Annotated in this window: 42 protein-coding genes, 1 tRNA gene and 4 pseudogenes (1 of these 47 only partly in view); 30 read left to right on the top strand and 17 right to left on the bottom strand. The window is 75.9% G+C overall.

The annotated features are described in order from the left end of the window. Positions 1–709: the 5' portion of a ribonuclease BN gene (locus ACF053_RS01590; protein ID WP_391951913.1), read on the bottom strand. 134 nt of this gene lie to the left of the window's left edge; 709 of the gene's 843 nt are visible here — the first part of the coding sequence; its start codon is at positions 707–709; its stop codon lies off the left edge, out of view. Between the two features lie 419 nt (positions 710–1,128). On the opposite strand from ACF053_RS01590, the gene ACF053_RS01585 reads away from it, so the two are divergent. The 4 genes from ACF053_RS01585 to ACF053_RS01570 all read left to right on the top strand — a co-directional run bounded on the left by ACF053_RS01585 (position 1,129) and on the right by ACF053_RS01570 (position 4,050). Continuing rightward, positions 1,129–1,203: transfer RNA gene (locus ACF053_RS01585), tRNA-Ser, on the top strand. Positions 1,204–1,287: 84 nt separating this feature from the next. Further along, positions 1,288–1,794, top strand: a complete 507-nt coding sequence (locus ACF053_RS01580) for a hypothetical protein (protein WP_391951912.1) — start codon at positions 1,288–1,290, stop codon at positions 1,792–1,794. 855 nt (positions 1,795–2,649) lie between these two features. Then, positions 2,650–3,234, top strand: a complete 585-nt coding sequence (locus ACF053_RS01575) for an HdeD family acid-resistance protein (protein WP_391951911.1) — start codon at positions 2,650–2,652, stop codon at positions 3,232–3,234. A 288-nt stretch (positions 3,235–3,522) separates the two neighbouring features. Beyond that, on the top strand, positions 3,523–4,050 hold the full coding sequence (locus ACF053_RS01570; RefSeq protein ID WP_391951910.1) for a hypothetical protein: 528 nt from the start codon (positions 3,523–3,525) through the stop codon (positions 4,048–4,050). Positions 4,051–4,088: 38 nt separating this feature from the next. On the opposite strand, the gene ACF053_RS01565 is transcribed toward ACF053_RS01570, so the two are convergent. Further along, positions 4,089–4,637, bottom strand: coding sequence for a hypothetical protein (locus ACF053_RS01565; RefSeq protein WP_391951909.1), 549 nt, complete (start codon positions 4,635–4,637; stop codon positions 4,089–4,091). A 414-nt stretch (positions 4,638–5,051) separates the two neighbouring features. Here ACF053_RS01565 and ACF053_RS01560 point away from each other — a divergent pair, with 414 nt between their 5' ends. The 4 genes and pseudogenes from ACF053_RS01560 to ACF053_RS01545 all read left to right on the top strand — a co-directional run bounded on the left by ACF053_RS01560 (position 5,052) and on the right by ACF053_RS01545 (position 9,491). Further along, on the top strand, positions 5,052–5,219 hold the full coding sequence (locus ACF053_RS01560) for a hypothetical protein (protein ID WP_391951908.1): 168 nt from the start codon (positions 5,052–5,054) through the stop codon (positions 5,217–5,219). A 627-nt stretch (positions 5,220–5,846) separates the two neighbouring features. Next, positions 5,847–6,809: pseudogene (gene ppk2 / locus ACF053_RS01555) on the top strand (polyphosphate kinase 2); the annotation flags it as partial. Positions 6,810–7,354: 545 nt separating this feature from the next. After that, a complete protein-coding gene (locus ACF053_RS01550) occupies positions 7,355–8,290 on the top strand; it encodes an aminoglycoside phosphotransferase family protein (RefSeq protein ID WP_391951907.1) in 936 nt (311 codons plus the stop codon). A 220-nt stretch (positions 8,291–8,510) separates the two neighbouring features. Then, entirely contained in the window at positions 8,511–9,491 is a 981-nt protein-coding gene (locus tag ACF053_RS01545) for a DUF5995 family protein (protein ID WP_391952620.1), read from the top strand. Positions 9,492–9,522: 31 nt separating this feature from the next. Here ACF053_RS01545 and map read toward each other — a convergent pair whose 3' ends face one another. Beyond that, positions 9,523–10,290: a type I methionyl aminopeptidase gene (gene map / locus ACF053_RS01540; RefSeq protein ID WP_391951906.1), complete on the bottom strand. Its 768-nt coding sequence runs from the start codon at positions 10,288–10,290 to the stop codon at positions 9,523–9,525. 59 nt (positions 10,291–10,349) lie between these two features. On the opposite strand from map, the gene ACF053_RS01535 reads away from it, so the two are divergent. Next, entirely contained in the window at positions 10,350–10,625 is a 276-nt protein-coding gene (locus ACF053_RS01535) for a helix-turn-helix domain-containing protein (RefSeq protein WP_391951905.1), read from the top strand. A gap of 147 nt (positions 10,626–10,772) precedes the next feature. On the opposite strand, the gene ACF053_RS01530 is transcribed toward ACF053_RS01535, so the two are convergent. Next, complete coding sequence (locus ACF053_RS01530; protein WP_391952619.1) at positions 10,773–11,990, bottom strand: glycosyltransferase; 1,218 nt, start codon at positions 11,988–11,990, stop codon at positions 10,773–10,775. Between the two features lie 239 nt (positions 11,991–12,229). Here ACF053_RS01530 and ACF053_RS01525 point away from each other — a divergent pair, with 239 nt between their 5' ends. From ACF053_RS01525 to ACF053_RS01505, 5 genes are read left to right on the top strand one after another with little or no spacing between them, the layout of a single operon-like run. Further along, positions 12,230–13,084, top strand: coding sequence for a DUF4132 domain-containing protein (locus tag ACF053_RS01525; RefSeq protein WP_391951904.1), 855 nt, complete (start codon positions 12,230–12,232; stop codon positions 13,082–13,084). Continuing rightward, the gene (locus tag ACF053_RS01520) at positions 13,081–18,159 is read left to right on the top strand and encodes a hypothetical protein (protein ID WP_391951903.1); all 5,079 of its coding nucleotides are present in this window, start codon (positions 13,081–13,083) and stop codon (positions 18,157–18,159) included. The genes ACF053_RS01525 and ACF053_RS01520 overlap by 4 nt, the downstream gene beginning before the upstream one ends. Further along, the gene (locus tag ACF053_RS01515) at positions 18,156–19,343 is read left to right on the top strand and encodes an ATP-binding protein (protein ID WP_391951902.1); all 1,188 of its coding nucleotides are present in this window, start codon (positions 18,156–18,158) and stop codon (positions 19,341–19,343) included. Before ACF053_RS01520 ends, ACF053_RS01515 begins: the two co-directional genes overlap by 4 nt. Before the next feature lie 5 nt (positions 19,344–19,348). Continuing rightward, positions 19,349–23,137 carry a vWA domain-containing protein gene (locus ACF053_RS01510; RefSeq protein WP_391951901.1) on the top strand — a complete coding sequence of 1,263 codons (3,789 nt, stop codon included), beginning with the start codon at positions 19,349–19,351 and terminating at the stop codon, positions 23,135–23,137. Further along, a complete protein-coding gene (locus ACF053_RS01505; RefSeq protein ID WP_391951900.1) occupies positions 23,134–25,152 on the top strand; it encodes a hypothetical protein in 2,019 nt (672 codons plus the stop codon). Before ACF053_RS01510 ends, ACF053_RS01505 begins: the two co-directional genes overlap by 4 nt. 60 nt (positions 25,153–25,212) lie before the next feature. Here ACF053_RS01505 and ACF053_RS01500 read toward each other — a convergent pair whose 3' ends face one another. The 3 genes and pseudogenes from ACF053_RS01500 to ACF053_RS01490 form a co-directional block, all read right to left on the bottom strand. Further along, positions 25,213–26,499 (bottom strand): alpha/beta hydrolase family protein, encoded by a 1,287-nt coding sequence (locus tag ACF053_RS01500; RefSeq protein ID WP_391951899.1) that lies wholly within the window; start codon positions 26,497–26,499, stop codon positions 25,213–25,215. Positions 26,500–26,611: 112 nt separating this feature from the next. Beyond that, entirely contained in the window at positions 26,612–28,333 is a 1,722-nt protein-coding gene (locus ACF053_RS01495) for an acyl-CoA dehydrogenase family protein (protein WP_391951898.1), read from the bottom strand. A 275-nt stretch (positions 28,334–28,608) separates the two neighbouring features. Next, positions 28,609–29,169: pseudogene (locus ACF053_RS01490) on the bottom strand (PadR family transcriptional regulator); the annotation flags it as partial. 244 nt (positions 29,170–29,413) lie between these two features. On the opposite strand from ACF053_RS01490, the gene ACF053_RS01485 reads away from it, so the two are divergent. From ACF053_RS01485 to ACF053_RS01475, 3 genes are all read left to right on the top strand, one after another. Next, complete coding sequence (locus tag ACF053_RS01485; RefSeq protein WP_391951897.1) at positions 29,414–30,589, top strand: carboxylate-amine ligase; 1,176 nt, start codon at positions 29,414–29,416, stop codon at positions 30,587–30,589. Between the two features lie 177 nt (positions 30,590–30,766). Further along, positions 30,767–32,554 carry an N-acetylglutaminylglutamine amidotransferase gene (locus tag ACF053_RS01480; protein ID WP_391951896.1) on the top strand — a complete coding sequence of 596 codons (1,788 nt, stop codon included), beginning with the start codon at positions 30,767–30,769 and terminating at the stop codon, positions 32,552–32,554. Further along, on the top strand, positions 32,527–35,076 hold the full coding sequence (locus tag ACF053_RS01475; RefSeq protein ID WP_391951895.1) for a S9 family peptidase: 2,550 nt from the start codon (positions 32,527–32,529) through the stop codon (positions 35,074–35,076). The genes ACF053_RS01480 and ACF053_RS01475 overlap by 28 nt, the downstream gene beginning before the upstream one ends. Before the next feature lie 145 nt (positions 35,077–35,221). On the opposite strand, the gene ACF053_RS01470 is transcribed toward ACF053_RS01475, so the two are convergent. Further along, the gene (locus ACF053_RS01470) at positions 35,222–35,686 is read right to left on the bottom strand and encodes a hypothetical protein (RefSeq protein ID WP_391951894.1); all 465 of its coding nucleotides are present in this window, start codon (positions 35,684–35,686) and stop codon (positions 35,222–35,224) included. A gap of 729 nt (positions 35,687–36,415) precedes the next feature. Here ACF053_RS01470 and ACF053_RS01465 point away from each other — a divergent pair. Then, complete coding sequence (locus tag ACF053_RS01465) at positions 36,416–37,603, top strand: spore photoproduct lyase family protein (protein WP_391951893.1); 1,188 nt, start codon at positions 36,416–36,418, stop codon at positions 37,601–37,603. Between the two features lie 83 nt (positions 37,604–37,686). Here ACF053_RS01465 and ACF053_RS01460 read toward each other — a convergent pair whose 3' ends face one another. After that, positions 37,687–38,292 carry a mycothiol transferase gene (locus ACF053_RS01460; RefSeq protein WP_391951892.1) on the bottom strand — a complete coding sequence of 202 codons (606 nt, stop codon included), beginning with the start codon at positions 38,290–38,292 and terminating at the stop codon, positions 37,687–37,689. Between the two features lie 111 nt (positions 38,293–38,403). Here ACF053_RS01460 and ACF053_RS01455 point away from each other — a divergent pair, with 111 nt between their 5' ends. The 3 genes from ACF053_RS01455 (at position 38,404) to ACF053_RS01445 (ending at position 41,960) form a co-directional block, all read left to right on the top strand. Next, positions 38,404–39,468, top strand: a complete 1,065-nt coding sequence (locus ACF053_RS01455) for a RimK family alpha-L-glutamate ligase (protein WP_391951891.1) — start codon at positions 38,404–38,406, stop codon at positions 39,466–39,468. A 384-nt stretch (positions 39,469–39,852) separates the two neighbouring features. After that, positions 39,853–40,437: a carbonic anhydrase gene (locus ACF053_RS01450; protein ID WP_391951890.1), complete on the top strand. Its 585-nt coding sequence runs from the start codon at positions 39,853–39,855 to the stop codon at positions 40,435–40,437. Between the two features lie 14 nt (positions 40,438–40,451). Next, complete coding sequence (locus tag ACF053_RS01445) at positions 40,452–41,960, top strand: SulP family inorganic anion transporter (protein WP_391951889.1); 1,509 nt, start codon at positions 40,452–40,454, stop codon at positions 41,958–41,960. A 220-nt stretch (positions 41,961–42,180) separates the two neighbouring features. On the opposite strand, the gene ACF053_RS01440 is transcribed toward ACF053_RS01445, so the two are convergent. Continuing rightward, positions 42,181–42,921, bottom strand: coding sequence for a S1 family peptidase (locus ACF053_RS01440; protein WP_391951888.1), 741 nt, complete (start codon positions 42,919–42,921; stop codon positions 42,181–42,183). A 534-nt stretch (positions 42,922–43,455) separates the two neighbouring features. Beyond that, on the bottom strand, positions 43,456–44,208 hold the full coding sequence (locus ACF053_RS01435) for a helix-turn-helix transcriptional regulator (protein WP_391951887.1): 753 nt from the start codon (positions 44,206–44,208) through the stop codon (positions 43,456–43,458). Between the two features lie 54 nt (positions 44,209–44,262). Between ACF053_RS01435 and ACF053_RS01430 the strand changes: the two genes are divergently transcribed. Continuing rightward, on the top strand, positions 44,263–45,558 hold the full coding sequence (locus tag ACF053_RS01430) for an MFS transporter (protein ID WP_391951886.1): 1,296 nt from the start codon (positions 44,263–44,265) through the stop codon (positions 45,556–45,558). 58 nt (positions 45,559–45,616) lie between these two features. Here ACF053_RS01430 and ACF053_RS01425 read toward each other — a convergent pair whose 3' ends face one another. After that, positions 45,617–46,348 (bottom strand): hypothetical protein, encoded by a 732-nt coding sequence (locus ACF053_RS01425; RefSeq protein WP_391951885.1) that lies wholly within the window; start codon positions 46,346–46,348, stop codon positions 45,617–45,619. Between the two features lie 37 nt (positions 46,349–46,385). After that, the gene (locus ACF053_RS01420; protein WP_391951884.1) at positions 46,386–47,468 is read right to left on the bottom strand and encodes an NADH:flavin oxidoreductase/NADH oxidase; all 1,083 of its coding nucleotides are present in this window, start codon (positions 47,466–47,468) and stop codon (positions 46,386–46,388) included. 94 nt (positions 47,469–47,562) lie between these two features. Between ACF053_RS01420 and ACF053_RS01415 the strand changes: the two genes are divergently transcribed. From ACF053_RS01415 to ACF053_RS01405, 3 genes are all read left to right on the top strand, one after another. After that, a complete protein-coding gene (locus tag ACF053_RS01415; RefSeq protein WP_391951883.1) occupies positions 47,563–47,952 on the top strand; it encodes an ArsR/SmtB family transcription factor in 390 nt (129 codons plus the stop codon). Positions 47,953–48,079: 127 nt separating this feature from the next. Beyond that, positions 48,080–48,739 carry a lysophospholipid acyltransferase family protein gene (locus ACF053_RS01410; RefSeq protein WP_391952618.1) on the top strand — a complete coding sequence of 220 codons (660 nt, stop codon included), beginning with the start codon at positions 48,080–48,082 and terminating at the stop codon, positions 48,737–48,739. Positions 48,740–48,947: 208 nt separating this feature from the next. Beyond that, positions 48,948–49,934 carry an aldo/keto reductase gene (locus tag ACF053_RS01405; RefSeq protein WP_391951882.1) on the top strand — a complete coding sequence of 329 codons (987 nt, stop codon included), beginning with the start codon at positions 48,948–48,950 and terminating at the stop codon, positions 49,932–49,934. Between the two features lie 248 nt (positions 49,935–50,182). On the opposite strand, the gene ACF053_RS01400 is transcribed toward ACF053_RS01405, so the two are convergent. Both ACF053_RS01400 and ACF053_RS01395 read right to left on the bottom strand, forming a co-directional pair. Next, on the bottom strand, positions 50,183–51,667 hold the full coding sequence (locus ACF053_RS01400) for a sensor histidine kinase (protein ID WP_391951881.1): 1,485 nt from the start codon (positions 51,665–51,667) through the stop codon (positions 50,183–50,185). Beyond that, positions 51,664–52,329, bottom strand: coding sequence for a response regulator transcription factor (locus tag ACF053_RS01395; RefSeq protein WP_391951880.1), 666 nt, complete (start codon positions 52,327–52,329; stop codon positions 51,664–51,666). The genes ACF053_RS01400 and ACF053_RS01395 overlap by 4 nt, the downstream gene beginning before the upstream one ends. Positions 52,330–52,461: 132 nt before the next feature. Here ACF053_RS01395 and ACF053_RS01390 point away from each other — a divergent pair, with 132 nt between their 5' ends. The 5 genes and pseudogenes from ACF053_RS01390 to ACF053_RS01370 all read left to right on the top strand — a co-directional run. After that, the gene (locus ACF053_RS01390) at positions 52,462–53,187 is read left to right on the top strand and encodes a PepSY domain-containing protein (RefSeq protein ID WP_391951879.1); all 726 of its coding nucleotides are present in this window, start codon (positions 52,462–52,464) and stop codon (positions 53,185–53,187) included. Positions 53,188–53,510: 323 nt separating this feature from the next. Further along, a complete protein-coding gene (locus tag ACF053_RS01385) occupies positions 53,511–53,969 on the top strand; it encodes an Imm63 family immunity protein (protein ID WP_391951878.1) in 459 nt (152 codons plus the stop codon). Between the two features lie 48 nt (positions 53,970–54,017). After that, on the top strand, positions 54,018–54,341 hold the full coding sequence (locus ACF053_RS01380) for a hypothetical protein (RefSeq protein WP_391951877.1): 324 nt from the start codon (positions 54,018–54,020) through the stop codon (positions 54,339–54,341). A 290-nt stretch (positions 54,342–54,631) separates the two neighbouring features. Continuing rightward, positions 54,632–55,174 carry an AbfB domain-containing protein gene (locus ACF053_RS01375; protein WP_391951876.1) on the top strand — a complete coding sequence of 181 codons (543 nt, stop codon included), beginning with the start codon at positions 54,632–54,634 and terminating at the stop codon, positions 55,172–55,174. After that, a pseudogene (locus ACF053_RS01370) lies at positions 55,135–55,698 on the top strand (serine hydrolase); the annotation flags it as partial. The gene ACF053_RS01375 and the pseudogene ACF053_RS01370, both read left to right, overlap by 40 nt. A gap of 147 nt (positions 55,699–55,845) precedes the next feature. On the opposite strand, the pseudogene ACF053_RS01365 reads toward ACF053_RS01370, so the two are convergent. After that, a pseudogene (locus ACF053_RS01365) lies at positions 55,846–56,626 on the bottom strand (methyltransferase domain-containing protein). A gap of 127 nt (positions 56,627–56,753) precedes the next feature. After that, positions 56,754–57,527: an alpha/beta fold hydrolase gene (locus ACF053_RS01360; RefSeq protein WP_391951875.1), complete on the bottom strand. Its 774-nt coding sequence runs from the start codon at positions 57,525–57,527 to the stop codon at positions 56,754–56,756. Between the last annotated feature and the right edge of the window lie 144 nt (positions 57,528–57,671).

Below are 57,671 nucleotides of genomic sequence, written 5' to 3'. Positions count from 1 at the left end.
ACGACTGGATGACCAGCACCGTGCCGACCGGGCCGTACGCGACGGCGTTCGAGGCGATCAGGGGGGAGAAGACCAGGTGGGAGAAGACCCACAGCCCGGCCAGTCCGATCACCGTGGAGATCGCCCCCGGCAGCAACGCCCCCCACGGCACCCGCCCGCCGAGCAGCAGGCGCTGCGACCACCAGAAGAACAGCCACGCGCTCACCGTGGCGACCGTGACCCGCCACGCCAGGTCGCCGGCGTCGGACGGGCGGGCGGCGATGTGCGACGAGAGCAGCAGGTACCCGATGAGGGCCGCCAGCCAGACGAGGTGGCGCCACATCGTGTGCCAGCGGGCCGCCGGCAGCCCCCACACCTTCTCGTACCCCGTCTGCACCACGCCGCCGAACGTCAGGCCGAAGCCGGCGAGCGCGGCGAGGCCGAAGCCCGTCGTGGACTCCAGCGCGGTGCGGGGCGGCGCGAAGAGCCGTTCCACCTCGTCCCGTGACGCCTCTGCCACCCCCAGCCCCTCCGCCAGCCACTCGGCGAAGCCCTGACCGTTCGCCGGGTCCGCGGCGGCCACCACGATCAGCAGGGGGACGAGGGTGAGCAGACCGAGCGCGGCGAAGCCCGTCGCCCGGTGCATCAGCTCCAGGTCCTTGCCGCGCCGCCAGCCGCGACCGGCGGCAGAGCCGCGGAAGGAGCCGTGCATCCGGTGGAACCACCACATACGACATCGCCTACCCCGGCCCGCCGGGCGCGGGTCGCCCCGCCGCCGACCGGCACCGGAACGAGCCACCCGCCCTACGCCACCCGCGCGCCCGACCGCCCCCCTCCGCGCCCGTCGATCGTCCCCGCCCCCACCCCCGGAGCCGACCGGCCCAGCCCCTGCGCCTGACTGCCTCCGCCCTACCCCCGCCGGACCGACCCGCCGCCCCGCGCCGGGTCCGTCCCAGCACCCCTGCGCCGGACCGACCGGCCGCCCCGCGCCGGTGTCCGCCCCAGAACCCCTGCACCGGACCGCCCTCGTCCCCCTTCCCGGCGCCCGACCACCCCTGCTCCCCGACCCGCCCACGGCCACGGTCGCGTCGGCACCCGGAGAAAACCCGTACGAGGGAGGCGGTGGCCCGGGATAGGGTCGGGGCCGTGGCGGGGTCGTAGCACAGAGGTAGTGCGCCGCGACGACATCTCGGAGGACGCCGGTTCGAATCCGGCCGCCCCGCCCGTTTCCCACCACCCGACCCCCGGTCCGGGCCCGGACCGGCGCCCCGTGTCCGCGGGGCGCACGCGACGTACCGGGGGAGCGCGGTGCATTTCGAACAGGTCTTCACCTACGCCTGGCGGGACGGGCCGGCGGGGCGGCAGCCTTCCGTCCTCTCCGTCGCCCACGAGCCGGATCCGACCGCTCCGGACGGCGGGCGGCGCTGGATCCTCCTGGCCGGGACGCCCGAATTCAGCGAGACCCTCGCCTTCGACGACGCCGAGCACGTCCGGGAGTTCGCCCGGGCGGTGCTCGACCTGCCGCCCGGGCCGGCCCCGTACGAACGGCGCCTGCTCTTCTCGGAGACGGTCCGGCGGACGCTGCTGTCCGGACCGACGGAGGAGACCCGGTACGCCACGCTGTGGATCGGCCGGGACCCGGAGGAGGGACTGCGCGGCTTCTTCTCCTACCAGTCGTCCTACTCGCTGTCCGGCGGGACCGGCATGACGGCGCTCGGCCTCGAAGTGGTCTGTGACGACGTGGACGTGCCCCGGGCGCGGGCCGGGGCGAGGGAGCTGCTCGCGGAGCTGGACGGCGCCGGCGGACCCGCCTGACCAGGCCGCCGGGGGAGACCGCGTGAGGGGACCGGCGGGGGAGCCCGCCGACGGGAGAGGCGCGGGTACGCGCCCGTCCGGTGGTGCGTTCCGGCCGTGTTTCCACCGACGCGCAAGGAGCAGGTGTATTCCCGCGCCGTCGGGGCAGACGGGGAGCGAGGCCCCGCCACGGTTCCCCCGTCGTGGCGGGGCCTGACGCCTGCTCGGGCCCGGGAGCAGCTGCCCAGCCGGTCGCCCCGGGGGCACGGAGAGCCTCGCGAGCCGGCTCGACGGCGCAGGGGAGTGGTGGTCCGCCGCCATCGAAGAGCGCAGGAGGGCCGCTGGATCCGCGATCCCGTCGAACCCCGGGTCATGACCGACCTCGCGGTCACGACGAACGCGCTGACGGACGGGCGACTTGCCCCCCGGTTCACCGGTGATGGCCCGTGAGTACGGACGGATCGCCAACTGGCCCGGGGCCGTCCGGCTCGCCGCGTGGGTGTGAGGGTGGCGGCTGCGGCCCGTCGTCGGACACCGTCCGCCCCCACCCCGCCGGCATGGCCGCACCGCCGTCCGGCATCCACACCGTCGGCGGGCAGGGGAGAGTACCGGTTGCGGCGGCTCCGGGCCGGTGAGACCCCGCCCCACCGGGACGTCTCCCCGACCGGGGCATTCCTGACCGGCCCGGGGCCCGTCGAGGGTCCCCCTCCCCTTCCACGGCGGAGGGCCGGGCGAAGCGCGCCCGTACACGCGCCGCGACGCGAGCACGTCGACACGACGCCGCCCCCGACCGGCAGGTGATCACCGCCCGTGCGCGGGTAGGCGGGGCAGCACACGCCCGGGCGGGTGCCGGGCCGACGGAAGGGACGTGCACGAATGGCGACTCGGCGACTGACCTGGACGCTGGCCCTGCGGGCCGCGGCCGCGCTCCTCTTCGGGCTCCTGGCGGTGACGTGGCCGGGCGTGACGGTAGTGGCCCTGGCACTGCTGTTCGGCGCCTACGTACTCGTGGACGGCATCGCCATGCTCGTCGACGCCTTCCGGCGGCACGACGACTGCCGGCACCGCGCGCTCCACGCCCTGGCCGGCGGGCTCGGCGTCGCCACCGGCCTGGTGGCACTGGCCTGGCCGGGTGTGACCGCGCTGGCCCTCACCGTCCTCGTCGGCGTGTGGGCGGTCGTCACCGGAGTCGCGGAGGTCTGGGCGGCCGTGCGCTTCCACCGCGAGCTGCGCCACGAGTGGCTGCTCGCCCTCGCCGGCGCGGCGTCGGTCGTCGCCGGCGTACTGCTCTGGCTGCGGCCCGACCTCGGCGCGGTCGCGGTGGCCCAGGTGATCGGCGTGTACGCCCTGATCACCGGCGCGCTGGTCGGTACGGTGGCCTGGCGGCTGTACAGCGCCGCGCGCCACGCCGGCGCCCCGCGCCGCCGCACCCACCACGCCCACCACCCCGGCCGCGCCTGACCCCGCGCGCCCACCACCCCGGCCGCGCCCGGCTCCCACGCCACCACCGCCGTCCGCTGCCCGCCGCACCCGCCACCACGGGGTCGGCGGGCAGCGGACGGCGGTGGTGCGTCGGTGCCGTACGGCACGACCGGTGCACGGCGGCCGGGCCGCTCCCGCGAGCGGCGGGGTGCACGCAGTCGGTCCTCGGTACCGCCGGGGCGGGCTGCCGTTCCCGGGGCGGCGCGCATAGGGTCGCGTCATGCCCCGCGGGCCACCGCCCGCCCCCCAGAGCACGAAAGGCACCGCGTGTACCGAGAGCGACTCCCCAAGACCTGGACGGTCATCTCCGTCGGCATCTACCTCGCCTTGGTCGTCAACCTCGGCATCGACGCCCTACCGGAGGACCTCGGGCTGTGGCTGATCGTCTGCGCCGCGTTCCTGATGGTCCTCCTGCCGTGCCTCGCGGTGCCGCTTTCGAAGGCGATCTACCACCGCATCGTCGTCGACGGGAACGCGGGCGTGCTGCGCGTCGGCCGTGAGCGGATCGCGCTGGCCGACATCGACCCCGCGTCGGTCCAGGCGGCGCTGCGGGAACCGGAGCCGGGCGCGGTGGCCCGCTACGCGGCTTCCGCGCAGGCCATCGACGCGCCGGTGCCGGGGCTGCGCGCGGCGGACCGGGGCGAGCCCCGCCTCGTCGGCGGCGGTTGGGGCGTCCCCTTGGGCATGGACATCGTCGTCCTCACCACGCGCGGCGGCGAGGACCTCTCCATCGCCACGCACGACCGTCCCGCCCTGCTCGCCGCCCTGGCCGCCGTGCTGCCCGCGCAGGGATAGAGGTCCTGGGGCGGACGACGCGGGCGGCGCGCGGCTGGTCAGAGGGCGACGAGCGCCCAACGGCGTCGGCCGCCCCCGTCGCGGTCCGTCTCCGTCCCGCAGGAACCCGCCCCCAGGACGGCGAGTTCCTGGAGCAGCCCCCCGTCGTCGGGTTCCGCGTCGCCGGCAGTCGTGTCGGGGCGGTGCGAGAGGACGAGGACGACGACCTGGCGGCCCTCCTCCTCGTCGGCGAGGTGCACGCTCGCCCGGCGGCCCCCGTCGGTCACCGCGGCCCGCACCATCCGCGCCGTCAGGGCCACCACGGGATGGTCGTCCGACAGGTGGTAGCCCCACGCCCGGAGCCGGGCCAGCACGTCGTCACCGGCCTTCGACGGGGACGAGGAGGAGGCCCACGGAGCGGTGTCGTACGTCCAGTTGCCGGCACGGCGGTTCGCGATCCTGGCGCGGAGCCGCGCGCGCGTGGCCACCGTGTCGCCCGCGGCCCCCTTCGGGTCGGGCCGGGGCGGCTCGACGGGCCGCTTCGGCGGCGGGGGCGTCCTCGGGGGGTAGCTCGGCGGCCACTTCCCAGCGTCCATGGGCGTCGTCACGGGGCCTCCCGAGTTGTACGAGGGCCCGACCGGCGGGCCGTGCCGACCATCGTAGGGGCCGGGACGGGTACGGCATGCCCGTTCCGTCACACCCGGAACCCCCGCGTGCGTACGGCGTACCGGCACTCGTCCGCCCGTTCGGTCCGGGGGTGCCCGACGCCGCCGCGGGCACCGCAGGCCCCGGCGGACGCCTCGACACCCGTCGCGGCCCCCGGGGCCGTCACCGGGGTGCGGCCCGCGCGGCCCCGGCGAGGACGGCGGGCCCCGGTACGGCCGGGCAGGCAGTGGTGTGCGTTATCTCTCGTTGCCCTGACCCGCTGTCAGCGCTTCCCTTTAAGCTGCCGTGAGGCATGCCATGTGCACGCCCACCTGTCGCAGTAGCAGTAGAGGCCTACCAGAAAGCAGAGTCAGCCTGTGTTCCAGGAGACCCCGATCTACAGCCGGCTCATCGCGGAGAGAGGTGACGTCCCGCAGGAGGTGCGCGGTGAGGCGGAGCGGATACGCCGGGACCTCGGCCGACTGATCGCGACGAACCCCCAGCCCCCCGCCGCCGGCCAGCACTACCGCCCCCACGCTCCCTAGGGCGTCAGGGCCGGCAGGTCGTCCTCGGCCGGCTCGCCACCCGCGCGAGCGCGGGGGTGCCGGCACTCACCAGCGCTTGCGTCGTGGATCGGCCGACGCCCTTCGGCCGACCGCCCACCTCACCCGCGGCCGCCGCGCCCGCCACGGCGCGCCGGGCCGCCGCCCCCCCGGCTGCTCCGTGGGGGCCACGGTGCGACACACCGAGTCGTCGAGCCGCCGCCCGTCGACGTCCCCCGAACGGCACCCGCCGGTCGAACCGCCGGCCGTCGACCGCCCCCGAGCGGCAGCCGGACACCGAGCCGTGCGCCGCCGCGCTCGGGCGCCCGGCGCCGCGCGCACCCCGGCCGGGAACAGGCGCCGGCGGACCCGGCCGCCCCGGCCACCTCGCCGACCGCGCGCCGCCCCACCGTGAGCGTCGCCCGGCCGGCACCGAGGTCCTGCTCCGCGCCCCCGGCAGGGACGGCGCGGCCTCGCGCGGCCGGGCGGGCACCACCCCGCCCCCGCCCCCCGACGCGACTCCGGAGGAAATGCCCCGTGCGCTCGTGGCGACCGGGCCCCGGTGCCGGTCGCGGCACATCGGAGGAGGTCCGTGGGCGATTCCGCGGCGATCCGGGGAAGGTGGGGAGTGTGAACGACAGCGAGGAAGACCAGGACCGGTCGAGGGAGCTGCTCGACGGGCTGACCGTCGACACCAGCCGGCCGGAGCAGCCCATCCTGCTCGACGGCTCCGGGGCGTCCATCGAGACCTGGCGGGAGAACTACCCGTACGCGGCGAAGATCCGGCGCGGCGCCTACGAGCGGCGCAAGCGCGTCCTCCAGATCGAGATGCTGAAGCTCCAGCGGTGGGTGAAGGACACCGGACAGCGCATGGTCGTCCTCTGCGAGGGCCGCGACGCGGCCGGCAAGGGCGGGACCATCCAGCGCTTCATGGAGCGGCTCAACCCGCGCGGCGCCCGAGTGGTCGCCCTGGACAAGCCCACCGAGAAGGAGGCGGGCCAGTGGTACTTCCAGCGGTACGTGGCGCACCTGCCCGCCGCCGGTGAGATCGTCTTCTTCGACCGCTCCTGGTACAACCGGGCCGGCGTCGAGCGCGTCATGGGCTTCTGCACCGACGAGCAGTACGAGCTGTTCCTGCGGCAGTGCCCCCTCTTCGAGCGGATGCTCGTCGAGGACGGGATCCTCCTGGTCAAGTTCTGGTTCTCCGTCTCCCGGGCCGAGCAGCGGACGCGGTTCGCGATCCGGCAGGTCGACCCGGTGCGCCAGTGGAAGCTGTCGCCGGTGGACCTGGAGTCGCTGGACCGCTGGGACGACTACACGGCGGCCAAGGTCGAGATGTTCCGCGCCACCGACACGGCCCACGCCCCGTGGACGGTCGTCAAGAACAACGACAAGCGGCGCGGGCGGCTGGAGGCCATGCGCAGCCTGCTGTGGCGCTTCGACTACGACCGCAAGGACCGGCAGCTCCTCGGCGAGCCGGACCCGCTGATCGTGGGAGCCGCGGACACCCTGCTGGAGGCGGGGGAGGAGAGTTCCAACCTCTCGCCCACGCCCCTCACCCACCCCGTGGGCCGCCCCGGCGCCCACCCCGACGGCGCCGCCCACCAGACGGACGCCCCGACGGGCGGCCCGGCGGGTGACGTTCCGGCGGGTGACGCCCCGGGCGGTCCGGCGGGCGCTGACGCGGGCGATCAGCCGGGCAGGGCGCGGAGGCAGGTCGGCGAGCCGTCGGGCGGCGCGGACGACGCCGCCCCGGGCGGTCCGGCGGGCGCTGACGCGGGCGATCAGCCGGGCAGGGCGCGGAGGCAGGTCGGCGAGCCGTCGGGCGGCGCGGACGACGGCGCCCCGGACGACGGCGCCCCGGACGATCCGCCGGACCCGGGGAGACCGTCCGGTGATGAGTCGGGCGACCAGTCGCGTGATCAGTCCGGCGATCCCTCCGACGATCAGCCGGGCAGGTCCGCGGAGTCCTGAGCCCCCGCGCGACCGCACCGACCGGAGGGGCCCGGCGGTCGTACGCACGGGCGGCCGTACGGCGCGGCCGGCGGCCCCGTACCGCCGCCGGAAAACCCGTATGCCCTTCCGCCACCCACGGCTACCGTGCGGGGTGCAGGCCGTGACCGACGGAGGTGGTCCCGATGCGCCCATCCGCCGACATCCGCGTCCCCGACACGCTGGCCGCGTCCTACGCCGAGGGCGGCGAGGGCGGCGAGGCGGGGCGGGCGTGGCTCGCGGCACTGCCCGGCCGGGTGGCGGAGGCGCTGGGGCACTGGGACGCCTCCCCGGACGGCGAGGCCGCCTCCGGGCAGGCGTCCCTGGTGCTGCCGGTGGTCCTGCGCCACGACGGGACGCGGGCGGTACTGAAGTTCCAGCCACCGGGTGAGGAGGCCGCCGCCGCGGTGACCGGCCTGCGCCTCTGGGACGGCGACGGCGCGGTCCGCCTCCACGACCACGACCCGGCCACCGGCGCCCAGCTCCTGGAACGGCTCGACCACACCCGCACCCTGGAGGCCGTCGAGGACGACGAGACCGCCCTCGGCGTCCTCGGCGGGCTCCTCGAACGGCTCGTCCGCGTCCCCGCGCCGCCCGGCCTGCGCGGGCTCGGCGACGTCGCCGCCGCGATGCCGGAGCACGTACCCGCCGCGGAGCGGGCCCTCGCCGACGCGGCCGACCGGCGGCTCCTGCGGTCCTGGGCGGCGGCGGTCGCCGAGCTGGCCGGTGACCCCGGCGACCGGCTGCTCCACTGGGACCTCCACTACGGCAACGTCCTCGCGGGGGAGCGCGAGCCGTGGCTCGCCATCGACCCCGAGCCGCTCGCCGGCGATCCCGGCTTCGACCTGTGGCCCGCCCTCGACAGCCGCTGGGACCGGATGGCAGCCTGCGCGGACCCCGCCCGCGCGGTACGCCGCCGCTTCGACCTGCTCACCGACCTGCTCGCCCTGGACCGCGACCGCGCGGCCGGCTGGACGCTGGGCCGCCTGCTGCAGAACGCCCTGTGGACCGTCGAGGACGGCGAACGGGCGCTCACGCCGTCGGACGTCGTCATCTCGGACGCACTGCTCCACCGCCGCTGACGGCCCCTCACCCCGCTCACGCCCGGCGGTCGTACGGTGGCCCGTCCGTCGCCCGGGTGCTTCCGCCGCCGCGCGGCGGCCCGCGCCCCCACCCGGCCCACCGGCCGTAACCGCCCCTCCTCCGGCCTCGTTCCAGCAGGGGACACCACCGCCGGGAAACGAGGAGGGGCGACCCATGGGCCGTCGGCCGCACGGAGTCCGTACGATCACCGCCGTGGCGATGGCGGGCGTCATCGCCCTGACCGGCGGCACCGCCTCCGCGGCCCCGCCGGCCACCGCTCCGACCGGGCACCTGTCCTGTCACGGCCCGGTCGTCGGCTGCGTGCAGGACGCGCGCCGCACCCTGGAGGAGGTCCGGGACCGGCTGGGCTGCGACCACCGCGCCCCCTTCCCCGCCATCTACGTCCAGCTGCAGCGCTCGCTGGAGGCGGCGGTCGCCGACGGCGGCACCTTCGACGAACCGTCATGGCTCGCCGGCAGCCTCAACACCGGCTTCGTCAACCTGTACCTCGACGCCTACGAGGCCGACCGCGCGGGGCGCCCCGTCCCGGCCGCCTGGGAGGCGGCGTTCGAGGCCGCCCGCACGGCCGACGTCAACGCCGGCCAGGACGTGCTCCTCGGAGCCAACGCGCACATCCAGCGGGACCTGCCGTACGTCCTCGCCGCCCTGGGCCTCACCCGCCCCGGCGGCGGCACCCGCAAGACCGACTACGACCGTTTCCAGGCCGTCCTGGACCGCGCCTACGGGCCCGCCGTCCAGGACGTCGCCCGCCGCTACGACCCGCTCGTCGCCCTCGCCGACGACCGCTGGAACCCCGTCGCCGGCCTCACCGCCGGACAGCTGTTCCGCACCTGGCGCGCCCAGGCGTGGGAGCACGCGCGGCAACTCGCCGCCGCCCCCGACCAGGCCGCCCGCGACCGCGTCGCCCGGAGGATCGAGACGAACGCCGCGCAGTGGGCGCAGCTGCTGGGCACCGTCAGCGTGCCCGGCTACCGGACGGTCCGCGACGAGTACTGCCGCACGCGCCCCGGCCGCGAACCCGTGCCGACCGTACCCGCCCGCGCGGGCGCACCCGCGGGCGTGCCGGCCTCCGTACGGGCGGGCGTACCCGCCTCCGCCCCCGGGGGCGTACCCGCCTCTGTGCGCGCGGGCGTGGCCGCGGCCGTGCCGTTCCCCGCACCCGCCGGTGCCGCGGGCTGAACCGGTCCGCCCGCGGCCCGGTGGCGGGGGCTCAGGGGAGGGTGAGCACCCGGGGTCCGTCGGCCGTGACGGCGACGGTGTGCTCGACGTGGGCGGCGCGGCTGCCGTCGACGGTGTGCAGCGTCCAACCGTCGTCGGCCGTGTGGTACCCGTCGCGCCCGCCCGCCGTGAACATCGGCTCCAGCGCGAGGACCAGACCGGGGCGCAGCGGGAAGCCGCGTCCCGGACGGCCCCGGTTGGGTACGTGCGGGTCCTCGTGCATGCGCCGTCCGATGCCGTGGCCGCCGAGGTCAGCGGGCACGCCGTACCCGGCTTCCCGGGCGACGGCCCCGATGGCGTGCGCGATGTCGCCCACGCGGTTGCCCGGCACGGCCGCCGCGATGCCGGCGTCGAGCGCGCGCCGGGTGGTGTCGATCAGCGCCAGGTCGGCGGGGCGCGGCGTACCGACGGTGAAGCTGACCGCGGCGTCGGCGGCCCAGCCGTCCAGCAGGGCGCCGCAGTCGATGCTGACCAGGTCGCCGTCGCGCAGCCGGTCCCGCGAGGGGATGCCGTGCACCACGGCGTCGTTGACGGACGCGCAGATGACGGCCGGGAAAGGGATGGGGGCGTAGGAGGGCCGGTACCCCAGGAACGGGGAGCGCGCCCCCGCGTCGGCGAGGACCGCCCGGGCCACCTCGTCCAGTTCGCGCAGGGTCACGCCGACGGCCGCCGCCCCCTCGACCGCGGCCAGCGCGCGGGCCACGACCCGTCCCGCCTCCCGCATCGCTTCCACTGCCGCGTCGGTCTTGAGTTCCACCATGTCCCGCTGCTCCCCACCCCTGTGGCACCAATTCTTATACCGGTATTAGTATCACGGTCATGGTGAGAACTCCTCTGACCCCGTGGGAACGGCAGCGCGGGGAACGGTTCGGCGCGCTGCTCCGGGAAGCGCGCGGCGGGCGCAGCATGGTGGACGTCGCCGCGGCGGCGGGGGTCTCGGCGGAGACCCTGCGCAAGATCGAGACGGGACGGGCGCCGACTCCGGCGTTCTTCACCGTGGTGGCCCTGGCGGCCGCCCTCGGGGTTTCCCTCGACGACCTGGTGGCGGCGTGCGCCCGGGGCATGCCGCCGGAGGAGCAACCGCTCTCCGCCTGACGACGTGACGGCTCGACGGCCTGGCCGCCGTCCACCGGCCATCCGCTACCGACTACCGGCGTACCGGTCGCGCCCGGCCGGTACGGGCCGGCGGGACGCGGGCAGGGGGCGGGGAGCGGAGGCGGGGGACACGGCGCGGGGCAGCGGTCAGCGCGCCAGACGGTCGAGCGTGGCGAGTACCGGCGCCACGCCGTCCTCCCCGGCCAGGCGGGCGGCCACCTCCCGGGCGCGCACGCGGTGCGCGTCGTCCTGCGTCGCCCGGCGCAGGGCCGCGCCGAGGGCGCCCGCGGTGAGGCGGCGCAGCGGTACGGCCCCCGGGGCGGTGCCCAGCGCGGTCAGCCGGGACGCCCAGAAGGCCGCGTCGAACTGGACCGGCACGGGCACGGTCGGCACCCCCGCCCGCAGGACGGCACCGGTCGTGCCCGCCCCCGCGTGATGGACGACGGCCGCCGTCCGGGGGAAGAGCAGGGCGTGGGGCACCTCTCCGATGGTCAGGATGTCGTCGCCGTCGGCGGCCAGACCGGCCCATCCCTGCTGCACGACCCCGCGCAACCCGGCCGCCCGCAGCGCGCCGACGACCTCGCGGCTCACCCGCTCCGGATCGGGAACGGTGGCGCTGCCCAGGCCGACGAAGACCGGGGCGGGCCCGGCGGCCAGGAAGTCCTCCAGCTCCTGCGGGAGCCGCCGCCCGGTCTCGTGGGGCCACCAGTACCCGGCCACGTCCAGCCCGGCGGGCCAGTCGCGGGGACGGGGGACGACCAGCTCGCTGTAGCCGTGCAGTACCGGCCGTGCTGCCCGGCGGCCGCGCTTCCGGCCGGCCGCCGTGAGCCCGTGCCGCCGGCGCAGCGTGCGGACGGAACCGGCGAAGACCAGCTCCACCGAGGTGGTGACGGCCCGTCCGCTCAGCCGGTTCCCCACCGTGCCCAGCGGCCGCGTCCCCAGTATCGGCGCGGGGAACTCCCCGGTCGGGTGCAGCGGCTGGAGGTGCAGCCCCACAGCCGGCACCGACAGGCCCTCGGCGATGGCGTACCCGAGCGGCCCCAACGCACCGCCGACCAGCAGGACGTCGGCCCCTCGCGCCCCCTCCACCAGGGCGGCTGTCAGGTCGTCGGCCGCCTCCCGCGCCATGGACACCAGCCGCACCAGCTTCCCGGCGCCGGTCCGCGCGTCGTGCAGCCGCCGGCCCCGCTCCGAGTGCAGCTCGGCCCGCGGGTCCACCGGCAGCGGGTGGAACCGCACGCCCGAACCGGCCACCAGCGGCTCGAACACCGCGTGTGCGGCCAGCGTCACCTCGTGTCCGGCCCGTACGAGGCCGGCACCCAGACCCGTGTACGGCGCCACGTCGCCCCGCGACCCCGCCGTCATCATCACGATTCGCACGCGGCCAGTGTGGCGCGCCGGGGCGCGGCGGCACAGGGGACCTGCCGGTGCCGCTCCGCCGCGGAGCCGCGGCATCCGGGGGCCCGGCGGCCACCGTCCAGCGGGTGACCCACCGTCAGCGCAGGTCGCGCAGGGTGTGGGGGGCACTCCTGCGGGGCGGCGTTGTCAGTGGCGTCCTCTAGCGTTCCGGTTCGAAAGATCAGCACGGTGCTGGGGAGGCACGCATGGGGTGGGTGGCAGCGGGCGACTACGAAGTCGCCCTCGACGACGGGAAGGTCGTCTGCCGCAACGCGACCGGACGGCGGCTCAAGTCCGTACCGGCCAAGATCGCCGAGGATCCGGCGGTGGTGGGCCTGCGGCAGCTCGTCGAGTGGCTGGAGCGGCACGAGCGGCAGTGCCAGGACGACGTGGAGCGCTGGATGGTGCGCTCGCTGCCCGTGCCCCTCGCCGTCATCGAGCGGGTGTGGCCCGACCCGGCCTGGCAGACGGCCCTGCGCGACGTCGTCGTCTGCGGGGACGACGGCGAGGTGGCCGGGTTCCTCCGGGACGCGGCTCCCGGGCGCGGGCTCGGACTGGTCGACCTCGACGGCGACACGGTGCGTGTCAGCCCCGCACTCGTCCGCGTCCCGCACCCCGTGCTCCTGGAGGACCTGGAGGACCTGCGCGAGTTCGCCGTCGAGCTCGGCGTCGAGCAGCGCGTCGGGCAGCTCTTCCGGGAGGTGTGGCACCGGCCGGCCGACCACGACGCGGAGAGCGGCAGCGTCGACACGTACGCGGGCGGCGTCTTCAAGGAGCTGCGCTTCCTGCACGGCCGGGCCACCCAGCTCGGCTACCGGGTGCGGGGCGGCCACGCAGTCTGCCCCGTGCTGGAGGACGGCCGCTTCACCGAGGCCCGCGTGTGGATCGGTGACTACGACGGCTACGAGGAGACCGAGACCGGCCCCCTCACCTGGAGCGACCGGTCCGGCCGGACGCTGAGGACCGGCGAGGTCGGACCCGTCGCCTGGTCCGAGGGAATGCGCATGGCGGCCGCGCTGTACGCGGGACGCGACATCGAGGACGAGGAGCGTGCCGCGTGAGCACCCACGACCAGACCACCGAGGCAGCCCTGCTGGAGTCGGGCGCCGTACTGCCGCCCGGCACCAGCAGCCGCGAGGACGCCGACACGCTCACCGTGCGCACGTACGCGCACCCCGTGCTGGACGACCGCCCGATCGTCCGCCTCGTACCGGGCACGCTCGGCGAGGCGGAGGACCTCGCCCTGGAGTTCCTGGGCCTCACCCGCGAACCGGAGACCCCGGAGGTCGGCCAGGTGCGCCGCGAGACGCTCGGCTTCCCCGCCTGGGCCCTCGTCAACGACCCGGCGAACGGCCGGCACGCCCTGGCCCTGGTCAAGGACGTCGAGCGGCTCGCCCGGCAGGCGAAGTCCCGCGCCGGCGCCGCCAAGGAGGGCTTCGAGGCCCTCGGCGAGCGCCTGGGCCGCACCGTCCCGCACTTCCTGCCCACCTTCTACGAGCAGGCAGCCCGGATCTTCCTCCAGCACGAGAACACCACCTACGCCGCCGCGTTCTTCGGCAAGGCCCGCGAGGCGGAGCGGGTGCACAACCTCGCCGTCGACGAGGAGCGGCAGCGGGCCGTGTTCCTGGAGTTCGCCTTCGCCGGGGCGCTCACGGTCAAGGCCCTCAAGGAGCACGTCAAGGACCTCGCCCGCCGCCTCGAACCGGCCGAGGCGTGGGCGCAGTACCGGCAGCTCGCCGTCGAGCGCTGCGCCGCCGGCATGGCCCCGTACGCCTCGCTGCCGCAGGACGCCCGCGCCCTCGTCAAGGCGGCCGGGCTCCACCGGCTCACCGAGGAGTGCGCCCTCGTCGCCGACCTGATCGCCTCACCCGCCGTCGTCCGGGCCCCGCGCACCTTCTGGACCACCTACCGGCCCACCCTGGCCGTCCTCGCCGGGCAGCGCCCCGGGGTGAGGGCCAGACTCCTGGAGATCCTTCCCAGGGAGCTCGGCAGCGCCGTCGAGGACGACGAGTGGTGGCTGGCGCTGCTGGCGGAGACCGGCGCGGACGCCCTCCTCACCGGCGAGGCCGACGGGACCGACGGCGCGGACGCCACCGGCGCCGATCCCGCCGCCGGCGCCGATCCCGCCGACGGAGCCGACGGCCGCGTGTCCGCCGCCGAGTGGCTGGCCCGGTGGGCCGCCCACCGCAAGCACGGCGCCGCCGCCTCCCGCCGCTCCTCGGCCACCCTCGACCTCGTCGCCCGCATGGCGCCGCGGCTGCGCGCCGACGGCCGCCCCGTCGACCTCTTCACCGGCCGCTGGCGCTCCGGCTCCGAACTCGACCTGCTCGACCTGTGCGTGGCCGCCGGCATCCCGCTCACCACCCCGCCCACCGACGCGCACCTGCCCCTCGACGGCTGGCTCGCCGACCAGGGCCCCGGTCGGCGCGACCTGACCGCCCTCGGCGCCGACCCCCGCTTCCGGGACCTGCTCCACCGCGCCGTCAGCACCCTCGGCGAGAGCCGGCCGACCCCCGCCGTCCTCGACGGCGTCGCCGCCCACCCCGTGCTCGCCGGCGTCCTGCGGGACTGGCTCGACGACGCGACCGACGCGCTCGACGGCGCCCGGGGACTGCCCGCCGCGCGCACCGCCCTCGACAGGCTCCGCCCGTTCCGGCCCGTCGCCGCGCGCGTCAACCCCGAGGCGGCCGCGCGCGTGGCCCGCCACGAGGCCGCGCCGCTCCTCGGCCGCACCCTGCGCGCCGGCATCCTCGACGAACTGGGCTGGTCCGCCCTCGACGACGCCGTGCGGCGACTCGCCGAGGCCCCGAAGAACGGCCACGACGACACCACCCACGTCACGGAGGCGTGGCCCGCGCTGATCCTCTGCCGCGGCGACCTGGCCGTCGTCGTCGGCCCCGACGGGGTGCTTCTCGAACACGACCTGCGCATCCCCGGCCCCCGCGACCGGTGGCGGCGACCCACGTTGCGTTACACCGACGGCGAACTGCTCGTCGTGTGGTGGAACGGGGACAAGCAGCTCGGGTACTGGTCGAACCGTCCCACCGAGGTGTTCACCGTCGGGGGCGAGCGCCCGGCACACCGCTGGTGGCACGACGACACGGACGCCCCCTCCCTGCCCCTGCCCGGCGGCGGCCGCGCGACCGGCGGCCGGACCCTGCACGCCGGTGACACCGTCCTGCCGCCCACCCGCCCCGTCCTCGGCGACGGCACCGGCTACTGGCGCCAGGGTCGGCAGTCGGGCCGCGCCGTGTGGCTGGAGTACGACCCCGCGACCGGCACCCACGGCCGCGCCTCCCTCCCCGCCTTCCTGCGGTCCGGCGTCCGCGACGGCGCACGGCTCCTCCAGGACGCCTGCGAACTGCTGCCCGTGCAGCCCGGTCTGGAGAACAGCCCCTTCGGCACCGACGGCACCGTCCTCGGCCGGTGGGTCCGCGCCGAGGGCGAGGACGGCGGCGCCCGCACCACCACCGGCACCCCCGACGGCCGGACCTTCACCCTCACCGCCGGACCCGAGGGCACCGCCCCCACACCGCTCGGCGCCCTGCGCATGCCGGGCGGCGCCGCGCCCGTCGCCGCACTCACCCGGCGCGGCGTCGCCCTCCTCCCGGGGGACGGCGCCGCCGGCAGCGGCGAGCTCGGCCACCTCACTCCGGGTGGGCCGGGCGGGGAGTTCGCCGCCGGCACCCGGTACCTCCCGCCCCTCCCGTTCTGGCACGCGCTGCGTCCCCGAGACGAAGAGGGATCGCGGGCCCTGCGCGCCCTGACCGACGCACAGGCGGCCGAGCTGCTGCGCACGACCGCGCGGGCGCTGGCGGAGCACCGTGCCGAGGCCGCCGCGGCGGCCACGGCCGGCCGCGCCGCCACCACCGGGTCGGCCACCACCGGGTCGGCCACCACCCGGCCGACCGCCGACGAGGTCGCCCGCCTCACCGTGTCGCAGGCCCTGCCCGCGCTCACCGACGAGCGGCTGCTCACCGGTGTCACGGCAGTCGTCCGCGCGGCGGTCCGCCACGCGGAGGCGGCCACGGCGTTCGTCACGCCCGACACCGCCCGGCAGGCCCCGCCCACGCCGACCGAGATGTTCGCCGACCTCAGCCCCGAGAACGGCGACGACGCGACCCTCCGCCGTGCCACCGCGGGCGTCGCCGTCGAACACCGGCACTTCTGGTGGGGGAGCGGCAAGCGCTGGAGCATCCTGCGCCAGATCCACGCCGTCAACCACGTCCTGTCCGGCAAGCCCGCCGACGGCAAACCGCTGCCCGGCGCCGAACGCCTCAACGCCCTGGGCGGCGGCTGGCGCGGCGAGGCGTGCACCGTGCCCGCCATGGGCGCCGGCTGGCCGCACCTGCTCACCGCCCTGCGCCCGCTCGCCTACCGTGCCACCTCGCCCACCCTGCCCGACGACGAACGCCAGGCGCTCCTCCTGCTGTTCGACGCCCTCGCCGAGGGGCCCCTCGCCGCGCCCCCCGGCCGGCTCCGCGAAGTCGTGCTCGACGAGAAGCACGACCACCAGCAGCGCGCAGGGCAGGTCCTGCGCCGGGACGGCAGGACCGTGGTGATCCTCGCCCCCCAGGGACGCGACGACAGCCGCGGGCAGGTCTCCTGGCTCGCCCTCGACCACGATCCGACCGGCGCGTTCGGCGCGGTCGCCCACTTCACCCTGCGAGAGGAGACCGAGCGGACCCCGGACTGCCCCGCCGAGCTGCTCGCCACCGTCGCCCGCCTGGTCCGCGACAAGGGCGCCGCCCCCTGGCACGACGACGCCGTCACCGCCCTGACCGACGCGTGCGCGCCCGGCCTCGGCCCCGTGCAGGCAGCCGTCCTCCTCGCCGCGCTGCCCCAGCAGTCCGACGCGCGGACACAGGCCGCCACGGGGCTCAAGCCCCGCCGGTACGAGCTCGGCCGGGCCATGCTGTGCACCGTCGAGGCCGCCGACCAGTCCGCGCTCGTCGCCGCCCTCCTCCCGGACGACCCGGAGGAGCTGTGGAGGGCCGGGCCCGACACGGCCGCGGCCGCCCGCATCTGGGCCGGGCGCCTCGGCTCCCGTGTCCGCCTGCCGGAGGACGTCGCCGCCGAACTCCCCGACATCGCGAACGACATGGCGGAGGCCGTGCTGAACCCCGGGCAGACCCCGTGGCTCAGCCGCACCACCGTCCAGCGGCCCGACGCGGACGGCGACCTCGTGCCCGACGACCCCGCCGCCCTGCCCGGCGCCTCCCACCTGCCGCGAGCCGTCCACGCCCTGGCCGCACTCGCCTACCACCTGCCGTACGGGCACCCGCTGCGCGCCGCCCTGCCCGCGGGCCTCAGCGCCCTGCGCACCCGCGTCGCCGACCCCGGACTCCTCCTCGACCTGCACCTGTCGTGGACGGAGAAGGGCACGCCCGCGGCCGTACAGGTCCGCAAGGCGTACGGACTGCCGCCGGTCGGCGGCGGCGGCGCCCGCGGGCTCACCCCCGTCGGCGACGCCCTCGTCCTGCGCCCCTGGTACGGCGACAACGAAGCCGTACTCCTGCGCCCGGCCGCGCTCACCGGCCCGGACGACCCGGTCCTCGGCCTGCTCGAAGGGCTCGTCGGCGCCCGGGCGGCCGACGGGCTGCGCGCCCTGCGGACCGTCCTCGGTGACGACCTGGCCCGCACCCTCGCCGCCGGCGCCGCAGACGCGCCCCACGGCGGCCACGCCCAGGACCCGACCGTCAGCGTGCCCGCGCTCGTCACCGAGGTCGCCACCCACCACGGCCTGAGCGAGGACGCGGCGGCGCTGTACCTCCAGCTCCTCGCCCTGCCCGACCCCACGGACCGCGCCTGCGCCCGCTGGACCGGCTGGCGGCCCGCACGGACGAAGAAGGCCCGCGCCGAACTCGCCGCGACCGCCCTCGTCGTCGAGGCCAAGCGGGCCCGCGCCGGCCGCACGCTGTTCCTGCCGTGCGGCTGGTACGACCTGAAGGCCCCGGCGCTGCCCCTGGAGACCTGGAAGGAGGGGCTGTACCCCGTGCGGGAACGGACCCGCGCGGTGCCCCTGACGCCGGTGCCGGAGCTGTTCGCCCGCGCCTGGGAGCGCGTACGTGCCGGTGACGCCCCCGCCTTCGAAGAACTGACCACCCGAGCCACCCGGAAGGGCCGCCGCCGATGAGCACCACCGACACCGCCCCCCGCGCCACCACCGGCGGCGCCGCCCGGCAGATCGTCCCGCCCGAGGAGCGGTACGCCACGGAACTGGCCTTCCTCACCGCCTACGACAGCGGACCGCGCCCGCCCGCCTGGCGGCTCACCCCGCGCGCCGCCGTCACCTTCGTCATGGGCAGCGACGGGCGGAGCCTGCGGCTCCCCGACGACGCCCCGGCCCCCGAGGGCGTTCCGCGCCGCCTCGCCGTCGAGGGCAAGTTCGTCGGAGACCGCGCCCTCGTCGAGCGGTGCGTCGTCACCCTCGCCGGGGAACGCGGCCTGCTGCTCGTCGGCGAGCCCGGTACCGCCAAGTCGATGCTGTCCGAGCTGCTGTCCGCGGCCGTCTGCGGCACCAGCGGACTCGTCGTCCAGGGCACCGCGGGCACCACCGAGGACCAGCTCAGGTACGGCTGGAACTACGCCCTCCTCCTCGCCCAGGGCCCCAGCCACCAGGCGCTCGTCCCCTCGCCCGTCCTCGCGGCGATGCGCCGCGGTGCCATCGCCCGGGTCGAGGAGGTCACCCGCTGCCTGCCCGAGGTGCAGGACTCGCTGGTGTCCCTCCTGTCGGAACGGCGCCTCTCCGTCCCCGAACTCGCCGGCACCGACGACGCCCTGGCCCACGCCGCGCCCGGCTTCAACGTCATCGCCACCGCCAACCTCCGCGACAAGGGCGTCTCCGAGATGTCCGCCGCCCTCAAGCGCCGCTTCAACTTCGAGACCGTCGGCCCCATCGGCGACCTCGAAGCGGAGACCGCCCTGGTCCGCCGGCAGTCCCGGGCCGTGGTGGAGCGGGCCGGAGCGCCCTTCCACGTCGACGACACCGTGCTGGAGGCCCTCGTCACCGCCTTCCGCGACCTGCGGGAAGGCCGGTCGTCCGAGGGGTGGGAGGTGGAGCGTCCTTCGACCGTCATGAGCACCGCGGAGGCCGTCTCCGTCGCCGGGGCGCTCGGCCTCGCCGCCGCGTACTTCCCCGGCGACCGGGACGTGCTCGGCCTCCTCCCCGGCCACCTGCTGGGCGTCGTCCGCAAGGACGACCCCGCCGACGCCGCCCGGCTGCTCGGTTACTGGGACGGCCCCGTGCGGCGCCGCGCCGAGCAGGGCTCCGCCACCTGGCGCACCCTGTGGGACCTGCGCGCCGTCCTGGAAGGCTGACGGCCGTGACCCTCTCCCCCGACGAGGCCGTCACCGCCCTCACCGACCCGGCCGGCCCCTACCTCATCGGCGTCCGGCACCACGCGCCCTCCCTGGCGGCGGTGGTCCCCGCCCTGCTGGAGGAGGCCGCACCGGACGTGCTGCTGGTGGAACTCCCCGCCGAGATGGGGGAGTGGCTGCCGTGGCTCGCCCACGAGGGGACGCACGCCCCCGTCGCCCTGGCCGCCGTGCCCGGTGGCCGGGGCGGCCCCGGCGAGGGCGGCGCCGCACCCGCCTTCTACCCGTTCGCCGACTTCTCGCCCGAACTGGTCGCCGTGCGCTGGGCCGCCCGGCACGGCGTCCCCGTGGTCGCCTGCGACCTGCCGCTCGCCGACCCGGCGTGGCGGGCGGCCACCGCCCCCGCCCCGGGCCGGACCGCGCCGGGACTCCACGACGCGCTGCGCGCCCGCCTCACCGGCCGCCCCGGCGACGATCTGTGGGACCGCCTCGTCGAGGCCACCGCCCCCGGCTCCCCACCGCACGCACTGCGCCGCGCCGCCCTCCTCACCGGCTGGGCGCTGCGCCGGGACTCCGCGGCGGCCGGCGGGGTCAGCCCGCTGGACCTGCGCCGCGAGCGGTGGATGCGTGCGGCCCTCGCCGCCGCCACGGCGAACGGCGAACGGGCGGCCGCCGTGGTCGGCGCCTTCCACGCCCCGGCGCTGACCCCCGCTCTCGCACCCCCCGACGACACTGCCGCGCCCCTCCCGGCCGGTGCGGCGGCCGGGGAAGGCGGCGCGGCTGGTACGGACGGCAAGGGCGGCGCGGACGGCACGGGCGGTGGCGGTTCCCCGTGGACGACGTCGCTCGTGCCCTACACCTACGCCCTGCTCGACGCGCGGTCCGGATACCCGGCCGGCATCCGTGACCCCGAGTGGCAGCACCTCGTCCTGACGGCCGCCCAGGACCCCGCCGCACTGGAGGACGCCCTGGTCCGGGCGGCGGTGCGGATCTGCGCCGAACTGCGCTCCCTGGGCCACCCGTCCGGCCCGGCCGACGCCCGCGAGATCAGCCGCCTGGCCGGCGACCTCGCCCGGCTGCGCGGACTGCCCGCCGCGGGCCGCGGCGAACTGGTCGAGGCCGTGCAGACGGTACTCGCACAGGGCGAGCCGTACGGCAGGGGACGGGCCGTGGCGCGCGCCATGGAGCGCGTCCTCGTCGGCGACCGCTGCGGTCGCCTCGCGCCGGACGCGCCCCGCAGCGGCCTGGGGCCGGCGGTCGAGGCCGAAGTGGCCGCGCTGCGGCTGCCCGGCCCCGGTACCCGGGCGGCCGACCCCGTGGACCTGCGGCTCGACCCGCTCCGCTCCGACCTCGACCGCCGCCGGGAACTGCTGCTGCACCGGCTCGGCGTGTGCGGCGTGCCGTACGCGGAGGCCCGCGAGGTCGCCGGTACGGGAGGCGGCGACGCCCTCACCTCCCGGTGGGAGGTGCGCTGGACGCCCGCCACCGCGGCGGTCCTCGCGGCCGCCGGGGCCCGCGGGGTGACGCCGGCGCAGGCCGCCGAAGGGGTACTGCGCGAAGGCCGCCGCGCCGAGGCCGCCGACGGCGGACCCACGGCCGCGCAGGCCCTCGCCGGGCTCGAACAGGCGGCGCGGTGCGCCCTGCCCGCGCTCGTCGACGCCCGCCTCGCCGAGGTCGCCGAGGTCCTGCCCGCGGCGGCCACGCTGCCGGAACTGCTCACGGGACTGTCCCTGATGGACCGCGTGCGCGCCGGGCACGTCCCCGGTCTCGACACCGACGACGACCGGCTGCGGACGGTGGCCGAGACGACGGAACTGCTCACCGCGGCCGCCGTCCGCCAGATCGACGGCCTCACCGGCTCCGAGGACCCCGCCGACGCCCGCGCCCTGGTCGAACTCGCCCACCGCGCCGACCTCCTGGGCGGTGTCCGGCCGGCCGCCGCCCTGGCGCGCCTCGCCGTCGACGGCTCCCCGCTGATGCGCGGCGCGGCCGGCGCCGTACGGGTCCTGCTCGGCCACGAGGAGGCCGCGCGGTTTGGCGCGCGCGCCGCCTCGTGGGTCGACGCGGCCGGGGACCCGCCGTCGCGCTCGGCCCTCACCGCGCGCCTCGCCGGGCTGCTGACCGCGGCGGGCCCCCTGCTGGAGACGGCCGCCGTGGCGCTGGAGCCGCTGCTCGACCGCGTCGCGGATCTCCCCGACGGGGCCTTCCTCACCCGCCTGCCCGCGCTGCGCGGTGGGTTCGACACCCTCAGCCCGGCCGCCCGCGACCGGTTGCTCGCCGTCGTCGAGGAGCGGCTCGGCGCGGGCGTCGCCGACACCGGCGACGTCGACCCCGCGGCCCTCGCGCTGTGGACCCGCGCGGACCTCGCCGCCCGCGCCGCGCTGCACCGGCTGGAACTGCTGCCCCCACCGGCGCCCGGGGCGACGCCCGGGACCGGCACGGCGCCCGGGACCGGCGCGAGGCCGGACGCAGCCACCCCACCGGGCCTGCCGGCGAGGCGGGGCACGGCGGTCGGGGCCCCGGCCGTACGGGGAGCCCCGCCGGCGCCGGAGCCCCCGGCGGGGCACGACACCGACGGGGACGCCGACACCGTCGCCCCGGCGCCCCCCACGCACGGGGGGAACGCGGCGCTCCCGGCGGACCCGGTGGACCCGGCGCTCCCGGCGGAACAGGCGGACCCGGCGGGGGAGCGGCGGCTGGCCGCGGCAGACCGCTGGCGGCTCGTGCTGGGCCGCCGTGCCGACCGGCTGCCGCCCGCGGCCGGCGCGCTCGCCACCGCCCTCGACGAGCTGTACGGCGCCGGGCGGGGCGAGGGAAGCCGGGGCGGCCGTCCCGGCGGACCCGGCGGTGGCCGCGAGGCACCGTACCCCGGTGTGCGCGAGTGGTCGCGGGAGCTGGCGGCGCTGTTCGGCCCGGGCGTGCGCGAGGAGGTCCTCGCGGCGGCCGCCGCGTCCGGCCGCGCGGACGTCCTCGCCGAACTCGACCCGCGCGGTGTGCGTCCCTCCGTCGAGCTGCTGCGCACCGTCCTGCGCCACGCCGGCGGACTGCCCGAGGCGCGGGTGGCCGCGCTGCGCCCGCTGGTGCGGCGCCTGGTGGACGAGCTCACCCGGCAACTGGCCACCCGTCTGCGTCCCGCGCTGCACGGCACGGCACTGCCCCGCCCCTCCCGCCGCCCCGGCGGCGGCCTCGACCTGGCCCGCACCCTGCGGGCCAACCTCGCGACGGCCCGCCCCGGCCCCGACGGCACGGTCGCGATCGTCCCGGAGCGCCCGGTCTTCCGCACCCGCGCCCGCCGGGCCGCCGACTGGCGGCTCGTCCTCGTCACCGACGTGTCCGGGTCCATGGAGGCGTCGACGATCTGGAGCGCACTCACCGCCTCGGTCCTGGCCGGGGTGCCGACCCTGTCGACGCACTTCCTGGCCTTCTCCACCCAGGTCGTCGACCTCACCGACCACGTCCACGACCCGCTGTCCCTCCTGCTGGAGGTGAGCGTGGGCGGCGGCACCCACATCGCCGCCGGGCTGCGCCACGCCCGTGAGCTCGTCACCGTGCCGTCCCGCACCCTCGTCGTGGTGGTGAGCGACTTCGAGGAGGGCTACCCCGTGGGCGGTCTCCTCGCCGAGGTGCGCGCCCTGGTCGGCGCGGGCTGCCACGTCCTCGGCTGCGCGAGCCTCGACGACTCCGGCCGTCCCCGCTACTCCACGGGCGTCGCGGCGCAGCTCGTCGCCGCGGGCATGCCCGTGGCAGCCCTCAGCCCACTCGAACTCGCCCAATGGGTAGGGGAGAAGATCTCATGAGCCCGCACCTGCCGGCCGTCGCCCCCGCGGTGACCGCCGAACTCGTCGCCGGGCTACCCCCCCGGCTGCGCAAGCGGCTGGACGGCGGCATCGCGAAGCTCTCCGCCCGCCCGGTCGTACGCGACGGCGACGTCGTCCGGATCGCCGTCGACGACGACACCGCGCTCGAACTGCACGCCCCGGGCGGCACGGTGACGACCGCCGAGGCGATCCGCTGCGGCTGCCTCCTCGCGCCGGCCTGTCTGCACCGCGCCGCGGCGGCCTCGGCGGCGCCCATCGCCGACGGCGACACGGGGCACGAGGCGGACCCCGTCACGGGCGCGGACCGTGACGGGAGCACCGGACCCCTCGGATCCACGGACGCACCCGCCGCACCCGCCGCGTCCGGCAGCCCGGACAGTCCCGCCCGCCCGAGCGCGCCCGACCGCCCCGACGGGTGCGGAGATCCCACGCGGCCCGACGACCCCACGCGGCCCGACGACCCCACGGGGCCCGGCGGCCGCACCCTCCCCGAGGGCCCCCACGACCCGGGCGCCACCGCTGACCCGCGCGCCACCGCCGAACAATGCGCTGCCGCCGAGGCGGTCCTGGGGGCGGCGGCCGCCGTGCTCGACACCGGTACCGACGGCGCCGGCGCGGTCGCCCAGGCGGAACTGCTCCGCGCCGCCCACGCCGCCCGCCTCACCGGACTGCCCCGCACCGCCGCCACGGCGGTCGCCGTGCTCAACGGCCTGCGTGCCGCGCGGTCGGCGGATCCGGCGTACCGACTGGCCGACCTCGCCGGGCGGCTGCGCGACCTGCTCACCACCGCGCACCGCCTGCCGTACGCCACGGGGACCGAGCTGGCGGACCTGCGGGGGACCGCCCGCCGCGCCTACACCCCCGAGGGGTCCCTCCGCCTCTACGGCCTGTTCTGCGAGCCCGTCGTCACGGCGAGCGGCTACGCCGGTGCCGTCACCTGGACCACCGATGCGGAGGGCCGGCTCCATACGGTGTCGGACGTCGCGCCGGGCGGTCCCGCGCGCGCCACCGGAGCGGCCGACCGCGCGGTACGCCTGGGCGACACGGCGCTCACCCACCGCCGACTCTCCCGCGAGGGCCTGGCGGTCTCCGGCGCGACCGTCTCCGCGGACGGCAGGCTCGGCGCCGGTTCCGGCGTCCGGGCCGTGCGCGCCCGGGGCGCCGGGTGGCACGAGGACCCACTCGACCGCCTGTGGGCCGTGCCGGTCGCCGAACAGGTCGCCTCGGCCCTGGCCGGCGAGCGGCACGGGCTGCTCTTCCTCGACCTCACCGTCGTCGGCACGGTCCGCGAAGCCGCCGGTGACTGCCTCCTCGCCGACTGCGGGGGCGTGACGGTGCGCCTCACCGCCGCCGACGACCATCCCGACCTCGCGTACCGGGAGAACCTCCGCCTGCTCGCCGAGACCCGCGGGACGCCGCTGCGCGCGGTCGCCCGCCTCGTCACGGCGTCCCACGCCCGTGCCGGGCTCCTGGCGGTGACGCACCCCACCGAGGCGGGGACCCGTCTCGACCTGGGCCTCGACCGGCTCCAGCGAGCGGACCTCCCGCCGTCGGCCACGACGAACGGGACCACCACGCAGCCCGGTTCCTTCCTGCCGGCCGGACCCACGACGCAGGCCGGAGCCACCGCGCCCGACGGGCCCACCGCGCCGGTCGGGCCGGCGGCGACCGTGCCCCGTACCGTCGCCGACCAGTCCCCGCTGCACCTCCTGCGCCGCCGCGTGCACCAGGCGGTCTCCGGCGGGCGCCGGATGCTCGCCCTGGACCGGGACGCCGCCGCCGAAGCGCGGCACCTGCGCCGGCAGGGGCTCGCCACCGCGGCCGACCTCCTCGACCGGCTCCACGCGGCCGCCGCCGACCGCGGCCGCGACCCCTTCGGCCGCCTGCTCCCGGTGGACACCGGGCACTTCGCGCGGTCGTGGCTCGCGGCCGCCGTCTACGCGGACGAGGTCGACCGTGCCCTGTGCACGGCCGCCTGGGGCGGGGAGGTGTGACGGGACAGCCCTTCGGAGCACCCGCGGGGCACAGCCCTTCGGAGCACCCGCGGGGCGGGCTCAGGGCCGCCGGCGGTCGAAGAAGTCGACGACCAGCGGCAGGGCCCGCTTCACCGAGGTGTTGTGATCGACGGCCCCCACGTCGGTGAGCGCGTAGTCGGCGCGGCCGCGCTCCAGTTGGGCGACGCAGTGCCGGGCGTGCGCGAAGACGACGTCCTGGTCCCCGCTGCCGTGGAAGAGGTGCACGGGGACGTCAGGGCGCCAGTCGCAGGTGCGGTCCAGTACGCGCAGCCTGCGTGCGAGCTCGCCGTCCGGCTTCCTGATCCGGTCCAGGAAGGCGGGGGTGAACAGCTCGCGCGAGGTGGCAGGCAGTGCCTCCATGAGGTCCCGGGCGCTGTGGCGGCCGTCGAAGAGCTCCTCGATCCGCTGGTCGTACGGGGCACGGAACGCGTCGGCGGGCGCGTCGTACAGCCCGTACATGCGGTCCCAGGCGGTGGCGAAGTAGGCCAGGTACAGGGGCGCGTGGTCGACCGCGTCGTCGGCCGCCGCGGCCTCGAAGGCGCTCAACTCGAAGGGACCGGACACGGGGGCCAGCGCACCCGCCCGGAAATACGGGTCGCGGCCCTCCTCCTGGAGGGCCCGGCCCACCAGCATCGTCGCCGGGCCGCCCTGCGAGAACCCGCTGATCTGCACCTCGCGCGCCAGGTCGCGGCCGGTGCCCCGGGCGAGGGCGCGCGCGGCGCGCAGCCCGTCCACGGCGGCGGAGACGGTCGCGGCCGCATCGCCGTACGGGTGGAACCCCTCGCCCCTGCCGAGGCCGACATAGTCCGGAGCGGAGACCGCCCGCCCGGTGGAGGCGAAGAGGAGCGCCGCCCGCCGGTCGTTGGACGCGGGGTTGACGGAGGCCACCTCGTCGCGGTGGACGGTGGTGCCGTGCAGCCAGGACACGACGGGCAGGGAGGCGCGCCGGGTGTGCGGCAGGACGACGAGCTGGCTCGCCGTGGTGGGGGCGCCGGCGCTGTCGGTGGTGCGGTACAGCACGCGGTACCAGGTCGCCCCGTAGCGCACCCGTGAGGCGTCGATGCCCGAGTCCCGCAGGCTCAGCGACACCTGCGCCGCGGTCATGCCGCCCCCGGCCTCGACGGCCACGATCGTCCCCGGCGCGGCGGCACGACCGCCCCCGCGGGCGACCGTGGACGCGGTCTCCGCGGCCGACGTGGTGGTCGTGGTGGTCGCGGCGGTCGCGGCGGGGGCGGGCAGGAGCGCGACGGCGGCCACGGCTGCGACCACCATCGGGGCCACGACGCCGGGACGGGACCTCGACGGCTTGCGGTGGGTGGTGTCCATGACCCGATCCTGTCCCGTCGCGCCGACGGGCGACATGGGGCAGCCACCCCGGCGGACCGGGGGGCCGGCCACCCGGGGTTCACCCAGGGGACCGGCCGCCCACCCGGAGGGGCTACGGCGCCATCTCGTACGCGCCGGACAGCGCCTCGACGCGCTGCCAGACCCGGGCCGAGCGGTCCTCGTCGACGACCGGCCGCCGCACGGCGCCCAGCGCCCACACCTGCTGGGCCTCGGTGGCGGAATCCTTGCCGTGGAGCTCGACGGCGTGCGCGGAGAAGTCCCGCACGAGGACGGCGAACAGCTCGTCCAGCACGTCCTCGTCGAGTCCGGTCAGCCCCGCCTGCTCCAGGATCAGCTGGCCGTGGACGACCAGCGCGAAGAGCTGTCCGACGGCGAGGAGCAGATCGAGGTCGCGGCTCTGCTCCTCGTCGGGCGCGGCCGTGGTGACGAACGCGCACAGGGCGTCGGCCTGCTCGCGGAAACGGCCCACGTTGGGCAGGTGCGCGTACGCGTCGAAGGCCGGGCGCCAGTCGTGGAAGCGCACCGAGCCGAGGCCGCGGGCCGGGCCCTGGCGGAAGAGGAAGTCGTCGTCGGCCGCGTCGAGCCGGGTCGGCACGGGCGCGTACTCCGCCGGGTCGAGGAGGTGGTTGCGCAGGAACTTCAGGATGAGCGCGAGGTTGACGTGGACCGTGCCCTCCAGCTTCGGCAACCCGCGGATCTCGACCGCCGCCTGGGCGAAGTAGTTGTCCTTCTCGAAGCCCTTGGCGGCGATCACGTCCCACATCAGGTCGATGACCTTCTCGCCCTCCGTGGTCACCTTCATCTTCGTCATCGGGTTGAAGAGGAGGTAGCGGCGGTCGTCGGGGCCGGCCGAGCGGAAGTAGTCGACGGCGCGGTCGCTGAACAGCTTCATGCCGACGAGGCGTACGTACGCGTCGGTCAACTCCCGGCGCACGTGCGGGAACGCGGTGACGGGGCGGCCGTACAGGACGCGGTTGTGGGCGTGGGTGACGGCCTCGTACATCGCGTGCTCACAGATGCCGATGGAGGCGGTGCAGAGGTTGAACTTGCCGACGTTGACGGTGTTGAGGGCCGCGTCGAAGGCGGCGCGGCCGGTGTGCAGGACGTCCTCGGCGGCGACGGGGTAGTCCTCCAGGCGGAACTCGCTGACGTACTTGGAGGAGTCGACGACGTTCTTCACCAGGTGGTAGGCCGGGTGGCGGCTGTCGGCGGCGAAGAAGACGTACCCGTCGGGGCCCTCGACGTCCGTGCGGCGGCCGAAGACGGAGACGAGCCCGGCGGCGTTGCCGTTGCCGATGTAGTACTTGGAGCCGGTGGCCCGGAATCCGCCCTCGCCGTCGGGCTCCAGCAGCATGTCGGTGGAGTAGATGTCGGCGCCGTGGTTCTTCTCCGACAGGCCGAACGCGAACACCTCGCCCTCGGCGAGGAGCCGCGCGGCGCGCTCGCGGGCGGCGGCGTTGTCGCTCTGCCAGACCGGGCCGAGGCCGAGGATCGTGACCTGCCAGGCGTACCAGTAGTCGAGGCCGTAGAAGCCGAAGATCTCGTTGAGGGCGGCGATGCGGGCGGTGTCCCACCGCTTGTCGGCGTGGCCGTCGGCGGCGCCGGCCGGGGTGAGGAAGGTCGCGAAGAGCCCCTCCTTCGCGGCGAAGTCGAGGAAGTCGCCCAGCCACGCGCGGGAGCGGTAGTCCTCGATGATCCGGCGCTTGCCGCGGCTCTCGAACCAGTCGACGGTGGCCCGCAGCAGCCTGCGGGTCTCGGGGTCGAAGTGCGCCGGGTCGTAGGTGCGCGGGTTGAACAGCAGCGGGTCGGCCATGGGGTCCGCCTTCCTGGTGAGGGTGCGTGGATCGCGAGTGGAACGGAGTGGAGTGGTCTTGGGTGCCGCCGCCCGGTGCCGGTGCCGGTGCGCGGCCCCGGGCGTCGGGTGCGGACCGGCGGCGTACGCGGGCGTGCGCGGCCGCGCCGGCGGGGGAAGGGGGCCGACCGCGCGGCTCAGCCGCCGCCGGCCGGCTCGTCGACGTTCGGACCGCCGGTGGCCGGGCCCGCGGCGGCCGGACCGTCGGGGGTCGGACCGTCGCCGTTCGGACCGGCGGCGGCGAGGCGGCGCAGCGTGGCGAGGACGTCGTCGAGCCAGGCGATCGTCATCCGCTCGTACGCGATGCCGCCCCGCAGCACGACGTGCTGCAGCTCGCGCCCCGCGTCGGGCGCCGCGACGTCGGGCGCGGCGGTGTCCGGGGGCGGGAAGTCGCGCGCCTCTCCCGCGAGGTAGTGGGCGAGGCGGTCGGCGTGGGCGCGCCGGTGCCGCTCGACCTCCCGGACGAGCGCGGCGGGGTCGTCGAACGCGGCGCCCCGGATGCGTACGGCGAGGTCGTGGCGGAGGCTCTCGGGCTCGACCGGTTCGCGCAGCCACGCGGAGAGGGCGGCCCGCCCCGCGGCGGCGACCGAGTACTCCTTCTTGTCCGGGCGGCCCTGCTGGGGCACGTCCCGGACGTCGACCCAGCCGTCGCCCTCCATGCGCTTGAGGACGCGGTAGATCTGCTGGTGCGTCGCGGTCCAGAAGTGGCCGATGGACCGGTCGAACCGGCGGGCCAGCTCGTATCCGGAGCCCGGCTGCTCCAGGAGGGAGACGAGGATCGCGTGGTCGAGCGCCATGCCCCCGATCTTCTATGCAACTTGTTGCATAGACAAGCCGCGCGGCCCGGGTGAGACGCGGCTCACCCCGGGTCGGAGGAGGCGCCGGGAGGGCGGCCCGGCGGGACGCCGGGGCCCGCCCGGACGCCGCCGGCACCCCGCACGGCCGCCCGCGACGAAATGGGTCAGGCGTGTTGCCGGCGCTACGGGGCACCCGGGTGGGGCGAGCGCGGGTCACGCCGCGCACTGGTCAGGAGGAGTGACGGTGACGCTCAATGTGGGAGTGGAAGAGGAGTTTCATGTCCTGGAGGTGGAGACCGGCAAGCTGGTCCCCCGGGCCGGGGACGTGCTCCAGGGACTGCCCAAGGGCCGCTACACCACGGAGCTCCTGCAGTCGACCGTAGAGTCGAACAGCGACGTGCACAGCACGATGGACTCCCTGTGGGCCGACCTGATCGAGTCCCGGGGACGCCTCGGCGGCAACGCCACGGCCAACGGCCTGGCGGTCGTGGCGGCCGGGACCGTGCCCTTCGCCGGCACCGGCGCGGGCCGGGTGACACCCGACCGCCGCTACCGGCACATGGTCTCCGAGTACCGGCAGATCGCCGACGAACAGCTCATCTGCGGCACCCACGTGCACGTCGACGTCCCCGACCGCGACACCGCGGTCCGCATGATGTGCATGATCTCGCCCTGGGCGCCCGTCCTGCTGGCGCTCTCCGCCAGCTCCCCCTTCTGGGACGGGGCGGACACCGGGTACGCGAGCTGGCGCACCATGCTCTGGCAGCGCTGGCCCACCGCCGGCCCCGCCGGCTGCTTCGCCGACGCCGCCGCCTACGACGCCGCGGTCGCCGAACTGATCGACTCCGGCGTGGTCACCGACCCCGGGATGATCTACTACGACCTCCGGCCCTCCGACCACCAGCCCACCCTGGAGCTCCGCGTCTGCGACTCCTCGCCGAGCGCCGAGACGGTCGTCCTGATCGCCGCGCTCTTCCGGGCCCTGGTGATGCGCGCGACCACCCGCTTCGAGTCCGGCGGCACCGCGTCCGCACGCTGCGGCGGCCGGCACGAATGGCTGCGCGCGGCCACCTGGCGGGCGGCGCGCTCCGGTCTGGAGGGCGACCTGATCGACCCGGTCTCCCGCCGCCCCGCCCCCGCGGCCCGCGTCGTCCGCACCATGCTGGCCCGCCTCCGCCCCGAGCTGGAGGCGTGCGGCGACTGGGAGACCGTGCGGGAACTGAGCGAGAAGGCCCTCGCCGACGGCAGCGCCGCGCACCGCCTGCGCCGGACCGCCGCCCAGGACGACCTGCTCGCCTGCGTGGACGAGCTCATCGCGCTGACCCGCGGCCCGGGCGGCCGCCGCGACCACGGCCCGGCCTCCGCGAGGACCGCCCGGGCGGGTCTGCGCCGCGGCCCCGTGGAGCCCATCGGCGGCTGACCGCGCCCGCGCCACGGCCCCCGGACCACCCGGCCGGGCCGCCATGTACGAGGAAGTCACGAGAAGGAGGATCCGCATGTCCGGCGATACCACACCCCAGGGTCGCCCGCCCGCCGGAGGCATACGACAGCCCGGCCACGAGGCGGCCGAGGCGCTCCACCCGGGGGGTGACACGCGATGTGCGGCCTGAGCGGTGAGATTCGGTTCGACGGCGGCCGCCCCGACGTCGACGCGGTACGGCGCATGAACGACCGCCTGGCCCCCCGCGGCCCCGACGGCGAGGGCCTGTGGAGCAACGGCCCGGTCGCCCTCGGCCACCGCCGGTTGAAGATCATCGACCTGTCCGACCGGGGCGCCCAGCCGATGACCGACGGCTCCGACGCCGCCGCGACCGGCGTCTTCAACGGCTGCCTGTACAACTACCAGGAGCTGCGGCGGGAGCTGCAGGGCCTCGGTCACCGCTTCGTGTCCACCTCGGACACGGAGGTGCTGATCAAGGCGTACCTGGAGTGGGGCGTCCAGTGCGTCGACCACTTCCTCGGGATGTTCGCCTTCGCCCTCGTCGACCACCGCACCGGGCAGGTCGTCCTCGGCAGGGACCGGCTCGGCATCAAGCCGCTGTACCTGGCGCCCGGCCCCGGGCGGCTGCGGTTCGCCTCCTCCCTGCCCGCCCTCCTCGCCGCCGGCGAGGTGGACACCTCGATCGACCCGGTCGCCCTCCACCAGTACCTCACCTGGCACGCGACCGTCCCCGCCCCGCGCACGATCCTCAACGGCGTGGCCAAGCTCCCCCCGGCCACCGTCCGCGTGGTCGAGACGGACGGCACGTACCGCGACCGCCACTACTGGCAGCCGTCGTACACCCGCCGCCCCGAGCACGACGGGATGACCACGGACGAGTGGCGGGACGCCGTGCTGGAGGCGCTGCGCGTCGCCGTCCGCCGCCGCATGGTCGCCGACGTGCCCGTGGGCGTGCTGCTCTCCGGCGGTCTCGACTCCAGCCTGGTCGTGGCGCTCCTCGCCGACGAGGGCCAGCGCGACCTCGCCACGTTCAGCGTCGGCTTCGAGTCGGCCGGCGGGGAGCAGGGCGACGAGTTCCACTACTCACGGCTCATGGCCCGCGAGTTCGCCACCGACCACCACGAACTGATGGTGCCGTCCACCGAGGTGTCGGGCGCGCTCGACGCCGCCGTCGCGGCCATGGCAGAGCCGCAGGTGAGCCATGACGTGATCGCCTTCCACCTGCTGTCCCGGCAGGTGTCCGAGCACGTCAAGGTGGTGCAGAGCGGCCAGGGCGCCGACGAGGTCTTCGCCGGCTACCACTGGTACCCCCGCCTCGCCGTGCCGGTGCGCGCGGACGCGGCCGACGCGTACGCGGAGGCGTACTTCGACCGTACGCACGCCGACCTCGCCCGCATCGTGCAGCCCCACATGCTCCCCGGCGAGGACGTCTCGATGCAGTTCGTCCGGGAGCACATGGCCACCCCCGGCGCCGAGACGGCGCTGGACGCGGCCCTGCGGCTGGACACCCACGTCATGCTCGTCGACGACCCGGTCAAGCGGGTCGACAACATGACCATGGACTGGGGTCTGGAGGCCCGGGTGCCCTTCCTCGACCACGAGCTGGTCGAGCTCGCGGCGGCCTGCCCGCCCGAGCTGAAGCTCGCCCACGACGGCAAGGGCGTGCTCAAGGAGGCCGGCCGCAAGCTGCTCCCGGCCGAGGTCGTGGACCGGCCCAAGGGGTACTTCCCGGTCCCCGCGATCAAGCACATGGCCGGACCGGTCCTGGAGCGGGTGCGCGAGGCGCTGGAGGCCCCCGCGGCCAAGGGGCGCGGCATCTTCCGGGAGGAGTACGTGGCGGAGCTCCTGGCGGCGCCCGAGGAGCACCGTACGAGGCGAGGAGCGAACGGCCTGTGGCAGGTAGCGTTGCTGGAGCTGTGGCTGCAGAAGCACGGCATCAACTGACCGGTCCCCGGCGGGACGAGGCTGACGCCCCGGTCGCCGCCCCCTCGACCGTCCTCCTGGCACCGGCCGAGGGGGCCCGGGACGAACCGGTGCGGTTCACGGCGCACGGCTGCTGGTACCCGTCGGCCGACCCGTACGGCGCACAGGTCGCGTTCGTCTGCGACCGCGGCGGCGTGCCCCAGCTGTGGACCGGACCGGTCGACGGCGGCGAGGCGCACCTCCTCGACGCCGGCCCGGACCCCGTGTCGGAGGTCGCGTGGTCGCCCGACGGGCGGTGGATCGCCTACACCACCAGGCCGGGCGGCGGCGAGCACTCCCGTGTGCTGTGCGTACGCCCCGACGGCACCGGGCGGCGCGTCCTCGCGGGCGCCGAACCCGGAACCTCCGCCTACCTGGGGTGCTGGCTGCACGACGGGTCCGCCGTGGCCGTCACGGTCGCCGCCCCCGCGGAGGGGACCGGGCACGCGCCCGGCGAGTCCGCGCCGGGGGAGGCGGAGCCGGCCGATCCGTCCGCCGTCGGGCTGCCGGCGGGATGGCGGGACCGCGACGGCCGCGCCGTCCTCCTCGGCGGGGCGCACCACGGGGACGTCGCCCCCGCCGTCCGGCCGCCGACCGTCCTCCTGCCCGACGGGACGGCGTCCCGGCCGGCCACCCACGCGCGGTACGACGACCTGTTCACCGGAGCGGCCGTGCGACCGGCGGACGGTGCCCTCCTCGACGGGACCGCCGTCGACGGGGCGTACCGCGACGGGATCCTCCTCGACGGGACGCCCTCCGACACGACGCGGCTCGACGGGACGCTCACGGGGACGGCCCCCACCGGGCCGGGCCCCGAAGGGCCGACCGTGCGGGCGGGCAACGGTCTCGCGGCCTACCTCGTGGACCCGGACGGTGTGGCGGCGCCGGCCCTGGTGGCCGTCGAGCGGACGGCCGCCACCCTGCGCATCTGCGACGTCAGCCGCGACGGACGGCTGGCCGTCCTGCGGCGCGGCCCGCGCAACCGGCGGGAGGCCGTGGTCGTCCGCCTGTCCGACCTGGGCACGGCGGCCGCCGTCCCGGTCGCCGACGGGGACCCGTGGATCGGCGCCTTCTCACCGGACGGGCGGCGGCTGTGGCTGCGCAGTGACGTCGACCGGGAGTTCGCCGCCCTGCTCGCCGCCGACCTGGCGCCCGACGGGAGCGTCACCCGGTTGTCGGTGGCCGCCGAGCGCGACGGTGTCGACCTGGAGCTGCTCACCGTGGACCCGGAGGGCCGCGGCGCCTTCCTCGCCTGGAACGACGGCGGCCTGAGCGAGCTGGAGTTCCGCCCGCTCGCGGACGCCCCGGACGCCTTGAGCGCTTCGGGAGCCCCGGGGCTCCCGGGCGTCCCGGGAGCCCCGGAAATGCCGGCACCGTCGGACGCCCCGAACGACCTGGCTGCCCCAGCCACCCCAGCCACGCCGGGAGCCCCGGACACCCCGGACGTGGGGGAGGGGACCGGTGATCCGAACGGGCCGAGGAGCGTGGTGGCGGCCGGGCGCGGGGTCGCCCTCCCCCACGAGGTGGCCACCAGGGTCGCGCCCGCCGGCACGGGCGGCGCGGCCGTGATCGCGCTCAGCGGTTCGCAGCGCCGTCCCGGCGTCTGGTGGCTGCCCGGCGCCGGGGAGCCGCTGCGGACGCCGTGGTCGTCGCGCGACGAGGAGGCGGTACCGCCCGGCCGCCTGCCCACCCGCCCCGTCCGCCACCGGTTCACGGCGCGCGACGGGACGCCGCTGAGCGGCTGGTACTACCGCGCCCCCGGACGCGGCCCCCACCGGCCCGCCCCCTGTGTGATCCACCTGCACGGCGGCCCGGAGGAGCAGGAGCGGCCCGTCCTCGACCCGCTCTACCACGAGCTGCTGGGCCGCGGCTTCGACGTGTTCGCGCCGGACGTGCGCGGCTCCTCGGGCCACGGGCGGACCTTCGTCGACGCCGACCTCGGCACCGGCCGGTTCGCCGCGATCCAGGACGTCGCCGACTGCGCCGCGCACGCCGTCCTCGCCGGTCCCGCGGACCCGGCGCGGCTGGGCGTGATGGGCCGCTCGTACGGTGGCTACCTCGTCATGGCTTCCCTGGTCTGGCACCCGGAGCTGTTCCGCACGGGCGTGGCCGTGTGCGGCATGTCCGACCTTCAGACGTTCTTCGCCGGGACGGAGCCGTGGATCGCCGAGTCCGCCGCCCACAAGTACGGCCACCCCGAGCGGGACCGCGAGCTGCTGCGGTCACTCTCCCCGCTCCACCGGATCGACGCCCTGCGCGTCCCGGTGCTGGCCGTCCACGGCGAGCACGACACGAACGTGCCGCCGGGGGAGTCCGAGCAGTTCGTCCGGGCGGCCCGCGACCGCGGGATCCCCGCCGAGCTGCTGACCCTCCGCGACGAGGGGCACGACTTCCAGCGGGCGGACAACCGACGCCACTTCCGCCGGACGGCGGCCGACTGGCTGGAACGCCACCTGGTCGGCGGGGGCGGCGGCACCGCGCCCTTCGGGCACGGCGAGGAGTGAACCGCGCCCTTCGGGCACGGCGAGGAGTGAACCACGGCCCGTACCGCCCGCCGGACCCCCGTGTGTCCGGCGGGCGGCGGTCGGGCCGGCGGCGGGGCCCCGCGCCCGGAGCGACCGGAGCGGGACCCCACCGGCATGGTGGCGGCTAGCGCACGTGGTACTGGCCCTTGGCGTGGACCGTCACCGACACGTTCTTGCCGGCGATGAGCTGGACCCGGTGGGTCTGGCCCGTGGTGTTGTGCCACACGAGGGCGGTGTTGGCGCCGGGGTGGACCCAGCCGGAGCAGCCGAGGTCCCACCCGCCGCCGAACGGCTCCACGCAGAACCGGACCTTCTTGCCGCCCGAGGACACCAGGTCGACGTCAACCCGCTGCCCGGGGTGCACGGTCAGCTGTCCCGAGCAACCGGTGTAGGCGATGCCCCCGGTGATCAGGCAGTCCAGGGTGTGCGTCGCGGCCTGGGCGGGGGCGGCGGAGGCGAGGCCGCCCGCCACGGTGAGTGCGGTGAGGCCCGCGAGCACCGCCCTGCGCAGGCGCCGGGCCGGGCGGGCGGGACCGCTCTCGGCGGAGGCGCGGTGGGTCGGGACGAGTGAGGTGGCGTTGGCGTTCATGGGTGTGCTCCTTCTTCCGGGCAGGTCGACTGCCGGCGGGACGGATGGGTGGGGCGGCCCGGCCCCGTGGCCGGGCCGCCGGTGAGACGGGTGTGCTGCCGTCCGTGACGGCGCCGGGGTGGTCGGCCACCGGCGCCGCGGGGGAGGCCCCCCAGGAGGAGGCCCCCGTTCGGACAAGCCGCCGTCCAGCGCGGAATCCCGGTGGTCCGGGCCGCTGGGGGGCGGTGAGCACCATGGGAGCAGCCCGCCGAGAAGCCGGACAAGCGGGTCCCGGCCGCTTCACCGAACTCGGGATCCCGACCGCTCTGACCTGCTGGGACACGCCCGTCCCGGGACGGGGCGGGGCGCCGGGAAGGGCGCGGCGCGGCGGGGAGTGGGGGAGGGGCGGGCACTCGTTCCCGGGCAGGGACCCTTTCCCACTCCCCGGCTCCGGCCCTGGCCCCGGCCCCCGGCTCCGGCCCTGGCCCCGGCCCCCGGCTCCGGCCCTGGCCCCGGCCCTGGCCCCGGCCCCCGGCCCCGGCCCCGGCCCCGGCCCCGGCCTGGGGCGCGCCGCACTGCCTTCCGCCCGCTCGCCGCCACGCCCCGGGTGATGCCTGGGCCCCTCCGCCAGCGTGTCCGATTTCGTACAGTAGGGAGTGGCTCGCCCATTCCCGGTGCGAGCCCGGGCGGACCCTGCGGCGGCGACCGCGCGTCCTGCCCTCCCCCCGGCATCGGAGCTCCCCCGTGGTCATGCGGCATCCCCCCGACGGCGCGGACGACGGCCAGGAGGAACTGTTCTCCGTCGACGAGCTGGCGGCCGCCGCTCGGCCCCGTGACACGGGAGCGGCGCGGCGCCGCGCCTTCCGGGACTCGCCGGAGGCCCGCCGGATGCTCGACGTGACCGAGATCCACGCCGAACCCGCGGCGGCCGCCTCGCACCGGGGCCGGCAGATCATCGCCCGCTTCCCCGAGGCCCGCGTGCTGGAGACGGCCTCGCACTGGCGCATCCCCCACCTCCACGGCAACGAGGGCAACGCCGAGCGCTGGGTGCGGGTCAAGCGTCAGACGCTCGTCCTCGGCGAGCGCTCCTCCCTCACCACGCGCCCCAACGGCCGGTCGGCGGACTGGATCGCCCCCGGGCTGAGCAACGGGTGCGCGATGGCGTGCGCGTACTGCTACGTGCCGCGCCGCAAGGGGTACGCCAACCCCATCACGGTCTTCACCAACGTCGAGCAGGTCGTCCGCCACCTCGGCCGCCACGTCGCCGCCCAGGGCACGAAGCCCGAGCCGAACCAGTGCGACCCGCGGGCGTGGGTCTACGACATCGGGGAGAACGGCGACTGCTCCGTGGACGACCTGATCTGCGACAACACCGCCGACCTCGTCGCGGCGTTCCGCCGCTGGCCCACCGCCAAGGCGTCCTTCGCGACCAAGTTCGTCAACCCGGACCTGCTGGAGCTGGATCCGCAGGGCCGCACCCGCATCAGGTTCTCACTGATGCCCCACGCGGACTCCCGGACGCTCGACATCCGCACCAGCCCCGTCGAGCGGCGCATCGGCGCGGCGGCGGACTTCCTCGACGCCGGGTACGAGGTCCACTTCAACCTCTCGCCCGTGGTGGTCCGGCCGGGCTGGGAGCAGGACTGGGCCGAGCTGCTGCGGCAGCTGGACGACGTGCTGCCCGCACGCGTCAAGGAGCAGGCACGGGCCGAGGTCATCATGCTGACCCACAACGACCGCCTCCACGAGGTGAACCTCGACTGGCACCCGCGCGCCGAGGAACTGCTGTGGCGCCCCGACCTCCAGCAGCCCAAGCTCTCCCAGAACGGCGACCGGAACGTCCGGTACCGCAACACCGTCAAGTCCGCGTCCCTCACCACCCTGCGCGCCCTGATCGACACCGAGGCCCCCTGGCTCGACGTCCGCTACGCCTTCTGACGAGCCCCCCCCCGGCCGGTCAGGCCGGGGGAGGCGCGGGCGGGCGGCGCCGTCGTACCGGGGGGTGCCGGAGACGGGCGGGGTCAGCGTTGGGCGGTGGTGTCGGCGCCGTCCAGCGCCTCGCGGACGATGTCGGCGTGGCCCGCGTGGTGGGCCGTCTCGCGGAGCAGGTGCAGCAGGACCCGCCGCACGGGCCAGTGGACGGTCTCCGGCGGGGACCAGGGGGTCCGGGGCAGGGGCACCATGCGGTCCAGGTCCGGCAGCGCGGCGACCGCCTCCTCCGTCGCGCGGGCCGCGGCGGCGTACTGCTCCACCAGCCCGGTCCGCGCGTCGCCGTCCGCCATCCGGTACTGGTCCATGTCGAGCATCCCGTCCGGCAGCGCGCCGTCCGCCCGGACCATCATCTGCGTCCGCACCCGGTGGCCCGACGCCAGGTGCTTCACGATCCCGCCCAGCGTCAGTTCGCTCACCGTGCTCCGCCGGGCGGCCTGCTCGTCGTCGATGCCGCGGACGGTGATCAGCAGCAGCTCCCGCTGCTCGGCGAGGGCGCGCGGCAACTCGCCGCGCTCGCCGTCGGGGAGAGGGGGCGTGGGGCGGGGGGCCGTGGGACGGGCGGGTCCCGCGGGGCGTTCCGCGTCGTCGTCATGGTGGGGACGGCAGGCGCCGTACAGGTCGGAGCATGTCCGCATGGCGACGGCTCCGGGCGGTGCCGGACCGCAGTTACCCGCGCAGCGCCTTGATCGTTGTCGCTGGGGTCGCACGAGCACGTCGGCCGCGTCCGGTTGCCCCAGGGAGTTCCCGTGTCGATCCCCACCCCCGCCAAGAGCGCTTCCCCGACCGGCGATCCGGCCGGTGCCCCCTCCGCGTCACCCCCGTCCGGGTCGCCGTCCGGGGCGTCGACCGGGCCGGCGCGGGCCTGGCTGCTGCTGGGCGACCGCCTCGACCAGGACGACGTGACCCGCGAGCTGACCACCCATCTGGACGCGGCACTCGGCCCGGACTTCGCCGTGGTGCGCACCGGATCCCTCGTCATGGGCGTCCGCTCCGGGAGGCTCACCCTGAGCACCCTCACCGGCACCCACGTGGACCCGCCGGAGGTCGTCTACGCCCGGCTGCCCACCCCCCGGCTCAGCGCGGACCGCGAGATCACCCTGTTGCGGCACCTGCGGGCGATGGGGGCGCTGCTGCTCAACCCGATCGACGCCGTGCTGTCCTGCGTGAACAAGTTCTGGCACCTCCAGCAACTCGCCGCCGCCGGACTGCCCGTACCCGACAGCGTCACCTACGCGGACGCGCCGCTCGCCGCCGCCGTGGCGGCCAGCCCCTTCGAGCCGTGCGTGGTCAAGTCCGTGCGCGGCCATCGCGGCGACGGGGTCTTCCTCGCTCCGACGGTCGACGCCCTGGAGGACCTCTCCGGCTGTCTCCGACAGGAGGTGCCCTACCTCTTCCAGGAGTACCGCGCCTCCTCCCACGGCCGGGACCTGCGGGTCGTCGTGGTGGACGGTCGCGCCGTCTGGTCCCAGGTGCGCACCGCCCCGGGGCGGCGGCTGAAGGCCAACCTCGCCCGGGGCGGGACGGCCACGGCCTGCCCCGGGCGGTACCCGCAGGCCGAGGACCTGGCGTGCCGTGCCGCCGGGACCCTGGGGCTCACCGTGGCCGGCGTGGACCTGCTCTTCCTGCCGGACGGAGCGTTCGACATCTGCGAGGTCAACGCGAACGTCGCCTGGAAGGCGGCCGCGACCACCGTCGCCCCGGCCGTCGTCCGGGCCGTGTGCGACCGGCTGCGGCCGCCCGCGCCGGGCCGCCCCGACGGCCGTGCGGGCCGTGCCGCGGGGGCGGACTCCGGCACTCCGGCGCGGCGATGACCCCGGGGGCTGCGCCGGAGAGCTCCCGGGCCACCGACGCGCCCCTCCTCCGCCGCGGGCGCGGGGCGGTTTTCCGTCGACTTCTGGCCGTTTCCATTCGAAAACACCGCCTGTTCAGAAAGTCTTCACAGTCCGACCCCACCTGCGCCATTACTCTTCATTGACCTTGCTTTTAACTTTCCTTGGGTAAGCGCGGCGCGCTCCGCCGTGAAGGGAGGTGGTGGTCCGCAGCCGTACCCGTCGAGACCCGGCGTGACGGCCCGCCCCGGCCGCCTCCGCTTCCCACCGGTGCCGGGTGGCGTCCACCCCGAAGCCCCCGCCCGACGCCCCACCCCCCCCCGTCAGCCCGACGCGCCGTCAGCGCGCGCCAGGAGGAATCACCGCATGCAACCCCTCATCGACAACGCCCGCACGTTCGGACAGCGCCCTGAGGAGTTCGCCGGACTCGCCGAAGGCCAGTCGCCCGGCGTCCTGTTCGTCACCTGCTCGGACTCCAGGGTCGTCCCCGCCCTGATCACCGGAGCCCGCCCGGGCGAGCTCTTCGAGCTGCGCACGGCGGGCAACATCGTGCCCCCGTACGGCACGGGACGGCCCTCCGGTGAAGCGGCCACCATCGAGTACGCCGTCGAGGTGCTCGGCGTACGGGACGTCGTGGTCTGCGGCCACTCGCACTGCGGCGCGGTCGGCGCCCTGGTGCGCGGCGACGACCTGAGCACCGTCCCGGCCGTCCGTGACTGGCTCGCGCACGCGGCGCCGGCACCCGCCGGGCACCGCGCGGACGACGACCCGACGGTCGCGGGACCCGTGCAGAACCACGTGCTGGCGCAGCTGCTGCGGCTCCGCTCGTACCCGTGCGTGGCCCGACGCCTGCGCGAGGGGCGGATCACGCTGCGCGGCTGGTACTACGAGGTCCACACCGGCGCCGTGCGCGAGCACCGGGCGGCCACCGACACCTTCGAGTCCCTGTGAGGGGGGTGGGAACCGTGCGTGACCGCTTCCCCCACCTGCGGCAGGACGTCGCCGCCTCCCTGGTGGTGTTCCTCGTCGCCCTCCCCCTGTGCCTCGGCGTCGCCGTCGCCTCCGGCGTCCCCGCCGAACTGGGCCTGATCACCGGCATCGTCGGCGGCCTCGTCACCGGGCTGATGCGCGGCAGCAGCCTCCAGGTGTCCGGGCCGGCCGCCGGACTGACCGTGCTCGTCTTCGACGCCGTCCGCACGTACGGCCTGCCCGTCCTCGGTGTCATCGTCCTGCTGGCGGGACTGCTCCAGATCGCCATGGGCGCGCTGAAGTGGGGCCGTTGGTTCCGTGCCATCTCCCTCTCCGTGGTGGAGGGGATGCTGGCCGGCATCGGACTCGTCATCATCGCCGGCCAGCTCTATGCCGCCGCCGGCGTCGACGCCCCGGCCTCCGGTCTCGAGAAGGTGGCCCGGCTGCCGGGCGCGGCCGTCGAGGTCGTGGGCAGCCCGGCGGCCCTGGTGTCGTTCGCGACAGCCGCGGGAACGGTCGCCCTGATCGTCCTGTGGCGGCGGCTGCCGGGCCGGGTCCGCGCGGTGCCGGGCGCGCTCGTGGCGGTGGTCCTCGCCGCGTTCCTCACGTGGTCGCTGGACCTGCCGGTCGCCACGGTGGAGGTGAACGGCCTGCTGGACGCCGTCCAGCCCCCGGGGCTCGACGCGTTCGCCGAACTGGCCGGACCGGGCCTCGTCGGCACGGTCCTCGCCTTCGCCCTCATCGCCTCCGCCGAGTCGCTGTTCAGCGCGGCCGCCGTGGACAGGCTGCACGACGGGCCGCGCACCGCGTACGACAAGGAGCTCATGGCGCAGGGGGCGGGCAACACCGTCTGCGGCCTGCTCGGCGCGCTGCCGCTGACCGCGGTGATCGTACGCAGCTCCGCCAACGTCCAGGCGGGCGCGCGGACCAAGGCGTCCCGCGTGCTGCACGGCGTCTGGCTGCTGGTGTTCGCCGCCGCGCTGCCGGCCACCCTGGAGCTCGTACCGCTCGCGGCCCTCGCCGGCATCCTCGTCCACGCGGGGTGGAAGCTGATTCCCTTCCGGGGCGTGGTCACCCTGTGGCGCTCGCACCGCGGCGAGGCGGTCGTCCTCGTCGTCACGGCCGTGTCCATCGTGACGATCGACATGTTCCAGGGCGTCCTCATCGGCCTGGCGCTCTCCGTCGCCAAGGCCGCCTGGGACGCGTCGCACGTCAGGCTGGACGTCGTGGACGGGGGCACCGGGCCCATACGGGCGCGGCTCTCGGGGAACGCGACCTTCCTCCGGCTGCCGCGCCTCCTCGACACGCTGGAGGCCCTGCCCCGCGACCGCGGCGTCGAGCTCGACCTCTCCGGACTCCACCACCTGGACCACGCGTGCCGGGCCGCGCTGCGGTCCTGGGCGGAACAGCGGGGCGAGCCCGGCGGCGAGCCGGTCAGCATGACGGCCCTGCCGGCCCTGCCCCGTCAGCGGGACGGGCGGGAGGCGGTCGGCGCCGGCCGCTGACCGGTGCCGTGGTCACGACCGAGAGGCCGTGACCACGGCACACGGAGGCGGCGACCACGGCCGAGGGGCGGGGGGGGGGGGGGCGCCGGCCCCCCCCCCCCCCGGGGGGGGCCCCCCCCGGGGGGGGGGGGGGGCGGCCCCGCCCCCCCCCCCCCCCCCGCCCCGGTGGCCTCCCCCGTCGCGCGCGGCTCGTGGCGCGACGGGGGAGGGGGGAGGCCGGTCAGACGCCGGCGATGCTCTGGATCCAGGAGCGGTACGCGGTCACGTTCGTGTACGCGGTGGTGGTCTGCCGGTCGCTGGTGGAGGCGACGCCGACCTGCACGCCGTTCGCCATCATCGGGCCGCCGGAGTCGCCGCCGGCCGTGATGCCGTCGCCGCGGCGGGCGCAGATCGCCGAGCCGTTGTAGGCGTCGCGGCACCCGCCGCTCACGATGACGTTGGCGACCTTGAGGTACTGCGACTGGCAGTTGGCCTCGGAGCCGCACTGGGACGTCGCGCCCCAGCCGTACACCTGCACGGTCTGGTTGACGGACACCGAACCGGGCTGGCCGAGCCGGGCGTAGGTGCCCGAGACGGAGCGGTCGAGCCTCACCAGGGACAGGTCGGACGAGGCGTGGTTGTGGACGCTCACGCCGTTGGCGACCGTGCCGCCGCTGGTCTGGTCGAGGCTGCCGATGCGGAAGGACAGCCCGCCGCCGCCCACGCAGTGCTTGGCGGTGAGGATCCAGGTCGGGGCGATGATCGAGGCGCTGCAGGTCTGCCGGCCGTTGGAGAACAGGCGGGCCGCCCACGGGGCGTTGTTCGCGTAACCGCCGCCGATGATCGGCTGGACGGAGGTACCGGACACCGCGGCGGGCGCGCTCTCGACCGTGGGCACCTGGGCGGTGGCGGTGGGGGCGGCGAGGCCGAGGACGGTCATCGCGGTGGCGGCGAGCGCCGTAACCAGTCTGCTTGTTCGCACGTGCGTCTCCCTTGTGTGGGGGTGGAGGCGTCCTTCATGAGGACTGCACTGCATACCTATGCAGCAGTCGGCGCACGCGAAGGCCGGGTAAACCTGTCGCGTGCATGCCATGTGCGGCTGTGGTGAATGTGGCAGACGGGTCGCCGCCGCCGCAAGGGTCCGGACCGGACCAACTGGCGGCTGCGGGTCGGGTGATGAGGATCGTCGCGTCGAAAGGGCAGGTGGCTGCGGGATTTCCCGGGGCGGGTCGAGATTTCCGGAGATCTGCTCCGGGGCGGCGCGGTGCGATCTTCCCTGCGGAGAGTCGGGGGCGGGCCGTTGTCGGTGACGGTCCGCACGCTTCCGTGCACCCCTCGTGTCAACGGGGGAGGCTATCCGGGTAGATATGCGTTTTCCTGCATAGTTCCGGGAAAGGAATGGTCTCGACCAGAATGCAGTCGAAAGGGTGTTCCGGTACAGAAGTCCGCCCTGTCGCAGGCGCTCCGGTGCCCGGACGGGCAGCCGCGCGGGCACCCAGGGCGACGCCCGCGGGCGTCAGCGGGGTCGGCGCTCCCGGTACTCGCCGGGTGTGTGGCCGAAGGCGCGGCGGAAGACGTCGATGAACGCGCTGGCGGACGACCAGCCGCACCGGTGCGCCACCGCGGTCACCGGGACGCCCTGGGCCAGCAGCACCAGCGCGCGGTGCAGCCGCAGTTGGGTGCGCCACTGCGGGAAGGTCATGCCCAGGTCCGTACGGAACAGCCGGGACAGGGTGCGGTCGCTCGCGCCGACCGCCCGGCCCAGCGCGACCAGCGTGCGCTGGTCGGCGGGATCGTCCCGCAGCAGCCCGCACACCGCCCGCAGGACGGCCGAGGTGGGCGTCGGCAGGTGCAGGGGCTGCTGCGGCGAGATCCGCAACCGGTCCAGCAGGACGGCGCGCAGCCTGGCCCGTTCGGGGGTGTCGTCGAGCGGCGGCCGGGTGTACGCCAGGAGGAGCTCGCGCAGCAGCGGGTCGACGGCGAGGACGGTCGGTTCGTACAGGGCGAGCGGGTTGTCGGTCACCGGCAGGCCGACGAGGTGCAACTCCACCGACCCGTGCGCCTGATGGGCGTGCACGGTGCCCCCCGGCACCCAGATGGCGCGCGTCGCGGGGGCCACCCACGTGCCCCGGTCCGTCGTCACCGACAGCACCCCGCGCCCCGCGTGGACGATCTGGTGGTCGTCGTGCCGGTGGGCGTCGATCACCGCTCCGGTGGCCATGCTCTGCACGCGGGTCGGCGCGACCGGCTGGTGGCGGATCTGCGTCATCGCCTGGCAGGTTATCGGAAGTGCGACAGGGGTCGGGCGGCGGACGATGGGGCCGTGCGGAGGAACAAGCCGATCATCATGTTGTCCGTCGGGCACGCCTGCGTGGACGTCTACCAGGGCGCCGTGGCCTCGCTCGTCCCCTACTTCGTCACCGAGCACGCCTACGGCTACGCCGCCGCGTCCGGCGTCGTGCTCGCCGCGTCCGTGCTGTCGTCGGTGGCCCAACCGCTGTTCGGGCTGCTCACCGACCGGTGGGCGATGCCCTGGCTGCTGCCCGTCGCCACGCTCCTGGCCGGGGCCGGCGTCGCCCTGGCCGGCGTGGGCGGCTCGTACGCGCACACGCTGCTGTTCGTCGCGGTGTCCGGGCTGGGCGTGGCGGCGTACCACCCCGAGTCCGCCCGCGTCGCGCGTCTCGCCGCGGGCGACAGCCACCGGGCGATGGCCTGGTTCTCCCTCGGGGGCAACGTCGGGTTCGCGCTCGCGCCCCTCCTGGTGGCGGCCGTCGTGGCCGTCGGCGGGCTGCGCATGTCGCCGCTGCTCGCGGTGCCGGCCCTGGTGGGCGGCGTCCTGTGCCTGCCCGCCATCCGCGCGGTACGGAAGGCCGACCGCGCCCGGCCCGGCGCGGCGGTCCCGGCCGGGCCCGACCGGCCGGGACCCTTCCTGCGGCTGTCCCTGGCGGTGGTCTGCCGGTCCGTCGTCTTCGTCGGCCTGAGCACCTTCGTCCCGCTCCTCGCGCGGCAGCGCACCGGCGGCGACGCGGCGGTCGGTACGGCGGCGCTGTTCGTCCTGTTCCTGGGCGGCGCGGTGGGCTCGGTCCTCGGCGGCGCACTGGCGGAGCGCTGGGACCGGGTGACGGTCTGCCGCTGGTCGTACCTGGCCACCGCCGTCGCCGTCGCCGGGATCGTGACCGTGCCTGGCCCCGCGCTCCTGCTGTGCGTGGCGCTGGCCTCCGTCGGCCTCTACGTTCCGTTCTCCCTCCAGGTGACGCTCGGTCAGGACTACCTGCCGTCCCGGGTCGGCACCGCCGCCGGCATCACCCTGGGGCTCACCGTCAGCGTCGGGGGACTGACCGCCCCGCTCGTCGGGGCGCTCGCCGACGCGACCTCCCTCGCCACGGCACTGAGCCCGTTGGTCCTGCTGCCCCTCGCGGCGGCGCTGCTCTTCGCAACGCTCCCGGAACCGGCCCCGCCCCGCCGCGGGGCGACGGCCCCGGGGGTCGGGGACCCCGTCGAGCCGCACACCCCAGCGGACTCCCCGGCCCCGGAGGCGCCGGAGGCCCCGAAGGTCGTGGTGGCCCCGGAGACCGCGGAGGCCCTCCAGGCGCCGGGGGACCGGCCGGCCCGCGAGTGAGTCGACCCACCGGGGCAGCGCCTCCCCGCACCGGCCGCAGCGGGGGTGCATCGGCGGCTCAGCCGACGGGGTCGCCGGGGTCCACCCGGTGCGCCTCCAGGCCGGGGGCCGCCAGCACCTCGGCGACCAGCGCCTCCGACCCGCCGACGTACGTGCTCACCAGGTCCACGTCGCCGCCCAGGCACCAGGCGCGGTCCTGCGGCCACCACAGGTCCGGCAGTTCGGCGAACGCCTCCAGGTCCGTCGGTGACACCGCGTCGGCGAGCGTGCCGCCGAGGAGCACTTCGTCCCGGCAGGGCCTCTCGAAGAACGGCAGGTGGTCGAAGTCCCAGCGGCCGTAGCCGTTCCACAGGCCGTACCAGCAGTGGTCGGGGGTGCCGGTGTGGCGGGCGAGGACCGGGATGAGGGCGCGGGCCACGTCGGGCGGGGTGGGGCCCTCCACCGGGTGCTCGTCCCATACGCCGGGCAGGCCGTACTCGGACGCGTTCTGGTACAGGGCGTCCATGCCGACCAGCTCGTGCCAGCGCGAGGTCGGCGTCACCCGCCGCCCGTGGGCCGCCGCCACCGTCGACCAGCGCACGGGCCGCTCCTCCAGGGACGCGGGGTGCAGGACGCGGACGTACGCGGCGAAGCCGGGGGCGGCGACGCCCGCCACGGTCCCGAAGGCCCCCGCCCCGGACGGGTCGTGGCGGGTGAGCCAGCGCGCGGGGCCGAGGTCGGCGGTCCGTACGCGCAGGCGTCCGTAGGACTCGGGGGCGGGGTCCCGGTGTACCGGTGCGTAGTCATCCACGCGCCCAGTCTGCCGGGCCCGCCGCCCGCCCGGGGGTTCAGACCGACCGGTGGTACGGGTCGGGGACGTGGACGTCGCCGCCGAGTTCGCGGGCGGCGTGCCGGGCCCACGACGGGTTGCGCAGCAGTTCGCGGCCGAGGAGGACCGCGTCGGCCTCGCCGTTGGCGACGATCTTCTCCGCCTGCCCGGGCTCCGTGATCAGGCCGACCGCGGCGACCGGCAGGCCCGTCTCGGCCTTCACCCGCGCCGCGAAGGGCACCTGGTAGCCCGGCCCGACCGGGATGCGCACGCGCGGCGCGTTGCCACCCGTCGACACGTCGAGCAGGTCCACGCCGTGCTCCTTCAGCAACGCGGCGAACCGCACCGTGTCGTCGGCGGTCCAGCCCGCCCGGTCCTCCAGCCAGTCGGTGGCCGAGATGCGGAAGAAGAGCGGCAGTTCCTCGGGCCACACCTCGCGCACGGCGTCGACGACCTCCAGGGCGAACCGGGCGCGGTTCTCGAAGGAGCCGCCGTACGCGTCCGTGCGGTGGTTGCTGTGGGGGGAGAGGAACTCGCCGATCAGGTAGCCGTGCGCACCGTGGATCTCGACGACCTCGAAGCCGGCGTCGAGGGCCCGCCGGGCGGCTGCCGCGAACTGCTCCACCACCGCGCCGATCTGGTCCTCCGTCAGTTCGTCCGGCACCGGGTGGCCCTCGTCGAACGCCAGCGGGCTCGGGGCGACCGGCTGCCAGCCGTGCGCGTCGGGGCCGAGCGGGGCGCCGCCCTTCCAGGGGCGGTCGGTGGACGCCTTGCGTCCCGCGTGCGCGATCTGCACCCCCGGCACCGTGCCCTGCCCCTTGAGGAAGCCGGTGATGCGGCGCAGCGCGTCGACCTGCGCGTCGTTCCAGATGCCGAGGTCGTGCGGGCTGATGCGGCCCTCGGGGGAGACCGCGGTCGCCTCCAGCAGGATCAGACCGGTGCCGCCGGCGGCGCGGGCCGCGTAGTGGGCGAAGTGCCAGTCGTTCGCGACGCCCGCGTGCGGGCCGGAGGCCTCGGCGCTGTACTGGCACATCGGCGCCATCCAGACGCGATTGGGGATGGTCAGCGACCGCAGGGTGCGGGGCTCGAACAGTGCGCTCACGGCGGACTCCACTCGGGAAGGACGGGACCGATGGACGGCTCGTACGATAACCTTCGTAGTACGCCATCTGTCAAACTACGAGGACCTTCGTACAATGAGGGGACCCGACGAGTCTGGAGCCCCCGTGACACCCGTGACCGCCGCGACCGGCCCGCGCGAGCTCGCGCACCCCCCGCGCGACGACATCCGCCTCGAAGGCGTCCTCCACGCGCTCTCCGACCCGATGCGGCTGCGCGTGGTGCGCGAACTGGCGGCGGCCGACGCCGAGGTGCCCTGCTCGCACGTGGAGCTGCCCGTCTCCAAGTCGACCACCACGCACCACTTCCGCGTCCTGCGCGAGAGCGGTGTCATCCGCCAGACCTACCGGGGCACGGCCAAGATGAACGGCCTGCGCCGCGACGACCTGGACACCCTCTTCCCCGGCCTCCTCGACGCCGTCCTCGCCGCCGCCCGAGAGCAGACCGCCCGCCTCACCGCTCCCTAGGGAGTCATTCCCGCCCGTCCGTCTGGGTACGGTGACGTGCCCCACCCGAGTACGAGCGCTCAGGTCCCGTGCCGCCCGGCCTCCCATGATGGCGATCACCAGCCCACGCCACCGGGAGACCCGCATGCTGCTCAGCCGCCTCGCCGACGCCCTCGTGCCCGCCTTCGGGCGCCTCTCGGTCACCGCGGACGACGGCGCGGACCTGGCGCCCGGCAGCATCGTCGCCGCGAACCACACGTCGCTCGCCGACCCCGCCGTCGTCCTCGCCGCCCTGCGCCACCTCGGCGTACAGCCCGTGGTGATGGCGACCGCCGGCCTGTGGCGCGTGCCCGTGCTCGGCCGCGTCCTCGCCCGCGAGGGCCACATCCCCGTCCACCGCGGCGACCGGCGCGCCGCCCGGGCCCTCGACCTGGCCGAGGCGGCGCTCGACCGGGGGCGCGTCGTCCTCCTCTACGCCGAGGGCGGACTCCCGCGCCGCGGGGACGCCGCCGAGGCCCCGCCCGGCACCTTCCGCAGCGGCCTCTCCCGGCTCGCCCGGCGCACCGGCGCGCCCGTCGTCCCCGTCGGTCAGGCCGGGGCGCGGCGGCTCGTCTCGGGAAGCGCCGCCAAGCAGCTCGCGGGCCTCGTCACCGCGCCCCTGCGCCGGCCCTGCCTCCACGTCCACGTCGGCCGACCGCTCGCGCTGACCGGCGACGCCGCGACCGGTACGTCCCAGGCGCTGGGCGCCGTGACCGCCGCCTGGCGGACGGCGGCCGCCCACCTCGACGAGCCCGCCGCACGCCGCTGAGGCCCCGACGGCCCCCGGGGCGTCCCGGCGATCAGGGCGGGCTCGCCCGCCCGGCACGCTCCCTCGCGGGGTCGCCGTGTCGATCCGGTCCGACCGGCAGGACACTCCCCGAGCGGTGTGCCGCCCGGCCGGGCGTGCGGTTGACCTGGAGCGCACTCCAGCACCTAGCGTCACCGGCGAACGGAATTCCGATCACGGGAGGCACCGCATGACCGACGTACCCACCCGCCACCTGGGAGCCCTGGCGGTCTCCGCCCAGGGCCTGGGCTGCATGGGCATGAGCCACGGCTACGGCGCCGCGGACGACGCGCAGTCGATCGCCACGCTCCACCGCGCCCTCGACCTCGGCGTGACCCTCCTCGACACCGCCGACTTCTACGGCGGCGGGCACAACGAGGAGCTGGTCGGACGGGCCGTCGCCGGACGCCGCGACGAGGTGGTGCTGGCGACGAAGTTCGGCTTCGCCAACCGCCTGGGCGAGCCCACCCGCATCCGCGGCGACGCCGCCTACGTACGGCAGGCCTGCGAGGCGTCGCTGCGCCGGCTCGGCGTCGACCACATCGACCTCTACTACCTGCACCGCGTCGACCCGCAGGTGCCGATCGAGGAGACGGTCGGCGCCATGGCGGAGCTGGTACGGGCCGGGAAGGTCCGCCACCTGGGGCTGTCCGAGGCCGGCGCGGCCACCCTCCGCCGGGCCCACGCCGTGCACCCCATCGCCGCGCTGCAGAGCGAGTGGTCGCTGTGGACCCGTGACCCGGAGGCGGAGGTCGCCCCGGTCTGCCGGGAGCTCGGCATCGGGCTCGTCCCCTTCTCGCCGCTCGGCCGCGGGTTCCTGACCGGGCGCTACCGCTCGGTCGACACGCTGGCGGCAGGGGACATCCGACGCGGTCAGCCGCGGTTCGCCGACGGCAACATCGAGCGGAACCTCGCGATCGTCGCGCGGCTGGAGGAGCTGGCCGCGGCCAAGGGGATCACCGCCGGTCAGCTCGCCCTGGCCTGGGTGCAGCACCGCGGCGACGACGTGGTGCCCATCCCCGGCACCCGGCGGCAGCGCTACCTGGAGGAGAACCTCGCGGCCCTGACCGTCGAGCTGTCCGCCGAGGACCTCGCGGCGGTCGAGGCCGCGGTCCCGACCGAGCGGGTCGCGGGCACCCGCTACGACGCGACCAGCCTCACCTTCGTCGACGGCTGAGACCCCGCGTCGGCCCGCCGCCGGCACCGACGCCGGCCGAGGCTGTCCGGCTCCGCCGGGCCTGCGCCGGGTCCCGCCGGACCGTCACCGGGGCGATCGTCCCGGGCGCCACCGGAACGGGGGCCGGGGTCGCCACGGCGGCCGTCGGACCGTGCCGTGCCGGGCTCCGCCGGGCCTGCGCCGGGTCCCGCCGGACCACGCCGGGCTCCGCCGGGCCGGGCACGAGCTGCCCCGGATCGGCCCGCCCGTCAGACCGGTCCCGTACCGATCGGGGCCGGCCCCGTACCGGGCGCCCCGGGCAGGGACAGGAGGAACCGCGCACCGCCGCCCTCCGCCGCGCCGACCGTGAGGGTGCCGCCGTGGCGCCCGGCCACGTCCCGCGCGATGGCCAGCCCGAGCCCGGCGCCGCCCTCGTCCCGCGTGCGGGCGTCGTCCAGCCGGACGAACCGTTGGAAGATCCGCTCGCGGTCCGCCTCCGGCACGCCCGCCCCGTCGTCGCACACCGCCACCTCCACCCGGCCGGCGGCGGCCCGCACGGACACGGACACGGAGGCGGTCGCGTGCCGCTGGGCGTTGTCCAACAAGTTGGCGACGACCCTGCGCAACTGGCCCGGCGACCCGGTCACCTCGCACCCCTCCCCGTCCACCGCCACGGTGACGGGGAGGCGGTCGCCGTGGCGCCGCGCGACCTCCTCCCGGAGCAGCTCCGCCACGTCCACCCGCCGCGCCGCCGGCCGCTCACCCGCGTCGAGCCTCGCCAGGAGCAGCAGGTCGGCGGCGAGGTGCTGGAGACGCCGGGTGTCCTGCACCGCCCCGTCCAGGTCGAGCAGTTCCGGGTGGGCCGCGCCGACCTCCAACTGCGTGCGCAGGGACGCGATGGGGCTGCGCAACTCGTGCGAGGCGTCCGCGACGAACCGGCGCTGGCGCTCCACGGAGGCCTCCAGCGCCGCGAGCGTCTCGTTCGTCGTCCGGGCCAGCCGGGCCACCTCGTCCCGCGACGCGGGCTCGGGCACCCGGTGCGACAGGTCCTCGGACGCCGTGATGGCGGCCATCTCGCTCCTGATCGCCTCGACGGGCCGCAGGGCGCGGCGGGTCACCAGCCACGTCACCGAACCGACCACGGCGAGCAGCACCGGCAGGCCGATCAGCATCGCGGTCCGCACCGTGCCCACCGCGTCGCGCTCCGCCGCGAGCGGCGCGCCCGCGTACACGGTGTAGGTGCGCTGGGTGTCCCCGGACGTCACCTCCACCGCGGCGAACCGGTACTCCGCCGCCCGCCCCTCGACGGTGGCGCTGCCGGAGGTGAAGCGGGGCGGATCGGCGCTGACCTCGCCGCGTGCCGGCGCGTCGTCGTCGTTCCCGTCGGCGCCGCCGTCGGCGTCGTCCCCGTCCTCCCGGCCGCCGGGTGAGGACGCCGACGACGGCGGGGGCGCGACCGTGCGGCTCGACGTCCCCGCCACCGCCTCCAGCCCCTCGCTCACCGCCGCCACCCGGCCGCCCTCCTCGACGACCTGCACCGGCCGTTCGTCGCCGTCCGGGAGGTCCAGCCGGTCGAGCGGCCGGTCCAGCGCGATCTGGGAGGCCACCTCTCGCGCGGCGATCTCCGCCTGGAGGCCGGCCTGGCCGATCAGGTTCGAGCGGAGCACCTGGAGCAGGACGACGCCCGCCGCCACCAGTGCGACGGCCACGACGAGGGTGGCGCCGAGCGCGGCCCGCGCGCGTACCGACCTCACGGCGCCGCCACCAGCCGGTACCCGGCACCGCGAGCCGTCTGGATGCGGTGCGCGCCGAGCTTGCGGCGCAGGGCGGAGACGTACACCTCGACGATGTTCGGGTCGCCCTCGTACGCGAAGTCCCACACGTGCGCCATGATCTCCGGCTTGCCGACGACCTCCCCCGGGCGCACGGCCAGCTGTTCGAGCACGGCGAACTCCTTGGCCGTCAGCGCCACCTCGTCGTCGCCGCGGAAGACCCGGCGGGCGGCCGTGTCGACGCGCAGGTCCCCGACGCTGAGCACCGGCGGGGCGGCGCCCCGGCCCCGGCGGCGCAGCAGGGCCTTGACCCGGGCCACGAGCACCACGTACGAGAAGGGCTTCGTCAGGTAGTCGTCCGCACCGGTGTCCAGGCCCTCCGCCTCGTCGTACTCGCCGTCCTTGGCGGTCAGCATCAGGAGGGGGACGTCGTTGCCGGCGGCGCGCAGGGCCGCGCAGACGCGGTAGCCGTTCAGGCCGGGGAGCATGATGTCGAGGATCACGAGGTCGTAGGCCTCCTCGGAAGCGCGGTGGAGCCCCTGCAGCCCGTCGTGGACGACGTCCACGGCGTAGCCCTCGGCCCTCAGCCCCGCGGCGAGTGACGCCGCGAGCCGCTTCTCGTCCTCCACGATCAACAACCTCATGGGTTCAGGGTCGCAGAGCGGAGCTGAAGAACCCTTCAGGTGGCTTCAGGCTGCCTTCAGCGTGCGCCGGTCAGGGTGGACCACGTCATCGGCGAACGGCACGAACCGTGCCGGCACGGAGGAGGAACACCCATGAAGCGCAATCTCGTCATCGCCACGCTGACGGCGGCCGCCCTGGTCGGCGGCGGTGCGTACACGGCGGTGGCCGCGGCCGCCGGCGACGCGACGCCGTCCCTGCGGACGGCGGCGGCCGTGGTGGACGACCACGTCGGTGACGGAGCCGACGACGACGCCGACGACGCCGACGACAGGGCGGAGGACCGGGCCGACCGCGACGACGACGCCGCCGACGGCAAGGCGGACGACGAGGCCGGCCGCGACGGCGACCGGGCGGCCCCGGCGGGTCCCGTCACCGCCGCCCAGGCCATCGCCGCCGCGCTGAAGTCCACGCCCGGCGTGGTCGCCTCGGTCGAGCCCGCCGACGACGGGACCCACTGGGACGTCGAGGTACTGGGCAAGGACGACCGCGAGCACGATCTGCGGGTGGACGCCGCGAAGGCCACCGTGACGCCCGACGACGACCGCTCCGACGACGACCGCTCCGACGACGACCGGTCCGACGACCGGGGTGACCGGGACGACGACCGTACCGAGCGCGCCGCCCTGCGCTCGGCGAAGGTGAACGCCGCCCAGGCGACGGCGGAGGCGCTCAGGGCCCACGCCGGTGCCACGGTGACCGGTGTCGACTTCGACGACGACGGCACCTGGGACGTCGAACTCCGCACCGCCGACGGCGCCGGGAAGGAGACGCGGGTCGACGCCAAGGCGGCCCCGGCGGGCCGGGGCAAGGCGGCCTGACCGACGGACTGCGCGCCCCGCCGACGCGGACGACGACGCGTCCGGCTCGGACGCCTGACGACGGAGGCCCGTGCCCGCCGACCGACGGCCCACGACCGACGACCCACGGCGGGCAAGGGTCACGTGTCCGGCCGGACCGCACCCCCCTGCGGCCCGACCGGGCGCCTCGCCGTACCGCGCACCCCGCGCCGCCGTACCGCCACAGCCGGGCGCGGCCGAGGTTGCGGCCCGGCCGCGGTCCGGGGAAGGCTGGGCCGCGACCCGCCCGTCGGTACGGACACGGCCTGCGCGCACGCGGCGGGGGAGCGGCGAGGTGGACGGACATGACCGACGACGAGCGGGCCGCGACCTGCGGGTACCTGGAAGGCGAGATGGCCCGGCTGGGCCGGCTCGCCGGCATCGCGCCCGGCGGTCTGCCGGGCTTCACGCCCTGCGACGGGGCCTGCCCGTTCATCGAGGTCGGCGCCGACGGAGAGCTGCGCTACCTCGCCTACGAGCGCGGCCGGAAGGTCCTGGAACGCGTCACCCACGACCCCGAGGACGTCCTCTACTGGGCCTTCCAGGACGTCACCTTCGAGGCCGCCGGCGTGTGGGCCCGCAGCCGGCCGCAGGACGGGGAGCCCTTCCGCGTGACGCTCTGGCGGCGCCAGTTCGCCCTGCTGCACACCCTGCGTCCCGCCTGGGCGCGCCGCCGGAGGGCCGACCTGATCGCCTCGTTCCGCGACCCCGACGACGTCCGCCTCGTACCCGAACTGCCCCCGCCCGCCCCTCCGGTGCCTTAGAACTCGTAACACGATCACGGGTGAGCCTTCTTGAGGCGTCTCCGGCAGATGAGGCTGCAGGGCAACGAGACGAAGGCGTCGTGGAGTTCGGTTCGGGGCAAGGCGTTTGATGGCAACTTTGCATTCTCCCCTTCTGCCGGTCTCATCACTGTGCGTCAAGGCGACCATCTGGACCTGGAAGACGAAGATTTCTTCGTGCCGTTCGGTAGAGGTGACGTCGAACTCACGTTGAAGGTGGTGAATCAGCCGGGGCAACCGATTTCCCTGGGTTCAATCTTCCTCAGACGGGACGAAGTCAACCGCGGAGTGCTCTCCAAGAGGTTTGAGGGTGGTGGGTCTCTGTATGGGTTGAAATACAAGATCCTGCCTTGAGTGCGAGATGCCTGGTCAGTTTCCCAGGCACCACGCGCTGGGGACCGTGCCGGGCATGCGGTGGTCTATCTGGTGCTCGCCCTTGGTGCACCCGGCGAACGGCGAGCCTGTGCGGACTCGGCGAGCTTGAAGACCATCGCGAGGGCTGCGGCCGCGCTGCCGGCGCCCCGGGTGACCTGCGTGCGCAGCCGGACCGTCCGCCCATTGAATTGGCAACCTTCATGCAGCGGTGGCGGTCACTCCTTCGGCGGCGCACGATGGAACAGACGTTCTCACCTACGATCGGCGCGGTGGATGCCGATTCGCATGCCCACCCCGCCGTGACGAGGCATGACGCCTCAAGGGACATCACGGAACAGGGACAGCACATGCCTAATCTCTCGCTCTTCTCGAATAACCTCCCAGATTACTTCATCATCGATCACACCGGCGAAGCTGATATCGCCAAGATCGAAACTGATGAAGACCGTCGTAACGCCACGTTCGAGTGGACTGGCAGATTGCGTATCGGCGAAACGGGACAGCTGCGGCGAGCCATTGGTCCGCTGGGATTCTGCTTGCGCATCGCCACGTTCAGCAATTTCCGCATGCACAGCAAGTACTTTGAGGGGATAAGAGACCCCGAAGTTGCGGAAGAGGTTCGCGGGGACTCGACCTTTGTTCTTGAAGCAGCTGAGATCGACCCGAACCAGTTGTCATTCCGATCTGTGAAGTTCCCTGATCGCTTCATCCGACACAGGGACTATCAACTCTATGCCGAACCGGTAAGATTCCCTCCTGAGCTCCAGTCCGCATGCTTCAGGATTGCGGCGCCACTCTCAGAGGGCTTTTAGGCGTCGTTTCATTCGGTTACTCCAACTTCGGCGCCGGCCTCCTCGGCCACCTCCTGTCCCGCGCCACCGGCCACACCTACTCCACGCTGCTGCGTGACCACGTCCTCCACCCCCTCCACCTCTCCGACACCACCGACGACCCCGACAGCGCCCAGGCCACCGGACACTGGGACGGCCGCCCCCGCCCCCCATGGCTCGTCCCCGCCCTGCCCGCCGCCGGCGCCCTGCGCTCCAGCGCCCACGACCTCCTGCACCACCTGCACTCCCTGGCCTCACCCGGTACCGGCGCGCCAGAGCACCACCCCCTGCGCAGCGCACTGCACACCGTGCTCCACCCCGGACCGCCACGCCCCGACACACCCCTGGCCTGGAGCAGACGCAGCGTGCGGGACCGCGTCCTGTACTTCCACAGCGGCGCCACCAGGGGCTTCACCGCCTTCACCGGCTTCTGCCCCCGGCCCCTCACCACCGTCGTCGCCCTCACCAACACCAACCCCACCCTGACCAGCCGGTTCGTCCAGAACGCCTACCTCCTGCTCCGCGACGGGCCCTCGACCAGTACTCCAGCAGTACTCCGGCAGCGGTTCCGTCCTGAGCCGGTCCTTCGACGGCCACGGCAGCGCCCAGCGGTGGCCGGATCCTCCGCGCCGACCGCAGCGATGGGAACGGCCTCAGCCGCCGGAAAGCCTGCGGGCCTCGATGAGGGTCCTGGAGGAGTGGGCGACGAACGGTCCGTCCGCCCGGATCCGTTCGTGGAGCTCACGCAGCCGGTCGTGGTACTGCCCGACCGTGAAGCCGGGGACCGTCCAGATGACCTTCCGCAGGAAGTACACGGCCGCGCCGATGTCGAGGAACTCCATGCGCAGGCGCTCGCAGCGCACGTCGACCACGTCCAGTCCCGCGGCGCGCGCCCCGGCCGACTCGTCGTCGGGGTGGCGCTTGCGGCGCGCCTCGGGCTGCGGCCCGAGGAAGAACTCGACCAGCTTCCACACGCTGCCGGGCCCGACGTGCCGCGCGAAGTACGTGCCCCCGGGCCGTGGGACGCGGGCAATCCACGACCACCACACGGTGGCCGGGTGCCGGCTGGTGACGAGATCGAACGCCCCGTCCGCGAAGGGCAGTGGCGGCTCGTCGGGATCGGCGACGACGACCACGCCCCGCCGGTGCAGCAGCCGGGTGGCTCCGGCGACGTTCGGGGGCCACGACTCGGTGGCGACCGTCACCGCGGGACACGCCCCCGCCCCGACGGGCCGCGCGCCGGCCAGCACCTCCCCGCCGCCGGTCTGCACGTCCAGGGCGGCGGACGCACCGGCGAGCCGCCGGGCCGGCTGCCGCTGGTACCCCCCACGAGGGGCGTTCCTCCGTCGCGCGCCCCTGGAGCCAGGAGAAGTCCCATCCCTCGACGGGGGCCGACTCCGCTTCCTCGACGAGCTCGTCGAATGTCCGTGTCACCGCTCCATCATGACCTCGGCCACCGCCCGTTCGACGCCCGGCGCACCCGCCCACCCGGGTGGACGCGTCAGACCCGCACACCCGCTGGACGCGTCCCCCCCCGCACGCCCCGGTGGACGCGTACGCCTCAGTGGTGGACCGGCTCCGCCGCGCGGAGGAAGTCGGTCAGCAGCGTGCCGATCTCCGCCGGGCGCTCCAGGCCCGGCAGGTGGCCGGCCCAGGGGAGCTCCACGTGGCGGGCGCCGGGGACGCGCTCGGCCACGCTCCGCGCGATCTGCCGGAAGTCCGCCAGGTCGTGGGCGCCGGAGACGGCCAGGCACGGCGCGTCGACCAGCGACAGGTCCACCTCACGCCGGTCCGGGGAGAACTCCTCCGCCGCGGCCGACTGCACCTCGAACGCGTGGCGCTGCATGGCCCGCACCCGCCCCCGGACGTCCTCGTCCGCCTCCGGGCCGAGCCAGGTCGCCACGTTGAGCTCCACGGCCCCGGCGAGGTCCCCGGCCTCGAACAGGGCCTCCTCGCGCTCGTCGAAGGCGAGCAGTTCCGCTCCCGGTTCGTGACCGGGCAGGGCGGAGCAGAGCAGCACCAGCGCCGAGACCGCGTCGCGGCGGTGCGCGGCGACCTCCAGGGCGACCTTCCCGCCGTACGACGCCCCGACCAGCGCGGCCCGTTCGACCCCCAAGTGGTCCAGCAGCGCTTCGACGTCCGCCGCGTCGCCGTAGGGGCCGTCGGCGACGGGGGAGTCACCGAAGCCGCGGAAGTCGCACCGGACCACCCGGTAGCCGGCGTCGGTCAGCACCGGCACCTGCGGGTCCCACATGCGCCGGTCGCACACCGAGGAGTGCAGCAGGAGGACGACGGGGCCGGGGCCTTGACCTGAGACATCATGAGAAAGGGGCATCCGGGGGACTGTAGCCGAGGTCCCGCCGGCGCCCCACCCCTTTCCGGCGGGGCCGGGGGGGGGGGGGGGGGGGGCGCCCCCCCCCCCCCCCCCCCCCCCCCCCGCCCGGGGCCCCCCCCCCCCCCCCGCCCCCCCCCCCCCGGG

The sequence above is a fragment of the Streptomyces kanasensis genome (assembly GCF_043077165.1).
In the GTDB taxonomy this organism is placed as follows: Bacteria; Actinomycetota; Actinomycetes; order Streptomycetales; family Streptomycetaceae; genus Streptomyces; species Streptomyces changanensis.
This window is presented reverse-complemented; position numbering and strand designations above follow the sequence as displayed.

Coding starts and splice junctions, on each gene's coding strand:
- ACF053_RS01575 (WP_391951911.1), top strand. CDS start 2,650: ATGGCGACTCGGCGACTGACCTGGACGCTGGCCCTGCGGGCCGCGGCC.
- ACF053_RS01550 (WP_391951907.1), top strand. CDS start 7,355: ATGCGCCCATCCGCCGACATCCGCGTCCCCGACACGCTGGCCGCGTCC.
- ACF053_RS01545 (WP_391952620.1), top strand. CDS start 8,511: ATGGCGGGCGTCATCGCCCTGACCGGCGGCACCGCCTCCGCGGCCCCG.
- map (WP_391951906.1), bottom strand. CDS start 10,290: ATGGTGGAACTCAAGACCGACGCGGCAGTGGAAGCGATGCGGGAGGCG.
- ACF053_RS01535 (WP_391951905.1), top strand. CDS start 10,350: ATGGTGAGAACTCCTCTGACCCCGTGGGAACGGCAGCGCGGGGAACGG.
- ACF053_RS01530 (WP_391952619.1), bottom strand. CDS start 11,990: ATGACGGCGGGGTCGCGGGGCGACGTGGCGCCGTACACGGGTCTGGGT.
- ACF053_RS01525 (WP_391951904.1), top strand. CDS start 12,230: ATGGGGTGGGTGGCAGCGGGCGACTACGAAGTCGCCCTCGACGACGGG.
- ACF053_RS01515 (WP_391951902.1), top strand. CDS start 18,156: ATGAGCACCACCGACACCGCCCCCCGCGCCACCACCGGCGGCGCCGCC.
- ACF053_RS01505 (WP_391951900.1), top strand. CDS start 23,134: ATGAGCCCGCACCTGCCGGCCGTCGCCCCCGCGGTGACCGCCGAACTC.
- ACF053_RS01500 (WP_391951899.1), bottom strand. CDS start 26,499: ATGGACACCACCCACCGCAAGCCGTCGAGGTCCCGTCCCGGCGTCGTG.
- ACF053_RS01495 (WP_391951898.1), bottom strand. CDS start 28,333: ATGGCCGACCCGCTGCTGTTCAACCCGCGCACCTACGACCCGGCGCAC.
- ACF053_RS01480 (WP_391951896.1), top strand. CDS start 30,767: ATGTGCGGCCTGAGCGGTGAGATTCGGTTCGACGGCGGCCGCCCCGAC.
- ACF053_RS01470 (WP_391951894.1), bottom strand. CDS start 35,686: ATGAACGCCAACGCCACCTCACTCGTCCCGACCCACCGCGCCTCCGCC.
- ACF053_RS01465 (WP_391951893.1), top strand. CDS start 36,416: ATGCGGCATCCCCCCGACGGCGCGGACGACGGCCAGGAGGAACTGTTC.
- ACF053_RS01460 (WP_391951892.1), bottom strand. CDS start 38,292: ATGCGGACATGCTCCGACCTGTACGGCGCCTGCCGTCCCCACCATGAC.
- ACF053_RS01450 (WP_391951890.1), top strand. CDS start 39,853: ATGCAACCCCTCATCGACAACGCCCGCACGTTCGGACAGCGCCCTGAG.
- ACF053_RS01435 (WP_391951887.1), bottom strand. CDS start 44,208: ATGACGCAGATCCGCCACCAGCCGGTCGCGCCGACCCGCGTGCAGAGC.
- ACF053_RS01415 (WP_391951883.1), top strand. CDS start 47,563: ATGAGGGGACCCGACGAGTCTGGAGCCCCCGTGACACCCGTGACCGCC.
- ACF053_RS01405 (WP_391951882.1), top strand. CDS start 48,948: ATGACCGACGTACCCACCCGCCACCTGGGAGCCCTGGCGGTCTCCGCC.
- ACF053_RS01395 (WP_391951880.1), bottom strand. CDS start 52,329: ATGAGGTTGTTGATCGTGGAGGACGAGAAGCGGCTCGCGGCGTCACTC.
- ACF053_RS01390 (WP_391951879.1), top strand. CDS start 52,462: ATGAAGCGCAATCTCGTCATCGCCACGCTGACGGCGGCCGCCCTGGTC.
- ACF053_RS01385 (WP_391951878.1), top strand. CDS start 53,511: ATGACCGACGACGAGCGGGCCGCGACCTGCGGGTACCTGGAAGGCGAG.
- ACF053_RS01380 (WP_391951877.1), top strand. CDS start 54,018: ATGAGGCTGCAGGGCAACGAGACGAAGGCGTCGTGGAGTTCGGTTCGG.
- ACF053_RS01360 (WP_391951875.1), bottom strand. CDS start 57,527: ATGCCCCTTTCTCATGATGTCTCAGGTCAAGGCCCCGGCCCCGTCGTC.